Source organism: Panacagrimonas sp., from assembly GCF_965216805.1.
GTDB lineage: Bacteria > Pseudomonadota > Gammaproteobacteria > Nevskiales > Nevskiaceae > Panacagrimonas.
In genome coordinates this window covers 114666-172336 of sequence record NZ_CBDCGN010000003.1, presented here as the reverse complement: position 1 = coordinate 172336, position 57671 = coordinate 114666, and the positions used below count along the sequence as shown (strand labels likewise).

Genomic DNA, 57671 nt, shown 5'->3' with positions numbered 1-57671 from the left:
CACGCCGCGGCCGGCGTCTGAGGACAGGCCGATGTCGCGGTTGTCGAAGCGGATCACCCGAAAGCCGCGCGCTGCCAGATCGGCGCACAGGGCATCCGGCCACTGGATCAGTTGGCAGCCCAGACCCATCACCAGGATCAGCGGCTCGCCATGCGCCGGGCCCATCGCCTCCCAGCGCAGCCTGAGTTCGCCAACCTGGGCGTCGCCGCGCTGCCAGTCTTCCGGTTTGCTTCCGTCCATGTGCGAAAGCGTACACGCACACCCACACCCACGAAAAAGGCCGCCGCGAGACGACTCGCGGCGGCCCGTCGTCGCAGCGATTAACCGCGCAGTGCCTCCTTCAGCCAGCGCGCCGCCTCGTTGTGCATCGCGCGGCCCAGGTCCAGCACGCCGAAGAAATTCCAGGTGCCGTGGATGGCGCCGTCGTAGCGCGAGATCGTGACCGGCACGCCGGCCGCCTGCATCTTCTTGCCGTAGTCCTCGCCCTCGTCGCGCAGCGGATCGAACTCGCAGGTCAGCACCAGCGCCGGCGGCAGGTTCGAGAAATCCTTGGCGAAGATCGGAGAGACGCCTGGCAGCTGCGCGTCCGCGGGCGAGCGCAGGTAGTGCCCGATGAAGTACGACATGCTCGCGGTCTCGAGGAAATAGCCTTCGGCGTTGTCGATCATCGACTGCGTCTTGTGGCCGTCGGCGCGCGCCACCGGATAGATCAGCAGCTGCGCTGCGAGCTTCGGACCCTTCTCGTCGCGCAGGCGCTGCGACACCACCGCCGCGAGGTTGCCGCCGGCGCTGTCGCCGCCAACCGCCAGGCGCGCCGGATCGGCGTCGAGACTGCCCGCGTTCTCGGCGACCCAGCGCGTGACCGCCACGCAGTCGTCGGTGGCGTCTGGGTACTTATGTTCGGGGCTCAGGCGGTAGTCCACCGACACCACCACCATGCCGACCGCGCCGCACAGCTCGCGGCACACACCGTCATGCGTGTCGAGGTTGCCGAACACGAAGCCGCCGCCGTGAAAGTAGGTCATCGCCGGGAACGGGCCCTTGCCCTCCGGCGTGTAGATGCGCGTCTTCACCGCACCGGCCGGCGTCGGCACGCTGCGGTCTTCGGTCTTCGCGATCTTCTGCTGCGACGGCGGCAGCGAGGCGAACACCGGGGTGAACGTGGCGCGCGATTCCTCCGGCGTCATGTCCTGGATCTTCTTGAGGCCGGAGGCGGCCATGTTAGTGAGCAGGCCTTCGACCTGGGGATGCAGGGGCATGAGAGTGTCTCCTCGATTCGACTGATAGGGGCCTAGGAGCTTACTGCGCACGGGAATCAGCTGACACCTGCCCGCGCAGGTGGGTCGCGCCGGTGCGGGTTTGCCCTTGCGCGTTCAGACCGGATCCGCGGTCTTGCGGGTGGCGGGCTGCGCTGCCTTTGTGGCGGCGACGCCGGGCGCGCGACCGACATAACTCGCCCGCGGCCGGATCAGTCCACCTTCCGACTGTTGCTCCAGCGCGTGCGCCAGCCAGCCGGCGACGCGTCCGGCGGCGAACAGAATCAGCCCGCCTTCCGGACCCAGCTCGAACACGTCGGCCAGGGCGGCGAGGGCGAAATCGGTGCTCGGCGCCTGGCCGCTGGCCTCGATGGCGGCTTCGAGGAGCTGGCGCACGCGCTGCAGACGGGCCGGCCGCGGTCGCACCGCCTCGAGCTGATCGAGCAGCAGTCGCGCGCGCGGATCGCCTGCCGGATACAGCGGGTGCCCGAAGGTCGGCAGGCTCTCGCCGCGCTGCAGGCAGGCCAGCACATGACGCTGCGCGGAGTCGGCGCGTCTGGCGTCCTGAATGAATTCGTAAGCGCGCGCAGTGGCGCCGCCATGCGCCGGGCCGGACAGCGCCGCCAGCCCGGCCGCGACCGCGCCGTGCAGGCTGGCGCCGGTGGAGGCGACCACGCGGGCGGCGAACGCCGAGGCATTGAGTTCGTGGTCGGCGCACAACAGCAGCGCGGCGCGGACCAGTTCTGCGAGCTGGCCGTCGCCGGGTCGCCAGGCCTGTGCCAGCACTTCGTGCGCGGGGCGGTGATCCGGCGCCACGCCGGCCAGCAGGGCGGTGGTCTGGCGCAGCAGGCTGGCCGCGCTTTCGCGGCGTCGGCGCGGGTCGGGCGACAGGTCGCGCACCGAGCTCAGGGCCAGCAGCGGCAGCGCGGCGGCGGTGCGCTCCAGAGCCGGCAGGCGGTGGTCGCGCAGCAGCGATCTCACCGGCGGCGGCCAGGCTGCGGGCGGCGGCAAGGCAAAGGGGTCGTCGTCGCCGCAATCCCACAGCAGGCGCGCCACCGCTTCCAGGCTCTGTCCGGAGCGCACCAGCTCCGCGACCGCGTGCCCGCGGTAGTAATGGCCCTCGGGGCGGATCAGGGACACCCGTGTTTCCAGCACCGGCAGGCCCCAGGCCAGACTGTGGGCTGCGCCCTGAGCTGCGCTGCGACCGGCATCGCGACGCTCGATCAGCCGCTCGATGTCCTGCAGGCGATACAGCCGCCGACGCGAATCTTCGCCGGCACGCGAATGCACGTGACCGCGGCTCACATAGGCGTAAAGGGTGGCGAGGCTGACGCCCAGGCGCTGGGCTGCCTCGCGGGCGCCGACGTAGTCGCCGGCTCGGGTCGGGGTTTGCATGCCGATATATTGACTTATTGAATCAAGATTGATCAATCCATGATCTGCTGCCACAGTGCAGGTCCACAATAAAGGGCGCGGCGTTCGCGCCGACCCGTTCCGAAGTCCCCGACATCCAGGAGAGACCCGAGATGAGCAGCCCCGCCTCTGCCGGTGCGCGTTTCCGCGCCGCCCTTGCCGCCGAGAAGCCCCTGCAGGTCATCGGCGCCATCAACGCCAACCATGCCCTGCTGGCCCAACGCGCCGGTTACAAGGCGATCTACCTGTCGGGCGGCGGCGTGGCGGCCGGCTCGCTAGGGCTGCCGGACCTCGGCATCAACACCTTGGACGACGTGCTTGTCGATACCCGGCGCATCACCGACGTCTGCGATCTGCCGCTGCTGGTGGATATCGACACCGGCTTCGGGCCCAGCGCGTTCAATATCGAGCGCACCATCAAGAGTCTGATCAAGGCGGGCGCGGCCGCCTGTCACATCGAGGACCAGGTCGGCGCCAAGCGCTGCGGCCACCGTCCTGGCAAGGAGATCGTCTCTCAGGGCGAGATGGTGGATCGCGTGAAGGCGGCCGCCGACGCCAAGACCGATCCGGACTTCTTCCTGATCGCCCGCACTGACGCCATCCAGGCCGAGGGGGTGGACGCGGCCATCGAACGCTCCATCGCCTGCGCCGAGGCGGGTGCCGATGCGATCTTCGCGGAAGCCGCCTACGACCTGCCCACCTACAAGCGTTTCGTCGATGCGCTGAAGGTGCCGGTGCTGGCCAACATCACCGAGTTCGGGGCCACGCCGCTGTTCACGCGCGAGGAACTGGCCAGCGTCGGCGTCGGCATCCAGCTCTACCCCCTGAGCGCGTTCCGTGCTGCCAACAAGGCCGCCGAGGCGGTCTACACTTCGATCCGCGAAAACGGCCACCAGAAAGACGTGATCGATCAGATGCAGACGCGCGCCGAACTCTACGATCGCATCGGTTATCACGCCTTCGAGAACCGGCTCGACGCGCTGTTTGCTGCAAAGAAGAAGTAGGGCGGTCCGCGGCCGCCGATCATCGACGGCGGGCACGGCCCGCCCTACCCAGGAGAAGACATGAGCGAATCCCCCGCAGCTGCCCCCGGTTTCAAGCCCAAGAAATCCGTCGCCCTGTCCGGCACCGCAGCCGGCAACACCGCGCTGTGCACGGTCGGCCGCACCGGCAATGATCTTCATTACCGCGGCTACGACATCCTCGATGTCGCCACCACCTGCGAGTTCGAGGAGATCGCCTATCTGCTGGTGCACGGCAAGCTGCCGACCGCTGCCGAGCTGACCGCGTACAAGGCCAAGCTCAAGGCATTGCGCGGCCTGCCCGCCGCGGTCAAGACCGCGCTGGAACAGCTGCCGCCGTCGTCGCACCCGATGGATGTGATGCGCACCGGGGTCTCGGTGCTGGGCTGCGTCAAGCCCGAGAAAGACGACCACAACCACCCGGGCGCGCGCGACATCGCCGACAAGCTGATGGCCTGCCTGGGCTCGATGCTGCTGTACTGGTACCACTACGCCTACAACGGCAACATCATCGACGTCGAGACCGACGACGACTCCATCGGCGGCCACTTCCTGCACCTGCTGCACCAGGAAAAGCCGCGAGAATCCTGGGTCAAGGCGATGCACACCTCGCTGATCCTATACGCCGAGCACGAATTCAACGCCTCGACCTTCACCTCGCGCGTGGTCGCCGGCACCGGCTCGGACATGTATTCGGCGATTTGCGGTGGCATCGGCGCGCTGCGTGGCCCCAAGCACGGCGGTGCCAACGAGGTCGCGTTCGAGATCCAGAAGCGCTACGACAATCCCGACGAGGCCGAAGCCGACATCAAGGCGCGCGTCGAGCGCAAGGAAGTCGTGATCGGGTTCGGTCATCCGGTGTACACGGTGTCCGATCCGCGCAACAAGGTGATCAAGCAGGTCGCCAGGGACCTGTCGGCCGAACACCAGAACATGAAGATGTTCGATATCGCCGAACGCCTCGAAACCGTGATGTGGGACATCAAGAAGATGTTCCCCAACCTCGACTGGTTCAGTGCGGTGAGCTATCACATGATGGGAGTGCCCACCGACATGTTCACCCCGCTGTTCGTCATCGCCCGCACCAGCGGCTGGAGCGCGCACATTATCGAGCAGCGCATCGACGGCAAGATCATCCGCCCGAGCGCGAATTACGTCGGGCCCGAGGATCAGAAGTTCGTGCCGATTGGCGAACGCGCGTAGCGCGCTCGCCGGGAATCGGGAATAGAGAATCGGGAATCGTAAAGGCCAAGCCGCTTCTCGCTTCTAACGATTCCCCATTCCCGATTCCCCATTCCCGAGATAGCCATGAACACCGCCCACCGCAAGAACCTCCCAGGCACCCAGCTCGACTACTTCGACGCGCGTGAGGCTGTAGACGCGATCAAGCCGGGTGCCTGGGCAAAGTTACCCTACACCGCACGCGTGCACGCTGAAAATCTGGTGCGCAAGGCCGAACCGGGGAAACTCAAGGCCTATCTCGGCCAGTTGATCGAGCGCAAGCGCGATCTGGACTTTCCCTGGTTTCCGGTGCGGGTGGTCTGCCACGACATTCTCGGCCAGACCGCGCTGGTGGATCTGGCGGGTCTGCGCGATGCCATCGCCGACATGGGCGGCGACCCGGCCAAGGTGAACCCGGTGGTGCCGGTGCAGTTGATCGTGGACCACTCGCTGGCCGTCGAGCACGGCGGTTTCGAGAAGGATGCGTTTGCCAAGAACCGCGCGATCGAGGACCGGCGCAACGACGACCGATTCCACTTCATCGACTGGACCAAGAAGGCCTTCAAGAACATGGAGGTCATCCCGCCGGGCAATGGGATCATGCATCAGATCAACCTGGAGCGAATGAGCCCGGTGGTCTACACGCAGGATGGCGTGGCGTTTCCCGACACCTGCGTCGGCACCGACAGCCACACGCCGCATGTCGATGCGCTCGGCGTCGTCGCCATCGGCGTCGGCGGTCTGGAAGCGGAAAACGTGATGCTCGGCCGCGCGTCCTGGATGCGCCTGCCGGACATCACCGGCGTCGAGCTTTCCGGCAGGCCCGGCCCGGGCATCACCGCGACCGACGTGGTGCTGGCGTTGACCGAGTTTCTGCGCCAGTCGAAGGTCGTCGGTGCCTACCTGGAATTCTACGGCGAGGGCGCCTCGGCACTCACGCTGGGTGACCGCGCCACGATCTCCAATATGGCGCCCGAATACGGTGCCACGGCCGCGATGTTCTTCATCGACCAGAACACCATCGAGTATCTGAAGCTCACCGGCCGCGACGACGAGCAAGTCCAGCTGGTCGAGACTTACGCCAGGCACACCGGGCTGTGGGCGGATGCGCTCAAGACCGCCGAGTACGAGCGCGTGCTCAAGTTCGACCTCGGCACCGTGGTGCGCAACATGGCCGGCCCCAGCAACCCGCACAAGCGTCTACCGACCTCCGACCTGGCCGCCCGCGGCATTGCCGCGCAGTGGGCGCCGCCCGCCGACGGCCAGATGCCGGACGGCGCGGTGATCATCGCCGCCATCACCAGCTGCACCAACACCAGCAACCCGCGCAACGTCATCGCTGCCGGTCTGCTCGCACGGAACGCCAACCGCGCCGGCCTCACGCGCAAGCCCTGGGTGAAGTCCTCGCTCGCGCCGGGTTCCAAGGTGGTCGAGCGCTATCTCGAAGACGCCGAACTGCTGGCGGAGCTCGAAAGCCTGGGCTTCGGCATCGTCGCCTTCGCCTGCACCACGTGCAACGGCATGAGCGGTGCGCTCGATCCGAAGATCCAGAAAGAGATCATCGACCGCGATCTGTACGCGACCGCCGTGCTCAGTGGCAACCGCAACTTCGACGGTCGTATCCATCCTTACGCGAAGCAGGCCTTTCTCGCGAGCCCGCCGCTGGTGGTCGCCTATGCGATTGCCGGCACGGTGCGCTTCGACATCGAGAAGGACGTGCTCGGCACCGACCAGGACGGCAAGCCCGTCACCCTGAAGGACCTCTGGCCAACGGACGAGGAAATCGATGCCGTCGTCGCCAAGAGCGTCAACCCCACGCAGTTCCGCGCCGTTTACGAGCCGATGTTTCGCAAGGAAGCCGACGACGGCGCCAAGATCAGCCCGCTGTACAACTGGCGCGAGATGAGCACCTACATCCGCCGGCCGCCCTACTGGGAAGGCGCGCTGGCCGGCGAGCGCAGCCTGAAGGGTCTGCGTCCGCTCGCGGTACTGCCGGACAACATCACCACCGATCATCTGTCGCCCTCAAACGCGATCATGATGAACAGCGCGGCCGGCGAGTACCTGCACAAGATGGGCGTGCCGGAAGAGGACTTCAATTCCTACGCCACCCACCGCGGCGATCACCTCACCGCGCAGCGCGCGACCTTCGCCAACCCGCAGCTCGTCAACGAGATGGCGGTGGTAGACGGCAAGGTCAAGAAGGGGTCGCTCGCGCGCATCGAGCCGGAGGGCAAGGTCGTGCGCATGTGGGAAGCCATCGAGACCTACATGGCGCGCAAGCAGCCGCTGATCATCATCGCCGGCGCCGACTACGGTCAGGGTTCCTCGCGGGACTGGGCCGCCAAGGGCGTGCGTCTGGCCGGCGTGGAAGTGATCGCGGCCGAAGGCTTCGAGCGCATCCACCGCACCAACTTGATCGGCATGGGCGTGCTGCCGTTGGAGTTCAAGCCCGGCACCACACGCCTGACCTTGGGCATCGACGGCACGGAAACCTTTGACGTCACCGGCAAGCTCGCGCCGCGCACGACGCTGACCCTGGTCATCACGCGCAAGAACGGCGAGAAGCTCGAAGTGCCGATGACTTGCCGCCTCGATTCGGACGAGGAAGTGCTGGTGTATCAGGCGGGCGGCGTGCTGCAGCGGTTTGCGATGGATTTTCTGGCGTCCACCAAGGCGGCGTAATCGAACGGGTGGACCTCCAAATGGCAGCCATCGTCCAGAGGGTATGTTGGAATACGCGCGGCTGGCAGTTGCCTGCCGGGAGCACCGACGAGAAAGGTTTCCCGGGTGAAAAAGGGTTCGGACATGAGGAGTGGAACTTTCAGCTAGACGACGCTGTGCTCGGCTGGGTGTACGGCTACATCTACACATCTCCAGCGCTCCAACATCAGCAGTCGTTTCCGCTCTACTTCTACTCGATTCATCCAACCACTAGAGAGCGCCTACTCGTCGGCTGCTATGAAAACGCAGAGCTAGTTGCCGAGGACGAATACAAGAAGGTTCTAGAGAGCTTTCGAGCCAGAGGAATTCTTGATCGCCGAGCACGCGAACTGCGAAGCGCTGTTTCGAACATGTCGCGGGACGCTGCACGGAAGGAAATTGAGAGCTCGCTCAAAGAGTCATGGCTGAAGGTCAAGTGCCCAGCGGATTCGATTACTATTTTTGATCCGCCCATCAAAATTTCTACTCGTGTCGGCGACAAGACGCTCTCTCACCGATTCAAGATGTTTACTTATGTCGAGCTAGCAGAACTTAAGGCGGCTCTGCCGCGCGCGACGAAAGGCGACAAAAGACCTGTTCGTGTCGATCTGGCAGAGGATGGATATTTCAGGGAGAGCCGCGAAAATCTCAGGGAAATTGTGCCCCGCCACAACGCCCTGTCCAACGCGCTATGCCGTTGGCTCGAAAAGCGGGGGATTGTCCCGAGACAGGAAAACCGAGATGTTGATGTGGAGTTCGAGTATCGCGGTAGTTCGCACCGAGTGGAGATCAAGGTCAGCTACGGCGCCAGCATTCGTCATGCTCTGCGTGAAGCGATCGGCCAGCTAATCGAGTACAACATTTATCCCGGCCGAGAGCGGTCTGATAAATGGATAGTGCTTTTGGACCGCAAGCCGGGCCCAGAGCAAGTTGAATACGTGAATTCGCTGCGGAAGGAGTTCAACCTCCCGCTTCACTTGGCATGGCACAACAAAAAGGAGTTCGAATTTTTCGAGCCGAAGCCATTTGACCTATAGCCAGCGTAACTCGGTTCGCTGCGTTGTTTGGAGCGAGCTTGGGCTTTCCCTGAACGTCGCACCCCGGCTCCGCATTCGCGGAACCGGGCTACTTTCTGAAGGGAGATGTCGATGACCCACGCAGTTTTCTGGCCTCAGAAGACCCGCGAGTTCCAAAACCACCATTTCGATTCCACGATCTGGAACGATCTGAAATTCCGCGACGATGACATCGTCATCGCGACCTGGGCGAAGTCGGGTACGACCTGGACGCAGCAGATCATCGCGCAGCTCCTGTTCGGGCCGGACAAGGATCGTGCGGTGGCGGAGATGTCGCCCTGGCTTGATATCCGCGTGCCGCCGAAAGCCGTGAAGCTGCTGGCGGTGGAGGCGCCGACGCACCGCCGCTTTCTGAAGACACACCTGCCGGTCGATGCGCTGGTGTTCTCGCCCAAGGCGAAATACATCTATATCGGCCGCGACGCGCGCGACGTGGTGTGGAGTCTGTACAACCATCACGTCAACGCGAACCAGACCTGGTACGCGGCGCTCAACGACACACCGGGCAGGATCGGCCCGCCGATCGGGTCGCCGGCCGCCACGGTCCAGCAGTGTTGGCGCGAGTGGCTGGACGGCGACGGCCATCCGTTCTGGCCGTTCTGGGAGAACGTGCGGACGTGGTGGGAAATCCGTCATCTGCCGAACGTGATGTTCATCCACTTCGCGGAGATGAAGCGCGACATGGAAGGGCAGATGCGTCGCATCGCGGCCTTCATCAGTGCGCCCATCGACGAGTCGAAGTGGCCGGAGATGGTCGAGCGGTGCTCGTTCGAATGGATGAAGAAGAACGCGACCAAGAGCACGCCGCTGGGCGGCGCGTTCTGGGACGGCGGCGCGGAGACCTTCGTGCACAAGGGCGTGAACGGGCGCTGGAAGGACACGCTCGGTGCCGAGGAGTGCGCGGAGTACGAGGCGCGCGCGGTGCAGGAACTCGGGCCGGAGTGTGCGCACTGGCTCAAGACCGGCGAGGCGCTGTCCTGAAGCAGTGTGGCCGTACGAAAAGGCTCCGGGAAGTCACGGGCGATGATCGACGTCCGTTACCCCGGCGTCACAAAATCTGACCCCGGGCTCTGGCTGATGAGGGTGCCGGAATCGGAGTACGAGCTCGGGTGCTATCACCGCGGATCGATGCGGCTCACGCCGCCCGCCGCATGAGGAGGAAAACATGGCACTGAAAGTAGGCGTCAAACAACTGGTCGCAGCCGCGAATGCGAAAATCCGGACGTTGTCGGTGGACGAGGCCAAGGCGCTGCTGGGCAAGTCCGAGGTGCAGTTCATCGACATCCGCGATCCGCGCGAGCTGGAGCGCGACGGCGTGATTCCCGGCGCCTTTCATGCGCCGCGCGGCATGCTCGAATTCTGGGTCGATCCCGAATCGCCCTACTACAAGCCGCTGTTTGGCGAGGACCGCAGCTTCGTGCTGTTCTGCGCTGGCGGGCTGCGCTCGGCGCTGTCCACCGCGACCCTGCAGGAGATGGGCTTGCCCAAGGTCTGCCACATCGCCGGCGGCTTCGGCGCGTGGAAGCAGGGCGGCGGCGAGATCGTCCCCTATCAACCCGGGTCCAAGGGTTGATCCACCGGAGCCCGGCGAGCAGGGAGCACGCCGTTGGAGAGCCCGACACCCCGGACGAAGCGGGTCAGCCGTCGGCTGGCCTTCGCCGCCCGGACAGGGCGTGGCGCGAAAGTTCGATCAGCAACAGCAGCGGGAACAACCCGTGAAGCGCGAGATCGAACAGGTCGATCGGCCGGTGCAGGGTGCCGGCGAACAGCATGCCGATCTTTTCGAACAGGTGCGGCATCGGGCTGAAGGGGGCCAGGCCCAGGGTCAGGCTGCCGATGAGACAGATGGCGTATCGGGTCTTGCGGTCCATGGCCGGTATTTTGCACCCGCACGGGTGTCGTCACGTCGGAGAACAGCGCGTTCACCGACGCGGCCGCGGGCTGCAAAAGCGTAAAATTGCTCATCTTCCACGGACGAATTTCATCATGCCGCACGCGCCACAAGTCAGGATTCCCGCCACCTACTTGCGCGGCGGCACCAGCAAAGGTGTGTTCTTCAAGCTCACCGACCTGCCCGAGCGCTGCCAGGCACCGGGCGAGGCGCGCGACCGGCTGCTGCTGCGGGTGATCGGCTCGCCCGATCCCTATGGTGCGCAGATCGACGGCATGGGCGGTGCGACCTCCTCGACGTCCAAGATCGTCATCCTGTCCAGGAGCACCCAGCCGGATCACGATGTGGACTACCGCTTCGGCCAGGTGGCCATCGACAAGGCCTTCGTCGACTGGTCGGGCAATTGCGGCAATCTCACCGCGGCCGTGGGTTCGTTCGCGATCAGCAATGGCCTGGTCGATCCGGCTCGCGTGCCGGACAACGGTGTGTGCGTGGTGCGCATCTGGCAGACCCAGATCAACAAGACCATCATTGCCCATGTCCCCATCACCGACGGCGCGGTGCAGGAAACCGGTGACTTCGAGCTCGACGGCGTGACGTTCCCGGCGGCCGAAGTGGTGATCGAGTTCCTCGATCCGGCGGACGAGGGCGATGGCGACGACGGCGGATCGATGTTTCCCACCGGCAATCTGGTCGACGACCTCGAAGTGCCGGGCATCGGCACGCTCAAGGCGACCCTGATCAATGCCGGCATCCCGACCGTGTTCGTCAACGCTGCGGAGATCGGCTACACCGGCACCGAGCTGCGCGAGGCGATCAACTCCAGGCCCGAAGCGCTGGCGAAGTTCGAGACCATCCGCGCCCACGCGGCACTCAGGATGGGCCTGATCAAGGACCCCGGCGAGGCCGCCGGTCGTCAGCACACGCCGAAGGTCGCGTTCGTCGCGCCGCCGGCCGATTACGTGTCGTCCAGCGGCAAGCAGATCAGGGCCGAAGAGATCGATCTCAACGTGCGCGCGCTGTCCATGGGCAAGCTGCATCACGCGATGATGGGCACGGCGGCGGTGGCCATCGCCACTGCGGCGGCCGTGCCGGGCACGCTGGTGAATCTGGCCGCCGGCGGCGGTGCGCGCGAGGCGGTTCGTTTCGGCCACCCATCCGGCACTCTGCGTGTCGGCGCTGCGGCGGCGCAGGAAGGGGGCCAGTGGGTGGTGAAGAAGGCGGTCATGTCGCGCTCGGCGCGCGTGCTGATGAGCGGCTTCGTGCACGTGCCGGGCGACGCGTTCTGAGTCGATGGCGTGAGCAGTACCGGCGCGGATGTCGATTTCGGGCCGGCTCATTCGACGGACAGACAAGACCCGGCAGTGCGCCGGGGCCATCGTCGAGTCCACCACGGAGTACCGGACCATGCCAGGCACCGTAAAACTTCACCGCGTTTTCAAGGCGCCGGCGGCGCGCGTCTACCGCGCGTTCGTCGAGCCCGCCGCCCTCTGCAAATGGCTGCCCCCGCACGGATTCATCGGCACCATCCACGAGATGGACGCCAGGGTCGGCGGCGGCTATCGCATGTCCTTCACCAACCTGGGCACCGGTGGCAGCCACAGCTTCAGTGTCCGCTTTACCGAACTCGAGCCCGGCGAACTGATCCGCCACACCGACCGCTTCGACGACCCCAACCTGGCCGGCGAGATGCAGGTCAGCGTCCGCTTCAGGACCGTGCTCTGCGGCACCGAACTCGACATCACGCAGGAAGGCATTCCGGACGCGATTCCGGTCGAGTTCTGCCATCTCGGCTGGCAGGAGTCGCTGCTGCTGCTGGGGCAGTTGGTGGAGCCGGAGATTCCGGACGACGTATAGCCAGCATCACGGTGGCCATCGGAAACTCTCTTGGCGACCGGACGTTCCGCCTGTCTCACCTCCCGGTGAGTCGACGTTGTGTTCCGTATCCGGTCGAGCCCGGACGCTGCCGCCTACTGTTGGGTGAGGCCGGTCACGCCTCGCCTGGCAAGGGCTGCGGATCGCGAACGAAGCCAAGCTGGCCGGGTGCATCCTGGGTATCCAGCCGCGCCACCGGTAGCGTGCAGTCCGCGAATGCCAGGCGCAGTGCGCTGGCCGCGCCGGATGACAGCGCCAGCGCGGCCGCAAGATCGTCTTCTTCGATCGGCGCATCGTCGGCGTAAAGGCGTGCCAGCGCCCATTGCAGGTCTTCGCCTTCGAGCACGGCCGGGCCGTGTTCGCTGTCCAGCCACAGCGCGCCGTGCTGGTCGAGGTAGGCCGCGCGCGGGCGCTGGATCACCTGGCCGGTGTGGGTGAGCAGCCGGTCAGCGCCGTCGGTGCGCACGATCAGCGGCGCGGACTCCAGGGTCACGTAGCCGCGCTGTGGGCCGTTCTGGAAAAACCAGCGACCGTGTGCGTCGGCGGCATAGTTGGGGTTGAGGGTGTCGATGATCTGCGGCCGGCTGATGAGTTCGCCGCGGATGCGCCAGCGCCCGCGCCGATCCAGGCCCAGCCAGCCGAACAGGGCCGGCACGTCCGGCCATTTCTCCAGCGCGCGCCGGACCCAGGCCTCCATGCCCGAGTCCGCTCAGGCCGGTTTCCCGGCCTCCAGCTTGTCCCGGGTGCGCAGTTCGAAATCGCTGGCGTCATGACGTTCGTGCAACTGCTCGGACGGCTCGCCCCAGGTGCGGTTGACCATGCGCCCGCGCCGGGCTGCCGGGCGTTGGTTGATCTGGTCGGTCCAGCGCTGCACGTGTCGATAGTCCTGCACTTGCAGGAATTCGCCGGCGTCGTAGATCAGGCCCCGCGCCAGCGCGCCGTACCAGGGCCACACCGCCATGTCGGCAATCGAGTATTCGCTGCCGGCCAGGTAGGCGTTGTCGGCCAGACGCCGGTCGAGCACGTCGAGCTGGCGCTTGGTCTCCATCGCGAAGCGGTTGATCGGGTATTCCATCTTGCTGGGCGCATAGGCGTAGAAGTGGCCGAAGCCGCCGCCCAGGTAGGGCGCGCTGCCCATCTGCCAGAACAGCCAGTTGAGGGCCTCGGTGCGCGGCGCGTGATCGCGCGGCAGAAAGGCTCCGCCGAACTTCTCGGCCAGATAGAGCAGGATGGCACCGGACTCGAACACCCGGGTCGGGGTCGGCGTGCTGTGATCCATCAGCGCCGGGATCTTGGAGTTCGGATTGGCAGAGACGAACCCGCTGGAGAACTGATCGCCCTCGGTGATGTTGATGAGCCATGCGTCGTACTCCGCCCCGGCGTGGCCGGCGGCCAGCAGCTCTTCGAGCATCACGGTGACCTTGACGCCGTTGGGCGTCGCCAGCGAATACAACTGGAAGGGGTGCTTGCCGACCGGCAGCGGCTTGTCGTGGGTGGGCCCGGCGATCGGGCGGTTGATGCTGGCGAATTTGCCGCCGCTGTCCCGGTCCCAGGTCCAGACCTTGGGTGGGGTGTAGCCGTTTGAGTCGGTCATCGTCAGTTTTCCGGGCGAATAGATGGATGGGTGGTTGTAACCCCAATGCGTCGCGCCTGTCAGGCTAGGACTTGCCCCTCAAGGATCAGCACAGCCGCGCTCATACAGGGGTCTGGGCGCCGAGTTTGCAGGCCAGGCCGGCGGCGCCCAGGCAGACGTCGGCCCAGGTGGTATCGAAGCCCGAGGCCTCGCCAAAGTAGGGGTCTGCTACCGAGCTTCCGGCGCGGCCGTCGACGTGATCGAGCAGCAAGCTCAATTCCGCCGTCGCGTGGTCGTCGCGCAGTGTACGCAGCCGGGCGAGGTTGTCGCGATCCATCGCCACGATGTGCGTGTAGCGCGCAAAGTCCGCCGCGGTGACCTGACGTGCGCAGTAGCCGCCGATGTCGATGCCTGCGCGCTTTGCCACGGCCTGCGCCCGAGCATCCGGCGCGGCGCCGATATGCCAGTCGCCGGTGCCGGCAGAGTCGACCTCCACTTCCAGGCCGATGCGTTGAGCTTCGCGTCGGAACGCGGCTTCCGCCAGCGGCGATCGGCAGATGTTGCCCAGGCAGACGAACAGTACGGCGGGTCGTGTTCTCATGAGGTCGGCGGTGGATTCGGCTGTCGTTCCCGAAATGGCGGGCATCGGCAACGGTATGAGGAAAGGAATCGATGCTGCCGGTTCTTCACCTGGCGGCGTAGGCGGCGTCCCGCTGCGGCGCCCGGGTCGGCACACGATCTGCTCCAGGTCGTGCGCGAAAGCAGCCGGACCGACCTGGGCGTCGATCCGGTGCAGCTTGGCATGACGAGGCTAGCCATTCCAAAGCGCCCGTATGTTCTCCGCCAGCTTTGCACCGTCGTGGGCGCTGGCGCGCAATGCGCCCGGGACTTGCCGCACGACCTGCACGATCTGACTCGCGCCGCGGTGGAGGGCGACAATCCGCGAGACGGCGGGCTGGTGGTGCGGGTGATCAACCGGTTCGCCCGGCGCTCCCCGGGCCGCGAATCCGCCAAGGCAGACCGACGACTCGCATCCCGATGATCGGCGGGCGTGTTCGCGCTACCGCCGGTTCGCGTGCGGTTGCGGCGGGGCGATACACTTTGCGGCGCTGACGCCGCGCGATCAGCGCGAATCACAACACAAGGCTGTTTACTCATGAATGGATTGCGCTGGCGGTCGCGCTGGGGTGCGGCCTTGGCCGTGTTGACGGGATTAACCCTGGCGTTGCCGGCCGCCGCACAGAAGCCCGCCGACCTGATCCAGATCTACGCCGATGCCTTGGCCAACAACGCCTCGTTCCGTGCGCGTCTGGCCAAGGTCGAGGCGGTCGACCAGTTGCATTTGCAGGCCGAAGGCCAGTTGCTGCCGCAAGTCGGCGTGCTCGGCAGTTACGACTACGTCGACGAGGAGATCGAAGGGCGCTTCTTCGGTCTGGTCGACGTCGACAACGACGACAGTTTCGACCGCACCCTGTATGGCGTACAGCTCACCCAGGCGCTGTATCGGCCGGAACTGGTCATCACCCGCGACCAGGCCACCCTGAGCAAGGCACAGGCGCGGTTCCAGCTCGAAGCGGACGAAGGCACGCTGATGCTCGAGGTCGCCGAGGCTTATTTCGGCGTGCTGGCCGCGCTGGACCTGGAGTCGTTTTACAAGGCCGAGCAGGAGGCCTTGCAGACCCAGCTGGATCAGGTCGGCACGCGCACCGCAGCGGGCCTGGCCACGCAGGCGGACCTGGCTGCCGCGCGTGCGCAATACGCCGTGGCGGGCGCCAACGTGGTGCAGGCAGCCGCCGCACTGCAAGGCGCCTACGCTGCGCTGGACGCGATTGCCGGCAAGGTCTATCGCAGCTTCAAGGTGCTGCCCGAAGGCATGGTGCTGGCGCGACCGCAACCGGCCACGGTGGCGCCGTGGCTGCAGCGTGCGCGCGAGCAGAATCTGACCGTGCTCGGTGCGCGGCTGTCGCTGCAGATCGCCGAACTGGAACTGGAGAAAGCGCGCAAGACCCGCTGGCCGCGCGTGGACGCCGCTGCCAGTGCCTCGCGCCTGGACAACGGCGGCGGACTGTCGGGCGATCGCGAAGAGACCGAGACCCGGGTCGGCGTCAAGCTGGTATTGCCGCTGTACGCCGGCGGCTCGATCGACGCCAAGATCGCCGAAGCCCTGGCCAATCGCGAGGTGGCGGCCGCCGAGCTGGAAGCCGCCGAGCAAGCCGCCGAGCGCGATGCGCGCCTGGCCTACCTGCAGGCCACCAACGGCATCGCGCTGGTGCCGGCGCGGCGCGCCTCGCTGGACGCCGCACGCGAAGCCGAGGCCGCCACTGTTGGCGGCTTCGATGCCGGGACCCTGACCACCGCGGACGTGCTGCGCGTGATCCGCTCGCGCTACGAGGCGGAGCGCGACTATTCCGCCGCGCGTTACACCTTCATGCTCGATTCGCTGCGCCTCAAACAGGCTGCCGGCGACCTCACCAACGCCGATCTCAACCGCTTCGACCGCCTGCTTCGACCGCCTTCGGCGGTGCAGCGTTGATCGCCGCCCGGCATGTTCGTCTCGCGCTACCGCAAGTTCGATCCCGGCCCGATGCGTCCGCTGCCGAGCCGGGGGGGCGTGGAAGTGGACTCCGCCAGCGGTGGCGAAGGCGCGCGGTTGAGTGAGCGGGACTACGCGCTGGCGCAGCTGTTCGACGGCGAGCGCGATCTGGACGGCGTGCGCCAGGCCGCGGCTGCGCAGCTGGGGATGAGCCTTACGCCGGCGTCGCTGGAGGGTTTTGCCCACGATCTGGCGCTGGCCGGGCTGCTGCGTGCCGGCAGCCGCGAGCCGCTGCCGGTGCCGGTGCAGAGCGACGACGAATCGCGCTGGCTGGGCTGGGAGACCGGGCAGCCCGGACGGCCGGCCTATGCCGGCATGGCGCATCCGCCATCGATGCTGCCGGCTTCGCGGCACGGCCCCGGCTTGACCGGCGGACTGACCGGCCTGGTCACCGGCCGCCGCGGGCAGGCCAATCAGGTGATGCACGAGCTGTCGCCAGCGCCGTACGTGGCGCTTGGGCAGTGGCTGCTGTGGCCGCTGATGCATCGCGTGCTGCTGTGGCTGTTTCTGGCGCTGGTGGCGGGCACGGTGTTCGTGGCCGTCGAACATCATCTGGACTGGCGCGAGCACCTGCGCCAGGGCTACGGCGGCTTTCGCATCCTGATCGGCACGGTGCTGGGGGCGTATCTGATCAACCTGTTTTCCACGGTTGCACGCGCCGCGGCCATCGCCCGATACACGCCGGAGCACCCGCGAGTGGGTCTGGTGTTCGGCTTCGGCGCCTTGAGGATCCCGCGCCTGTTCGTGGACACCGCCGGCGCCGCCGAGCGCGGCGACCGTGCCACCCGTCTGCGCGTGGTCGGCGCCGGGCTGGTGGGGATCGGCGCATTGTTCTGCCTGGCGGTGCTGGTGTGGTTCGTCAGCGATCAGACCCAGCACATCGTGGCGCGCTACGCGGTGGTGGTGGCGCTGATGTCGCTGGCGATCGGATTGTTCCGGCTCAACCCGCTGGCTCAGTACGACGGTTACTTTCTGTTGTGCAACGCGCTGCGCAATCTGGACCTGCGCAACCAGGCGATCACCACCTTGTTCGGCGTGACGCGGCCGTGGCTGTCGCAGGCACGGCCGCTGTCGCGACCTGTGCTGATCGCCTACGCGCTGGCGGTGCTGGCGTTCGTGGTGGTGCTGGCGATCCTGCTGGTGGTGTTCGTTGGCGACTGGGTGGTGGAGCGTTTCAACGGTACCGGCTTTCTTTTTGCGTTGGCAGTTTCGGGGGCATACATGCAGAAGCAGTACATCCGTTCGAGCACGGCGCGCAGCAGCCTGGGTTGGCCATCGAAGCGATGGCGGCCGTCGCGGCCCCTGCTCATCGGCGTGGGCATCGTCGCGCTGCTGTGCCTGATTCCATATCCGTACGCGCCCAGTGGCGACTTCCAGGTGCTGCCGCGCGATCGCGCCGACGTCGCCGCGCTGACCGCCGGTGACGTGCGCGAGGTGCTGGCGCAGGAAGGCGATGTGGTGCAGGCCGGCCAGGCCATCGTCAAGCTCGACGATGCCGCGCAGCGCGCCAAGGTGGCGGCTTCGGAAGCCGAACTGGCACGCATGCAGTCCGAGCTGTCGCTGCTCAAGAAAGGCGCGCGCAACGAGGAGATCGAGGTTGCACGCCAGCGGGTGGCCACGGCGCGCGCGGCATCGGCCATCGCCGACTCGCAAGCGCGGCGCATCGCGCAGGCCTACAAGGGCAAGTCGGTGACGCCGCAGGAATACGACCGCGCCCAGGGTGCTGCCGAGGTCGCGCGCCAGCAGTTGCTGGAGGCCGAGCGCGGACTGGAACTGGTGAGCAGCCCGGCGCCGGACGAGCGCATCGTGTCGCTGCAGTCGGAAGTGCAGCGGGTGGAGGCGGATCTCGCGTATCAGCGGCAGGAGCTGGAGTACACCACCATCGAGGCGCCCATCTCCGGGCGCATCGTGTCGGCGCGACTGCAGTTCGCGCGCGGCGTGTTTCTGAATCGCGGCGAGCTGCTGGCCACCATCGAGGACACCGGCGAAGTGCTGGCGGAAATCCGCATGCCGGAGTCGTCGATCGGCGAGATCGAGGTCGACGCGCCGGCCACCGCCAAGCCCTGGGCTTATCCGGGCACCAGCTTCGAGGGCCGGGTGACGCGTATCGCGCCGGCCGCCGAGGAAGACCGCTACGGCAAGATCGTGCGCGTACAGGTGAGCCTGGCGGACCCCGAAGGGCGTCTGAAGTCCGGCATGACCGGCAATGCCAAGGTCGATGCCGGCTGGCAGCTTGCCGGCATCGTGTTCACCAAGGCCATCGCGCGCTTCCTGCTGGTGGAGGTCTGGTCCTGGATCCCGTAAGCAGCTCGCGGCCCTTGCAGGAGGCGGACTTTCGCCTGACCTGCCTGTCGGGGTTCGGCGACGGCTGGAACCACTATGCCCACAGCATGGCCTGGTTCGGCGGACGCATCTACGTCGGGACCTCGCGCGCCAGCATGGCGGCGATGCGCATGGCGGTGCCCGCGCCCAACCTCAAGCCCTGGCCGATCGACGCGCCCGACGATCTCTACGCCATCGACCGCTGTGCCGAGGTGTGGGAGTACACGCCGGAAACCGAAAGCTGGCTGCGCGTGTACAAGTCGCCCACGGTCAAGGGCAAGGTGCAGGGCCGTGCGACCGACGTGCCCAGCTACATCGGCCTGCGCGGCATGGCGGTGGTGCAGGCCGCCGGCGACGCCGCGCCCTGTCTGTATATCTCGTCGTGGTCGCCGCATACCGCCCACACGCCCGACATCATCCGCAGCCAGGACGGCCGCCATTTCGCCCCGGTCAAGCGACCGCCGTGGGGTCCGGCGGTACGCGCCTGTCGAACCTTGCAGCCGTTCGACGGGCGCGTGCACACCACGCCGACCGCGTCGGGCACGGCCAAGGGCTACGAGCAGGACATCGGGTCCGAGGCGGTGATCTACGCGGTGGCCGACTTCGAGCACGGCCAATGGCAGGCGACGAACCCGGAAGGCTTCGGCAACAAGCGCAACGTCACCGTGTTCGAAATGGAAACCTACGACGGTCACCTGTATGCCGGCACGGTCAATCCCTTCCAGGGCGGCGAACTGTGGAAGACCCGCGGCGGCACGCCGCCCTACACCTGGACCCGCGTGCTGCACCAGGGCGCGTTCCGCGGCGTCGAGAACGAGGTCGCCGGCACCTTGTGCGAATTCAAGGGCGCGCTCTACGTCGGCTACGGCGTGCTCAACGGCGGCTTTCACCGCGCCTTCAACATCGGCCCGGCGGCAGCGGAGATTCTGCGCGTATGGCCCGACGACTCCTGGGACCTGATCGTGGGCGATTCGCGGCTGACGCCGGACGGACTCAAGTACCCGCTGTCGGGCCTGTCGGCGGGCTTCGACAGCCTGTTCAACGGTTACGTCTGGCGCATGTGCGTGCACCAGGGGCACCTCTATGCCGGCACCCTCAACTGGGCCAATCTGCTGCCCTATCTGCCGATGCACGTGTGGCCGGAAGACGTGCTGGCCATGGTGCGGCGCTGGGGCGAGGACCGCATGGTCAGCGAGCTGGGCGGCTGCGAGCTGTGGCGCACCGAGGACGGCGTGCACTGGGAACCGGTGACGCGCTCCGGTTTCGGCAACAAGTTCAACTGGGGCCTGCGCAATTTCGCCTCCACCCCGCACGGTTTGTTCGTGGGCACCGCCAACCCGTTTGGTCCGCGCGTCGCCACGCGTCGCGGCGGCGACTGGCATTACGTGCCCAATCCGCGCGGCGGCTGCGAGGTGTGGCTGGGACAGAGCGGGTCGGGCCGGTGACATGAGCGCTGCGCCCCTGTTCGTCCTGGCCGCACCCTACAGCGGCACCACCTGGCTGGTGGCAAGACTGGGCATGCATCCCGAGTTGTGCGCGCTGCCCGAGCTGAACCTGTTCATGGCCGACCGCGTGGGCGAACTGCTGGAGATCGCGGCGCTGGATCGCGGCCCGCAGCTCGACGGCCTGCTGCGCGCCGTCGCCGAACTGGAATTCCGCGAGCAGAGCGACCGCAGCATCGAGGCCGCCCGGATCTGGCTGCAGGACCGTGCCGACCAGACCACCGCCGAGTTGTTCGATGCGCTGGTTGCGCTGGCCACACCTCGGCGGCTGGTCATTCCGGACGCCGGCTCGCCGATGCGGCCGATGGACCTGCGGCGTCTGATCCGCGCCTGCCCGCAGGCCGCGCTACTGCACCTGGTGCGCCATCCCTGGACGCAAGGCTGTCTGCTGGCCGCCGCTTGTGAAGAAAGACTGTTTGTGCCACCTGATTACAAGGATTACGCACAGCGACCGCCGCAGCTCGATCCGCAGATTCCCTGGCTGCGCGCCAACCGCAACATCGATGCGTTGCTCCGGGCTCCCGCAACGCATTGGCGCCGCCTGCGCTTCGAGGACTTCGATGCCGATGCCAACGCGCATCTGCTCGACCTGTGCACCTGGCTGGAACTGGATGCCGGCGGTGAGTCGATGGCAGCGATGGCCCAGCCGCAGTGCTGGTGCTTTGCCGGCTTCGGGCCGCGCAGCGCCCCTTACGGTCTGGAAACCGAGGCCCTGGAGCCGCCGCCGGATGCGGTCCGGGCGCTGGCTGACGCACCGCGCCTGGACCAGCCCTTGCCCTGGCGCGGTGACGGGCTCGGCTTTGCAGACGAGACCCGCCGGCTCGCCGCTGAACTGGGCTATCCGACCTGAGCGGGCGGGCCTGACCCGCCGCACGCACCAGGAAAGCGCCATCCCCGTCCTTTTTGAGACTGCCGTCACGGTTGCGGCGACCTGTGGAGCAAAAGTGAGAAGTTCGTGAGGACTTCGCGTCGCGCCGGGGACTAGCCTGCAGTTCGGGTCCGCTGTTCGCAGAGCGGCCGGTGAATCCTGGTCGGCGCCGTCACCGCCACGGCGTTCGCAGGCGCGCGGCCCCGGCGGGGCTCACTACAACCGACATCGGGGAGGACAAGTGGACCAGGCGCCAGGGCACCTCCGGCAACCGCAATGGACCCTCGCGGTTCTGGCGCTGCTGATCGTGGTGCTCGCCGCCGGGGTGTGGCGCCTGCACAGCGATGCTGGGGTCGACGCGCTGGCGCCGTCGGACCCGGCGGCGACTGCACTGGCCGACCGGGTGCAGGCCCGGTTCGGCGTGGCTGAATCCATTGCCATCATCTACGACGGCCTGCTGCCGGGCGACGCCCTGCGCGCGGAGGTGCTGGCCGAGATCCAGGCGGTGTCGGCGCTGCTGCAGACGCTGCCGGGGCTGGCTCCCGAACAGGTCATGAGCCTGTCCACCCGCACCTGGACCTCGTTCCAGGACGGTACCCCGCGCTTCCATCCGCTGCTGCCGGCGGCCATCGATGCCGACCGCGCCGCCGCCGTGCAGCGCGGTCTGGCGGCCGCACCGTCCTATCGCGGGCTGCTGCTGTCGGCCGACGCCCGTAGCGCGACAATCTTCGTGGAGGTGGCGGCCGCGGCCGATGCCGGGCGCCTGTTGCGGCAGATCGAGCGGGTTCTGCGGGATCGGCCGCCGCCGACCGGCGTCACCGTGCGTATCGGGGGGCAAGGGGCGCTCAGCGGCGAACTGAGCCGGCGGATCGATCACGACATCCGCATCCTGCTGCCGGCTGCAATGCTGCTCAGCCTGGCGTTCGTCGCGGTGTTGCTGCGCAACTGGACCGTGGCGGTGCTGGGCGCCGCGACCCTGGGCGCCGCTGTTCTGGGGACGCTGGGCCTGATGGGTTGGAGCGGTCAGCCCGCCACCGTGGTCACGCCGGCGCTGCTGGTGGTGATTGCCTGCGCCGCCATTGCCGGCACCCTTCACCTGCTGGTGCGCGCCGGGCGCTTGCAGGCGGAGGGGCTGCCGCCCCCTGCGGCGATCGACACCGCGTTGAGCGAGTCGATTCGCCCGCTGAGCCTGACCAGCCTGGCCACGGCCGGTGGTTTCCTGGCGCTGGCCAGCATCAGCACGACGCCGGCCGTGCGGGTGTTGAGCGGGTTTGCCGCCGCCGGTATCGGGTGGGTCTGGTTGCTGACGGTGCTGGGACTGCCCTGGGCTTATGCGGCGCTGGCCCGCGCCTGGCCTGCGGCCACCGCCGCACGCGAACCCGGCTCGGAAGAGCTGATGCGCGAGTTCGGTCAAGCTGCAGGTCGGCTGCCGCGCAGCCTGCTGCTGCTGGCGGCAACCGGCCTCGTGCTGGGGCTGTGGGGCAGCAGCCAGCTGTTCGAAGCCCGGGTCGGCGATATCGCCCCCGCGCCCTTGCTGCACGCCGCGGCAACCGACGAGCGCTTGTCCCGGGCGCCCCACTGCATCGATATCTATCTGCAGACTTCAACCGGAAACCTGCTCGAGCCGCAGCGTCTGGCGGCGGTGACGGAGGTGCAGGCCTGGATGAGCGGTGCTGGCGGGTTCGTCGGCAGCCGGTCATATGCCGATCCGCTGCGCGAAGCCCGTCTGGCCAGGGACCCGCATGCCGCGCCGCTGCCGGCCACGGCGGACGAGGCGGAGCGCTGGCAGAGCCTGTTGGAGGCGTCGAATCCGATGGGCACGCAGGCGGCGCTGTTGAGCCGCGATCGCAGAGTCGCCGTGATTCGCGGCGTCCTGCGCACCGACGATCCGATGCAGGTGCCGGCCCAGGTCGCATTTCTGCAGCAGGCCCTGCAGCGGCGACTGCCCGGTAGCGGCGTGCTTGCCGAAGTGGCGGGCCAGCCGCGCGCGGCCACCCCGACCACCGGGTTGGCGCCGGACTCCGCCTATCTGGATGCGGCCTTCGCAGCCGCCGCGGTGCTGGTGTTGGCCGCGTCGAGCGCGGCGCTGAGTCTGCGTTCGATCCGCCTGGGACTGCTGCTGCTGGTGCCGATGATCGGTGTGCTGCTGTGCGCCGGCGGCATCGTCGGTGCCGCGCACCTGCGGCTGGACCCGCTGATCCCGGTGGTCGCCGTGCTCGCCGCCGGCCTGGCGGCGGACAGTGCCTCGCACCTTCTGCACGCCATCGACGCGGCGCGACGGCAGGGTCGCGCCGGGGTGGCGCTGGCAGAGGCGGCGTTCGATCGCGTGGGGGTGCCGCTGACCTTCAACGCTCTGGTTCTGACCGGCGGCCTGCAAGTGGTGGCGTTCAGCAGCAATGCCGCGGTGGTTCATTTCGCGCTGCTCGCCGCTGCTGCGGTGCTGTGCGCGTATCTGGCGGCCTGCCTGATCCTGATGCCGTGGATGGTCCTGCTACGCCCGGCCGACCTGGCGTCCGGCCGGGGGGTGCCGATCAACCGGCCCCAGGAGCCTGGGCGGTAGAAACGCGCGTGGCTGCGGTCGCGCCCCTTCGGCCAGATTTCCCGCTGCGCCTCGTCAAATAGGCTCCTCGCCCGCACGGTTCCTACCGCCCAGGCTCCTAGTGCGCCTGGAAGAATTTCACCACTTCGGCCGAGGTGTCGAACTCGTCGGTGCTCTTGCCGAGCAGGCGCGGCAGCACGGTCTTGCCGCCGGCCCACTGGTGGCCGACGCCCTCCAGGCCACACCACACCACGTCGCGTCCGCCACCGCAGCTTTTGAGCTTGCGGCAATCCACCACGCCGCGGCGCTGCACCACTTCCTCGCTGCTGCTGCACTGGTTGCGCTTGGCCAGCGAGGCGACGATCTCCTTCATCGACGGACGGTAGGTTTCGTCGAACACGCCGCCATCCCACAGGATGCGGTTGTCGGCCTTGCCTTGCACCATCATCACCGGCAGGCCGCTCCTCGCCGGGCAGTCCTTGACCATGATGCCGCCGGACACCGGCGCAATGGCGTTGAAGATGTCCGGTGCCTCGCAGGCCACCCGATGCAGCAGCATGGCGCCGTTGGAAAAGCCGGTGCCGTAGACCTTGCCTGCCTGCACGGCGTACTTGGCCTTCACATCGGCGATCAGGTTGCGCATGAACTCGACATCGTTGACGTTCTTTTCCATCGGCCCGCCGCAGCAGGTGCCGGCGTTCCAGCCGCGGCCGATACCGTCGGGATAGGCCACCAGCATGCCGGCGCGCTCGGCATCGTCGTCCAGCTTCGAGGCTTCCTGCATGGATTTGCCGGTGCCCAGGCCGCCGTGCAGCGCCACCATCAGCGGTGCCGGCCGGTTGGCGTTGTAGCTGCTGGGAATGTAGAGCCGGTAACTGCGCTTGAGCAGTCCGGAGCGCAACTCGAACTCCTCGGTCTTGCCGCCTGCCGCCTGCGCCTGACCGGCGGGAGACAGGCAGGCCGACACCATGGCCAGCACGGCGAGCGCCGGAATCATCAGGGACCAACAGGAGCGGAAGGTGGGGGCGTTCATGGCGTCGGACGGGAGTGGGTTCAAAGTCGGAAGGTAAGCCGTGCGCAGGGTGATGGCGAGCGGATGGCGATTGTCGCGGCGCTGTTCGAACCTGCGGTGAATGAGATGGGAAAGCGGTCGGCGTACGGAGTTCCGCGCTAGTTCAACAGGCCAGGCAGCGATAGCGGCAGGCCGGGCAGCGACAACAGCGAGCCACCACCCGCCGCCTGACAGCGGTCGAACGTGGCGGCGGCGTCCAGGCCGGATTCGATGGCCCCGCGCAGCACCGCGCGCGGGCAGTAGGTCACCGCCGGCGTGAGATCGCCGCGGTCGATGTCGCTGCTGCCTCCGGATTTCTGGATGGACTTGGCATAGGTCGGATGGTCCAGCAGCTCGCGGATCATGGCCGCGCCGATCTTCTCCGGGCCCCAGGGCAGCCAGCCGTATTGCGCCGGATCCAGGAACGCCGGTCGGGCCGCGTCGGTACCAATGGCGACGGTGTACTGCTGGCGATCGTCCAGCACCAGTTGGCGGTCGGCCAGGCAGTCGTAGACCTTGCCGCTGGCCGCGCCGTACTGGCACACCGAGTAGTAGCGCACCTCGGGCACGGTGACGTCCTGGCTCTGCGTGGTGTAGCTGGGCAGGCGCCCGCGGATCAGCAGGTAGTCGCCATAGCTGCGATCGGTCTTCACGTACATGAAGGCGTTATGCGGGTTGTAGCCGACGCCCAGGCGCAGTGCGTTGAGCGCAGTGCCCTGGAAACGCACGAAGGCCGGCGCGTTGCGCGACGGGATCAGCGGCTGGATCAGCGAGATCGGCAAGGGCGAGCCGTCGCGGTACACGCTCTGTTCGATCGCAGCGCAGGCGGCGGTATCGGGCGTGTCGGCCAGCGCGATGTCCGGTTTGCCCGGGCGTTCCAGCACCAGATGTGGCAGCTCGAAGCCACCCTCGTTGCCGCCCACCGGCAGGTAGGTGCGATAGACCAGCGCGGTGCGTTTGCGTGCCGGCGGGTCGAACAGCGGCGAGCGCGGCCGGTACAGGGTGTTGTCCTCGCGCTGCGCCGGTATCGGCGTGTTGATGCGAACCGTGGCGGTGTAGCGGCCGCCCGGCTCCACGCCCATGTCCTGCACCGTGCGGTCCAGAAACAGATTGGCGCTGCCGGCGTCGGGAACCAGTTCGTTGTCGCTGAGCGCGTCGAGCAGAAACAGATTGCCGTCGTGCACATGCAGCGCCGAGTAGCGGGCTTGCGGAAATCGGCCCTGCACCCGCAGCCGCGTGCCGGCGGGCACACGGTCGCTGACCGCGGCGATCCAGTAGCGCGCATTGAGCTCGGGGAAGGCGGTGTTGCCCAGGCCCGGCGTGGCGGGATCGAACGCCAGGATCCAGTCGCAGCCCACCGTGAGTGGATTGCCGGTCGGCAACTGCGCCTGCGCGATCGCCGTCGTACTCGCCCAGATCAGCACTGCGCCGAGCACAGCGGATGCGATGCCAAATCGGATTTTCATCATGTGCCTCGCCCGAAGGTCTGCTGTCGCGCCTGTGCGGGCAAGAGCTTACCAGCCGGGTGTGACGCGTCGATGCGCAGGGGTCCGCGGCTCAGGTCTTGGCCGGCTCCAGCTCGATCAGCAGCTCGCGCGCATCCACCGGCGTGCCGGACTTGAGGTGCACGCGAGCAATGCGGGCGTCGCGTGGTGCCGCGATCACGGTTTCCATCTTCATCGCTTCGAGCACCACCAGCGGCTCGCCTTTTTCCACCGTGGCGCCCTCGGCGACGGCGACGCGAACCACCATGCCCGGCATCGGCGCGCCGATGTGATCGGGATTGCCCTCGTCGGCCTTGGGGCGGGCGACCAGTGCCGCGTTGCTGCCGGCCATGGGCACGCGAATCTGGCGCGACTGGCCATTGAGTTCGAAGAACAGCTTGGCCACCCCTTCTTCTTCGATATCGGTTCGACCTTGCAGGCGGATCACCAGGGTCTTGCCCTGGTCGATGTCGACGCTGATTTCTTCCTGTTCGCGCAGGCCGTAAAAGAAAGTCGGTGTCGGCAACTCGGAGACATCGCCGTAGAGCTTGCGGCCCTCGGCAAAATCCTTGAACACCTTGGGATACATCAGGTATGAGGCCAGATCGCGATCGTCGAGCTTGTAGCCCACCGCCTTCTCGCCCTCGGTGCGTGCCGCCTCCAGGTCCACCGCGGGCAGGTGATCGCCGATGCGGCCGACCACCGGCGTCTTGCCCTTGAGCACCTTGGCCTGCAGTGCCGACGGCCAGCCATCGGCCGGATAGCCGAGCTCGCCGCGGAACAGCTGCACCACCGATTCGGGAAAGTCGATGGCCTTGTCGGGGTCTGCCACTTCCGCGGGGGTGAGGCCCTGGCTGACCATGAACAGGGCCATGTCGCCGACCACCTTGGACGAGGGCGTGACCTTGACGATGTCGCCAAACAGCCGGTTCACATCCGCATAGGCTTTCGATACCTCCGCCCAGCGCGACTCCAGGCCCAGCGAGCGCGCCTGTTCGCGCAGGTTGGTGTATTGCCCGCCGGGCATCTCGTGGTTGTAGACGTCGCCGGTACCGGAGCGGATGTCGGCTTCGAACGGTGCGTAGTACCGGCGCACGCCCTCCCAGTAATCCGATAGCTGCCTGAGTGCAGAGAGGTCCACGAGCGGATCGCGTTCGCTGCCGGCGAGGGCCGCGGCGATGGAGCCGAGGTTGGGCTGACTGGTCAGGCCCGACATCGCATCGAGCGCACCGTCCACCGCATCGCAGCCGGCCTCGACCGCGGCAAGCACGCTCGCCGCGGCGATGCCGCTGGTGTCGTGGGTGTGGAAGTGCAGCGGAATGCCGATCTCGTTCTTCAGCGCCTTCACCAGTTCACGCGCCGCGCGCGGTTTGCACACGCCGGCCATGTCCTTGATGCCGAGGATGTGGGCGCCGGCCTTCTCAAGCTGTTTCGCCATGTCGACGTAATACTTGAGGTTGTACTTGGGTCGGCTCGCATCGAACAGGTCGCCGGTGTAGCAGATGGTGCCCTCGCAGACGCCGCCGGCCTCGATCACCGCGTCCATCGCCACCCGCATGTTCTCCACCCAGTTCAGCGAGTCGAACACGCGGAAGATGTCGACGCCGGCCTGTGCCGCCTGCTTCACGAAGAACTTCACCACGTTGTCGGCGTAGTTGGTGTAACCCACCGCGTTGGCCGAGCGCAGCAGCATCTGGAACGGGATGTTGGGAATCTTTTCGCGCAGGGCCACCAGGCGCTCGAAGGAGTCTTCCTTGAGAAAGCGCAGCGCCACGTCGAAGGTGGCGCCGCCCCAGCATTCCAGCGAAAACAGGTTCGGCGCCATGCGCGCGTAGTACGGCGCGATCGCCAGCATGTCGGTGCTGCGCATGCGGGTGGCAAACAGCGACTGATGAGCATCGCGCATGGTGGTATCGGTGATGTGCACCGATTTTTCCCGCAGCAGCCAGTCGGCAAAGCCCTTGGGTCCGAGCTTCTGCAGCACGTCGCGCGTACCGGCAGGAACCGGCGTGCTGATCTTGACCGGCGGCAGCACGGGCGCCGCGAACGGCCCCTCCGGCATCTTGCGGCCTTTCATTTCCGGGTTGCCGTTGACGATGACCTCGCCGATGAACTTGAGCAGCTTGGTCGCCCGGTCCTTGCGCGGCACGAACTCGAACAGCTCCGGCGTGGTGTCGATGAAACGGGTGGTGCATTCGCCACTGCGGAACAGCGGGTGGCGCACCACGTTGTCCACGAACATCAGGTTGGTGGCCAGGCCGCGGATGCGGAACTCGGTGAGTGCGCGGTGCATACGCGCGATGGCCTCGTCCGAGGTCTGCGCCCAGGCGGTGACCTTGACCAGCAGGGAATCGTAGTAGGGCGTGATCACCGCACCGGAATACGAGGTGCCGCCGTCGAGGCGGATGCCGGGTCCGGCCGGGCTGCGATAGGCGATCAGGCGGCCGTAGTCCGGCGTAAAGCCGTTCTCCGGGTCCTCGGTGGTGACGCGGCATTGCAGCGCGTGGCCGTCCAGGCGCACCGCGTCCTGCGTCGGCAGCTTGGAGGCAGGGTCGCCGATGCGCGCGCCCTCGGTGACGCGGATCTGACATTTGACGATGTCCACGCCGGTGACTTCTTCGGTCACCGTGTGTTCCACCTGGATGCGCGGATTGACCTCGATGAAATAGAACTTGCCGCTGTCCGCATCCATCAGGAATTCGACGGTACCGGCGTGGCTGTAATTGACGCTCTTGCACAGCCTCACCGCCGCTTCGCACAGCTCGGTGCGCTGCGCATCGGTGAGATAGGGTGCCGGCGCGCGCTCCACCACTTTCTGGTTGCGCCGCTGCACCGAGCAGTCGCGCTCGAACAGATGAATGATGTTGCCGTGGGTGTCGCCCAGAATCTGCACTTCGACGTGGCGCGCGCGCTTGACCAGCTTTTCCAGATAGCCCTCGTCATTGCCGAAAGCCGCCTTGGCTTCGCGTCGCGCCGACTCCAGCGCCATCGGCAGGTCGGCTTCGGATTCGATGGCGCGCATGCCGCGACCACCGCCACCCCAACTCGCCTTGAGCATCACCGGGTAGCCGATCTGCTCGGCAATCTTCGATACCTCCTCGACGCTCTGCGGCAGCGCCGCCGAAGCCGGCAGTGTCGGTACCTGCGCGGCGTCGGCTGCTGCGCGCGCCGCCACCTTGTCGCCCAGGGTGCGCAGCACGGTCGGCGACGGCCCGACGAAGCGGATGCCCGCAGCGGCGCAGGCATCGGCAAAGTCGGGGTTCTCGGACAGGAAGCCGTAACCGGGATGGATGGCGTCGACACCGGATTCCACCGCGATGCGGATGATGTCGGCGATGTCCAGATACGCTGCGATCGGTTTCTGTCCCTTGCCGACCAGATAGCTTTCGTCGGCCTTGAAGCGGTGCAGGGCGAATCGATCCTCGTGCGCGTAGATCGCCACCGTGCGAATGCCCATCTCGGCGGCGGCGCGCATGACGCGGATGGAGATTTCGCCGCGGTTGGCGACCAGTAATTTCTTGATCTGCATGCCTGGGTGTTCCTGGAAGCGTTCTCGAAAAGGGTGGACCGACGACAGCGCTGCCTCGCCCTGCCAGACCGTCGGCGCAAATGCTATGCCATGCACGCCGATCGATGGCCAGTCCGGGCAGGACGATTTGCGGTGCGCTATATGCCCGCGTAGTGCATCAAACCCTGCAGGACCAGATGCGGCTGATACGACCAGCGGGCATCCAGGTGCGGCAGCAACAACTCTGCGTCACCGCCGGTGAGGTAGAAGGCTGCGTCCGGATCCGCGCCGGCGGCAATGTGCTCGATGGCTCCGAGGCAGGACAGCAGCACGCCCTGATCGACGCAGGCCTCGGTATCGCGTCCGAGTCCGGCATGTGCGGGCACGCCCGCTTCAAGCGCGCGGAAACGGGTGGCGCCGAGCACTGCCCGGCGCGAGGTCTGCATGCCGGCGGCGATGATGCCGCCCTGGTGCAGGCCGGCGGCGTCGACCACATCCACCGTCAGCGCGGTGCCGGCGTCGGCGATCACGCAGGCTCCCGGTGACGCGGCCCAGGCGCCCAGCATCGCGATCCAGCGATCGGCGCCGAGCCGCTTCGGTTCGGCATAGCCGTTGCGCAGGCCCTGCCACCGTGCCTGCGAGCGCATCACCTGCACCGGACACGGCCAGCGCACACCGCAGGCGCGCAGCAATTCGGCCTCCGCGGCAGGGTCCAGGACGCTGCAGATCCACACCGCGTCGGGGTCCATGATCGGACAGTCGTCCAGCGCCCGAGCGGGCTCGCCCTGATGTGCCACCGCACCCAGGTCCTGCAGCACGCCGGTGTCGGCGCGCGCCCACTTGATCCGCGTGTTGCCGACATCGAGCAGCAAGCTCACCGCCGCGCCCCTGGGGTCGACGGCGGCTGCAATGTCGGCGTCGCGCTGGCGGCTGGCGCGCTCATGCCGGCCTCAGCGAGACATCGCCGGAGAGCACGCTGCGCAGGCCGGCGTCGGTCTCGATCAGAAAGGCGCCGTCGTCGTCGATGCCGCGCCCGATTCCGCGCAGGCGATCCTGGCCCGGCACGTAGACCTGGCGGCCGCGCAGTGCATCGAGCGCACACCATTCGGCGCGATAGGGCTCGAATCCTTTCACCACGTAGCGCGCCAGGCACTCGTGCAGACCGTGCAGCACGTCCACCGCGAGCCGGTTGCGTGACGCCGGCTTGCGGCCGCAGGACGCAAGGACCTCGTCGACCGTGGTCCACGGCTGGTCGATGGCGCTGCCCTGGCGCGCGTGCATGGCGACGTTGATCCCCACGCCGACCACCACCCGGCACAGGTCGCCCGACTCGCCGCGCTGCTCGATCAGAATTCCACCGAGCTTGCGGTTGCCCACCCAAAGGTCGTTCGGCCACTTGAGCTGCACGCCATCGACGCCGGCCGCGTCCAGCGCGCGCGCACACACCACGCCGACCGACAGCGATAAGGCCGGCAGATGCGGTGGCCACATCGCGTAGGTCCACGCGATCGACAGATACAGATTGGCCCCGAAGGGCGAATGCCAGTCGCGGCCGCGACGTCCGCGTCCGGCGGTCTGGTGCTCGGCCAGCAGCGCCTGCGGATCGGACTCGGGATCGGCCTCCATCAACACCCGGTTGGTGGAGTCCACCAGCGGCGCCACCGTCACGCGCAGGTCCTGCGGCACGCTGGTCTGCAGCAACGCGCCGTCCAGACGTTCCAGCGGCCGCGCCAGCCGGTAACCCTGCCCGAACTTGGATTCCACGTTCAGGCCCCAGTCGCGCAAGTGCCCGACGCGCTTGGCCAGACCGGCGCGGGTGAGGCCCGCGGCGGCCGCCAGGGTCTCCCCGGATTGCCACTCGCCGGTGGCCAGTGCGTCCACCAGCAGCAGCAGGTCCTGTTCGGCTAGCGGTCGAGCCATCGTCCCAGCACCCTCAGTTTTTCGAAGCGGCTTTCGGTGCCGGCGCGCAGACGGCGGATGTTGTCGCGATGCTTGAAGACCACCAGTGTGCCCATGAACGCGGTGAACGCACCGGCGGCGGAGAGTGCGCCACGTGCATCCACGCAGGCCACGTACAGGCCCGCCAGCGCGGTGGCGCCAAGTGTGGCCAGGCTCACATAGCCGCTGAGCAGCACCACCAGCACAAATCCCCCCAGCACCCAGGGCAGGCTCCAGGGAAGTACCGCGCCGAACACGCCGGCCAAGGTCGCCACGCCCTTGCCGCCCTGAAACCTCCAGGCCGCCGGATAGCAGTGACCGACGGTGACCGCAGCCCCGCAGACGAACGCCTGCACGCTGCGATCCACGGTTTCGAGGCCGCTGCCCAGAACCTCGCCCAGCGGCAGCAACGGTACCGCCAGCGCGCCGACCACGCCCTTGCAGACGTCGATGGCCAGCACCAGCAGCGCAAAGCCGCTGCCCTGGGTTCGAAGCGCGTTGGTGGCGCCGATGTTGCCGCTGCCGACCCGCGCCAGATCCACACCGCGCAGCCGTCCCACCAGATGGCCACCCATGACGTTGCCCAGGGCGTAGGCGAGCAGGGCTTTGAGCGTCAGTTCGATCATGGACACCCCGCGAGACGGGCGGCGATCGCGGGGATGGCTTCGACGGGAGGAGTCACACGCTGTAACGGATCGACGAGTCGGATGACTCGCCGCGAATCATACGGTGCAGCGGGGCGGGCCCGCATTTTTCACGGCGGATCGAGCGATGGCCGTATGTCGAGGACGGCGTTCGGCTTGCGTCAGGCCGGCACGTGGCTGGTGGTGACCTCGGCGATCAGCCGGCCGTTGTCGCCGGTCACGGTGGTGCGCACCACGCTCAGACGCTTGCCTTTCTTCACGAACACCGAAGTGGCGCGGAACAGGCCGTCCTTCTGGTTGCCCAGCAGGCTGGCATTGAGATTGATCGCCAACGGAAAGCCTGCAGCGCCTGGGGTCATCTGCGCGCCGCCAAACGCGAGCACCGTGGCGCAGACATCCGCGAACCACAGGGTAGCGCCTGCGTGCACGGTGCCGAAGGGATTGAGGATGCCGGCCTGCACCGGCATCTCGCCGGTGACCTGTTCGGCGGACTGCTCGGTAATGGAAAACTGGATGCTGCCGTTAACGTGCATGAGCGTGTTTTCCGAGAGCGAGGCTGCAGCGGATCAAGCAATGGAGCAGCGATTAAAGCTGCGACGGCCAAAGAATCACGCAAAGGCGCGAAGGAAAACACAAAGGCGCAGAGACAATCTTTTCAAACGGCTTCTCCATTTTTCCGAGCCCTTCCCTGCCTTCACTGCTTCTTGGTCTCTGCGCTTTTCTTCGCGCCTTTGCGTGATTCTCGAAATGCCCGGCCACAGGCGGCCCTGCTCTAATAGTTTTCCTTGTACGGCCGCAGATCGAGCTCCTGCGTCCACGCCGAGCGCGGCTGCCGGTGCAGATGCCAGTAGTTGTCCGCGATGGCGTCCACGCCCAGCATGCCGTCCGGCCCCAAGCGCTCCACCATGGCGGGGATCGCGCTGCGCAGGCGATCGCCGTCGATGCCGCCGTCGATCAGCACGTGCGCCACGTGGATGCCCTGCGGCCCGAACTCGCGCGCCATCGATTGCGAGATCATGCGCAGACCGGCCTTGGCGGCGGCGAAGTGGGCGAAGTTGGCCTTGCCGCGCAGGCTGCCCGACGCGCCGGTGAAGATCACCGTGCCACGCCCCAGCGGCACCAGCCGGCGCGCCGCCTCGCGACCCACCAGAAAGCCTGCGAAGCAGCCGACGCGCCAGAAGTCTTCGAACTGCGCGGCGCTGAGCTTGCGGAAATCCAGAACGGCGTTGTTTCCCGCATTGAACACCACCAGGTCCGCGGGATCGTTTCCGCCACCGGGTTTCATGGCCCGATCAAACAGCGCGATAACGTCGGCCTCGTTGGTGGCGTCGGTCAGCGCGGCTTCCGCACTGCCGCCGCTGGCGACAATCGCGGCCACCAGTGCCTCGACCTTTTCCGCGGTGCGGCCCGCCACCAGCACGTGATAACCCTCGCGAGCGAAACGGCGACACAGCGCGCCGCCCACACCGTTGCTGGAACCGACGCCGACGACGACTGCTGTGGGCATGCTCATGATCCGATCTCCAAACTAATTGCGCGCAACGCGTGCGCTGGGGCGGTCTGTTGAGTTAAGTTACTTCAAAATCTGAACGGACACCAGCATGCCTATTCATGAGATCGGCGATCAGTCCTGTGCCGTGGCTCGCAGCATCGCCGTGGTCGGTGATCCGTGGACGCTGATGGTGTTGCGCGAACTGTTTCTGGGCACGCGCCGCTTCGACGATCTGCGCGTGCAGACCGGCGTGTCGCCGCACCTGCTCAGCGTGCGCATGCGCGCGCTCACCGAGTCCGGCGTCGTCGAGCGGCTGCCCTACCAGCAGAAGCCGTTGCGTCACGAATATCGGCTGACTCGCAAGGGTCTGGACCTGTGGCCGGTGGTGATGGCGCTCAAGGCCTGGAGTGATCGCTGGGCGGATTGGCCTGAAGGGCGGCCGGTGAGGCTGCGTCATCAGGGCTGCGGAAAGGTCACCCAACCGCAGTTGACCTGCCATGTCTGCGGCGAGGCGATGGGCCCCCAGGATGTGGATCTGGAAATGTCGGAGGCGGCGGTGGCCGAGCGTGTGCGGCGTTCGCAGGGGCGTGCGGCTTAGCCGGCTTTTTCGGGCCGGGTAGCGGGCGAAAGCGATCTGGCGCTGATCGCAGGTGAACGGCCTGGCGATTCCCCGGCGCTCTGCGGGCAAGGTGAACAGACCCTGGGGTTTGCGCGTAAGCATCCGCCCTCAGCAGTGCGCCGGGGCCTGATCGCTGCGTGCTGTCGGTCGCTGTGCAAATGGAACTTGCGCGTCACATCGTCAAACCGCGGTTTGATTTTGTGACCCGCGATGCGGAGAATCGGCCCGGTTCCCGCGCAAGCTCCGCCGACCCGATCCGATATGCCCGATCTCGCCGCGCTCACCGAAGGCCTGACGCGACTGCTGCAGGACGCCGAACGCGCGAACCTGCAGGTGGCCGGTTTGGAGGTGATGGCCGACGGTCACGCAGGCCTGACGTTCGGGCTCCGGATCGTCCGCGATGGGCAGCCCGACCGCGACTGCGTGCTCAAGATCGCGCCGCAGGGCGTGCCGCGCCGCGGCAGCACCGACATCTATCGTCAGGCGCCGCTGTTGCGCGCGCTCAAGCCGCAAGGACTGCCCGTTCCTCAGGTGCTGTGGGCGGCGGCTGACGAAGAAACTCTGGGTGCGCCCTTCATCGTCATGGAGCGGCTGCCCGGTCGCAGTTTCGTGATCTGGGAGCCGCACGCGTCGTTCCCCACCGAACCGGCCGCGGTTGCCGAGTTGTGGCGGCAGGCGGTGCGCGCGCTGGCGCAGATTCATCGCGTCAACTGGCGGACCCATCTGCCGGACTGGGAGTCGCCGGTGTCCTTGCGCGATGAACTACAGCGCTGGACCGGCATCCTGCGCCACGCGCAGGAACCGGCGTGGTTGCAGGCCGGCACGCAGCTGCTCGAACGGCTCGGCGCCCAATTGCCGTTGGAGGGTCCAGTGGGACTCGTCCACGGCGATTTCCAGCCCGGCAACGTGCTCTACCACCACGGCCGCCTGAGCGGGGTCATCGACTGGGACCTGGCCGCCATCGGCGCGCAGGGCATCGATGTGGGCTGGCTGATGATGATGTGCGATCTCAACGCCTGGGCCGAGCACTGGAAGCCGCATGCGCCGCTGTCGCGCGAACAGGTGCAGGCGCTGTACGCCGAAGCCGGCGGCACCGCGCTGGAAGGCCTGGACTGGTTCCAGGCCTTCGCGCACTACCGCATGGGCGCCATTGCCTGTCTCAACGTCAAGCTGCATCGCAACGGCCGGCGCCCCGACTTGCTGTGGGAGCGTTTCGCGCCGTCCATTTCCACTCTGTTTGCGCGCGGCCTCGAACTGTTGCGCGCCGGGAGCCCCGCATGATCGATTTCGAACTTCCCGCCGAACTGGCCGAACTGCGCACTCGCGTGCGCAGCTTCGTGCGCGACAGGATCGTGCCCTTCGAGAACGATCCGCGGCAGACGCCGCACGGACCCACCGACGAGCTGCGTCTGGAAATGGTCGCGCTGTCCAGGGCCGAGGGGCTGCTGTCGCCGCACGCGCCGCTGGCCTACGGCGGCATGGGCCTGGATCATCGCGGCATCGCGGTGGTGTTCGAAGCGGCCGGCTGGTCCACCCTGGGAGCGCTGGCGCTCAACATCCAGGCGCCGGACGAGGGCAACTGCCACATGCTCGACGTCTGCGCCACCGAGGCGCAAAAGCAGCGCTATCTGGCGCCTATCGCCACCGGCGAAGGCCGCTCGGTGTTTTCGATGACCGAGACCACCGAGGACGGCGCCGGCGCCGATCCGTCGCTGCTGCGCGCCACCGCGCAGGAGACCGCCGACGGCTACGTCATCAATGGCCGCAAGTACATGATCAGCGGCGTGCCCGGCGCGACCTACAACATCGTCATGGCGCGCACCATCGACCGCACCGGCAAGGATCTGGGCGCGTCGATGTTCTTCGTCGAGATGGACAACCCGGGTTTCAGGCTCGAGCGCATGCTCGACACCATCGACACCAACTCGCCCGGCGGTCATGCCGAGGTGAACTACGTCGACTGCAAGGTCGCCCACGACGCGGTGCTCGGCCAGGTCGGCGCCGGCTTCCGCCAGGCGCAGATCCGGCTCGGCCCGGCGCGCCTGACCCACTGTGCGCGCTGGCTGGGTCACGCCGCGCGCTGCCACGCCATTGCGGTGGAGCACGCCGGCAAGCGCCACTCGTTCGGCAAGACGCTGGGCGAGCACCAGGGCGTCGGTTTCATGCTGGCCGACAGCGAGATGGACCTGCACCTGTCGCGCCTGACCTTGTGGCACGCCGCCTGGAAGCTCGACCAGGGCGACCATGCGCGCAACGAGACCAGCATGAGCAAGGTGTTCTGCTCCGAGGCCTTGGGCCGCGTGGTGGATCGCTCGCTGCAGATTCTGGGTTCGATCGGCATTACCCGCGACACCGTGATCGAACGCATCTATCGCGATATCCGGCCGTTCCGCATCTACGACGGCCCCTCCGAGGTGCACCGCCACGCGCTGGCGCGTCGCATCGTCGCGCGCGGCCCCATCGCAGACTGAAGGGAGTTCCGATCCAGCGGCGCGCAGACGCCGTCATCAGCAACTGAGGAGAACGCGACATGGCAATGCAGAAGGTTCTGATCGCCGGTGCGCTGGGCCTGACCGGCAGGGCGGCGGTGCGGCACTTCGAATCGAAAGGTTGGGAAGTGGTGGGCCTGTCGAGGCGTACGCCCGACCAGGCCTATCGCGACCTCGACGGTAAAGCGACTTACATCGCCGTCGACCTGCGTGATCCGAAGGATTGCGAGGCCAAGCTCTCGGGCCTCGGCGATGTCACCCACATCGTCTACGCCGCAGTCTATGAGACCAGCGACCTCAAGGCCGGCTGGGTCGGCGGCGCCGAGGACTTCGTCGGTATCAACGTGCAGATGCTGAAGAACTTCCTCGACGTGATGCTGAAGACGGCGAAGAACCTCGAACACATGACCGTGTTCCAGGGCGCCAAGGCCTACGGGGCGCACACCGGCGCGATGAAGCTGCCGGCCAAGGAGCGCGACCCGCGCCTGATTTCGGTGGGCTTCTACACGCCGCAGGAAGAACTGGTGAAGGCGCGCCAGAAAGGTAAATCCTGGAGCTGGACCATCGTGCGTCCGCAAATGATCTCGGGCTTCGCCACCGGCGCGCCGATCTCCTGCCTGCCCGGCGTCGGCGTGTACGCCGCCGTGTGCCGCGAACTCGGTCTGCCGCTGCGTTTCACCGGTCGTTCCGACGGGCCGCTCGAGGCGGTCGACGTGGATCTGCTGGCCAGAGTGCTCGAATGGGCCGCGACCAGCCCGCGCGCGGCCAACGAGATCTACAACGTCGGCAATGGCGACTGCTTCTGCTGGGTCCATGTTTTCCCGCGCATCGCGCGCGAGGTGTTCGACATGGACCATGCACCTCCGCATACCGATTACCTGTCGGTGGTGATGGCCGACAAGGCCGGGCTGTGGGACGACATCGTGCAGCGCTACGGTCTCAAGCGATACGCGATGCGCGAACTGGTGGCGTCGTGGCAGGTCGTCGACTTCTTCCTCGACTACGGCGATCGCAACCGCCTGTCGCTGCTCAGCACCATCAAGCTGCGCCAACACGGCTTCCACGACTGCGAGGACAGCGAAGACATGATCGTGCGCCAGCTCAAGGACATGCAGGCGGCCCAGGTGCTGCCGCCGCGCGCACGCTGAGGACACCGCCATGACCCACATCGAGCGGCTGTCGAGCTACGAGGAGATCTACGGCGCGTTTCGCTGGAACATCCCGGCGCGCTACAACATCGCCACCGATGTTTGCGACCGTCATGCCACGGATGCATCGAAGGTTGCGCTGATCGGCGAGGACAGTGCCGGCAAGACCTGGACGATGAGCTTCCGCCACGTGCAGCGCCAGGCCAATCGTCTCGCGAATCTGCTCGTGTCGCTCGGGCTGCAGCGCGGCGACCGGGTGATGCTGCTGATGGTGCAGGACCCCTGGGTCGCCATCGGCCACATCGCCTGCTGGAAGGCCGGGCTGGTGTCGCTGCCCTGCTCGGTGCTGTTCGGCCCCGATGCGGTGGCCTACCGGCTCGATCACGCCGGCGTGCGCGTGGTGATCACCGACAGCGCCAACCTGCCCAAGGTGATCGAGGCCAGGGACAAGGCGCCAAGTGTCGAGAAGGTGTTCCTGGTCGACGGCGCGGACGCGCAGGCCGAGCATCTGGATACGGCGCTGGAGCCGGCGCGCGATGCCTTCACCACCGTCGATACCGGTGCCGACGATCCGGCCTTCTTCAACTTCACCTCGGGGACCACCGGCAACCCCAAGGGCGCGCTGCAGCCGCATCGCTCGATGCTCGGCCATCTGCCGGGCCTGGAATTCATGTTCGAGTTCTTCCCGCAGCCGCGCGACGTGATGTGGTCGCCGGCGGACTGGGCCTGGCTGGCCGGATTGATGGACGTGCTGATGCCGGCCTGGTACCACGGCGTGCCGGTGGTGACCTCGCGCGCGATGCGTTTCGACCCCGAAGCCGCCTGTGCGCTGATGGCGCGGCACCAGGTGCGCACCGCGCTGCTGACGCCGACGGCGCTGCGCATGATGCGTCAGGTCAAGGATCCGCTGGCCATGGGCGTGGATCTGCGCGTGGTGCTGTCGGGCGGCGAGGCGGTGGGCAAGGAGTTGCACGAGTGGGCCGGCGCCACCCTCAAGACCACCATCAACGAGGGCTTTGGCCAGACCGAGTGCAACCTGGTGCTCGGCAACTGCGCCAGCGTGATGCCGGTCAGGCCGGGTTCGCTGGGACGCCCTGCGCCGGGCCATGTCTGCGCCATCGTCGACGACCAGGGCCGCGAGCTGAAAGCCGGCGAGATCGGCCACATCGCCGTCCGGCGTCCCGACCCGGTGATGATGCTGGAGTACTGGAACAACCCGAAGGCCACCGCAGAAAAGTACATCGGTGACTGGCTGATCACCGGCGATCTGGGCATGGCCGACGACGACGGTTATTTCTGGTTCCACGGTCGCGCCGACGACATCATCAGCAGCAGCGGCTACCGCATCGGACCGACCGAGATCGAAGACGCGTTGACGCGCCATCCGGCGGTGATGCTGGCGGCGGTCGTGGGCGTGCCGGATCCGGTGCGCACCGAGTCGATCAAGGCCTTCGTGGTGCTGCGCAAGGATTTCGAAGGCGGCGATGCGCTGGCCGAGGAGATCCGCAGCTTCGTGCGCGAGCGCCTGGCCAAGCACGAGGTGCCGCGCGAGATCGCGTTCATGGACGCACTGCCGATGACCACCACCGGCAAGGTGCTGCGGCGCGAGCTGCGCGACGCGGAGAAGAAGAAAGCCGCCGACCGGGGCGGGGCATGAGGACGCACACCTTTCTCCGTCGTAGCCCGGGTGCAACCCGGGGTGCACGCGGGTCACGGCGCTTGCCCCGGCTAGCAACCCGGGTTGCACCCGGGCTACGGCACTGAGCCATGACACCAGCCACACTTTCCGCTCCCACTTCCGGCGCCGCGCGCTGGAAGCCGACACAGGAGCAGATCGTCCTGATCGTGACGGCGCTGCTCGCCGTCGGCTTCGCCTTCACGCTGGATGGCTTCGCCACGCTCGGCAACCTGCTGACCCTGACCCGCGGGGTGGCGATCCTGGGCATCCTCGGCATTGCCATGAGCGTGGTGGTGATCGGCCGCGGTCTGGACCTGTCGCTGGTGGCGACCATGGCGGTGAGTTCGGCGTTCGCCTTGCAGTTGATGCAGCACGGTTGGGCCTGGCCGGCGGCGGTGGCCGCCGCGCTGGCGGTGGCGATCCTGATCGGGTTGATCAACGGCTGGATCATCGCCTTCGTCGAAGTACCTGCACTGTTCACCACGCTCGCCACCGGCTTTCTGGTGTTCGGCCTGGGCCGCACATTCCTGCTCGACGGCATGATCCTGTACCTGCCGGCGAATCAGCCGGCGATCGAATGGATCGGCCAGGGGCGGCTGTTCGGCGTGCCGGCACCGGTGCTGGTGCTCGCGCTGGTGGCGCTGCTGGTGCAGGTGTTCCTGTCGCGCATGACCCTGGGCCGCTTCGTCTACGCGCACGGCGACAACCTCGAAGCCGCGCGCCTGACCGGCATCGCGGTGCGCCCGCTGACGATGCTCGAGTACGCGATCTGCGCCGCCATCGGCTGCATCGCCGGCCTGGTCATGGCCTCGTCGACGGCGAGCATGAACACGCAGATCGTCAACTCCACGCTGATCTTCGATGTGATCCTGGTGGTCGTGCTCGGCGGCGTGAGCCTCGTCGGCGGACGCGGCGGCGTGCTCAGCGTGCTAGCCGGCACCGCGCTGATCGGCACCCTGCTCAACGGCATGACGATCATGGACCTGAACAACAACGTGCAGAACATCGTCAAGGGCGGTGTGCTGCTGGCCGCCATCATCCTCGACAACCGCCTGCATCCTCGCGACGAGGAAACGGCACGGCAGGGAGATTAGGAATGAGCCACCCCCAACATCGTCATGGCGCGCGCGGCGCCGTAGCCCGGTTTGCCACAGGCAAGCCGGGACGCAACGGCTTGCGCTCCCGGCTCCGCTGCGCGGAACCGGGCTACGGGTTATCGCTCGTCGCGCTGTTCCTGGCCACGGTGGGCCTGACCGCCTGCGACCCCGGCACGCGCAACGCGCCGGACCCGCAGGTGTCGGAGGCCGCTGCGCTCGTCAAGGTGCCGGATCTCTCCGGCGGCGACAGCTCGGCGATGCTGCGCTCGCGCGTCGACAGCGCGCTCGACGGCAAGGTCATCGCCTGGGTGCCGGTGGCGCTGGGCATGCCGTTGACCGAGATCTGGACGCAGGTGATCCGCGCCGAGGCCGAGGCGCGCGGCATGCGCGTCGAGGTCCGCGATCCGAACTGGAACACCACCGCGGCGCTGCAGGCGGTGTCTTCGCTGATCGCGGAGCAGCCCGATGTGCTGGTGGTGCACAACCCCAACGTGCAGCTCTACGCGCGTGAACTGGCGCGCGCGGAGGCGGCCGGCATCATCGTGATCCAGGTCAACATGGTGTCCAACCAGAAGACCAGCGCCTATGTGGGTGCCGACTGGAAAACCGTCGGACGGCTGCTGGGCGAGGAGATGCTGCGCGCCTGCGGCAGTGGCAGCGGCACCTCGGGCAAGATCGCGATCGTGCAGGGCGAGGCGACCTCGGCGGTGTCGATCGAGCAGGCGCAGGCCGCCGCCGAAGTGCTGGCGAAGGATCCGTCGATCCGCATCGTCTCCAACCAGGCCGCCAACTGGGATGCCAGCAAGGCACACGACATCACCGCCACCGTGCTGCAGCAGCACCCGGACCTGTGCGCCACCGTGGGCTTCTGGGGCGTGATGCAGGCTGGCGCCGCGCAGGCGGTGAAGTCGGCCGGCTTACAGGGCAAGGTCAAGGTCTATGCCTCGGGCGGCGACGGCAAGCTCGACTGCGATAACGTCGATAGCGGCCTCTTCACCAGGTTCCTCAGCTACGACTCACCGTCGCAGGCCAAGGTCATCGTCCAGTTCGCCAGCTTCATGCTGCAGACCGGCCTGCCGCCGTCGTCGGTGCGCGCGGCCGACTATTCGCGTCTGCGCTGGATGGAGAAGGGCCGCTACGACCCGGGGCTGTGCTACGACCCGGCACGAAAGGAAGCGGAGCAGTCATGAATCGCCTGCAAAAAACGTTTACCGCAAAGGCGCAAGGGCAACGGAAAGGACGCAGAGATTCTGCTGTGTTTCTCTCTTCGCGTTCTCTCTTTTTCCTTTGCGCCTTTGCGTTGAATGCTGTTGACGTTCGCAGGCAAGCCACCCGATGAGTGTCGCCAGCATGCGGGTCGAAGGCGGCTGGTTGCGGCGGCTGCGCTGGCGTTGGTCTGCGCGGCTGTTCCTGTCGGAGCTATTGACCAAGCGCTGGATGGAGCCCGCGATTCCGTTTGCGCTGATGGTGGGCCTGGTCGTGCTGTTTGCGATGGTGACGCCCAACTACGCGACCGTGGGTAACGCCCAACAGCTCGGCCGCGAATTCGCCGAGGCCGGCTTCGTCGCCATCGCAATGGCGCTGTCGGTGATCTCGGGCGGCATCGACCTGTCGGTCGGCGCGGTGTTCGCGCTGGCCAATCTCGTGGCACTGGTGCTGTTCAACTTGTGGAACTGGCCGGTGGGGTGGGTCATCGCGGCGACCCTGGGCATCGGCGCGGCGGTGGGGGCGGTCAACGGCTATCTGATCGGGTATCTGCGCACGCGGCCGTTCCTGACCACGCTGGTGACCTTGATCGTGCTGCGCGCCACCGTGGATCTGCTCGGCCAGCAGGTTTCGGTGCCGCTGGCGATGTCTTCGCGGGTGTCGTGGACCTGGGATGTGATCGGCGTCGGCTGGATCGCCGGACTGCCGTCGAATCTGGCGATCCTGGGCATCGTCGCCGTGATCGGTCATTTCCTGCTGAGCCGCTCGCGTCCCGGCTGGCACCTGACCGCGATCGGCTCCAGTCGCAAGGCGGCGCGCCACGCCGGCATCCGTGTCGAGCGCGTGCTGTTCCTCACCTATCTGCTGTCCGGCACCCTGGCCGCGGCGGGCGGCCTGTTCTACGCCGCGCGGCTCAATAGCGCAGGCTCCGACACCGGTATCGGCTGGGAGATCAGCGCGCTGACCGCGGTGGTGCTCGGCGGCGTCAGCCTGGCCGGCGGCCGCGGCACGGTGGCGCGTGCGTTGATCGGCGCGGTGATCGTGTTCGTGCTGGTCAACGGCCTGGTGCGCATGGGCTTCCCCGGGGCGCTGTCGTCGACGGCACTGGGCGCGGTACTGCTGATCGCGGTGGGCATCGACGTGAAGTGGGCCAAGAACCGCGGCAAGGCGATCCAGAAGATCTACGTGAACCCGACGATGGTGGAATTGCCGGTCGCGCCATCGATCACCGCCGACAGCGGCACCGCCTACGCCGAGAACACCCGCTTGCAGGCTTCCGAAGAGATCGGGCTGAACCAGGTGCAGGGGCCGGAAGACATCATCCTGGATCGCCAGGACCGGCTGTATTGCGGCGTGCGCGAAGGCTGGATCCTGCGCTTCTCGGGGCCCAACTTCGAACAGCGCGAAGTGTTCGCACGCATCGGCGGCCGGCCGCTGGGCATGGCCTTCGACCGCGACGAGAACCTGATCGTCTGCGTCGGCGGCATGGGCCTGTACGGGGTGACGCCGGCCGGCAAGATTTACAAGTGCACCGACCAGACCCAGCGCACCCTGCTCAAGCTCAACGACGATTCGCGCCTGCGCCTGGCCGACGACTGCGATATCGCGCCGGACGGCACGGTGTGGTTCAGCGAGGCCACGATCCGCTACGAGATGCACTCCTGGTTCCTCGACGGCATCGAGGGCCGCGCCAACGGCCGCCTGATCGCGTGGGACCCGAAGACCGACAAGACGCGCACCGCGATCAAGAACGCGGTGTTCCCGAACGGCGTCTGCGTGGCACACGACGGCCGCTCGGTGCTGTTCTGCTCCAGCTGGCTGTGCACGATCTACCGCCATTGGATCGAAGGGCCCAAAGCCGGCCAGACCGAGGTGTTCGCCGAGAACCTGCCGGGCTACCCCGACAACCTCAACCGCGCATCGGACGGCGGTTACTGGCTGGCGATGGTCGGCATCCGTTCGCCGACCTTCGACCTGATGATGCGTCATCCGCAGGTGCGCCGGCGCATGATCAAGCAGATTGCGCCGGACGAGTGGATCTATCCGGGCATCAACAACGGCTGCATCGTGAAGTTCGATGAAAGCGGTCGGGCGCTCGACTCGATGTGGGATCCGGGCGGCACTAGGCACGCCACCGTCACCTCCATGCGCGAGCACAAGGGCTGGCTCTACATCGGCGGGCTGGAGAACAACCGCATCGGTCGCGTACGCCTGCCCGACGCAGACCCGAACTGGAACGGCTACGACGCCTACTGGGGAGGACGGCACTGATGCTCGACCGCCTGTTCTCGCAGGTCAAGGAGACGCTGTGGCCCGGCAGCGAGGCGGTGGCGCTGCCGATGATGGACGGCGCGCTCAGGCCCAACCGCAGACTCGATGAGGCGGCGCTGATCGGTGAGGCGCTGCCGGGCTGCGACGACCTCGTCGCACTCGGCAACGGCAGCCTGCTGGTCGGTGCCGGCAACCGGATTCTTCGGCTCTCGGGTCCCGGCCTGACCGCACGCGCAACGTGGTGCGACTGCGCGGGCACCGTCAGCGCACTCGCGGCGACGGGCGACGACACGGTCTACGCCGCCGTCTCCGGAGTGGGCGTCGTGCGCATCGAGCAGGGCCGTCCCGGTGCGTGCCTGCAGCAGGCCGATGGCCAGCCGCTGCGCTGTGTGACCGCGCTCGCGGCACTGCCGGACGGCCGCCTCGCCATCGCCGAGGGCAGCTCCGTCAACGCCGCAGAGGACTGGGCGCGCGATCTGCTCGAATGCCGTGCGCACGGCCGCGTGGTGATCGCAGCGGCCGACCTGTCCTCGGCTTCCACGCTTGCCTCCGGCCTGGCGTGGCCGAACGGCCTGCTCGCGCGCGGCGCGTCGCTGTGGGTCAGCGAGGCCTGGCGCCACCGCGTGCAGTCCTGGCCGCTCGCCGGCGGTGCCGCCACCGAGGTGCTGCACAAATTGCCGGGCTATCCGGCGCGGCTGTCGCCCGACCCGGATGGCGGTGCCTGGCTGAGCCTGCTCGCGGTGCGCACGCAGCTGCTGGAGTTCGTGCTGCGCGAACCGGTGTACCGCCAGGAGATGCTCGCGACGGTCGACCCGCGCTACTGGATTGCGCCCAGCCTGCAGGCCAGCGGGCATTACCTGGAACCGCTGCAGGGCGGGGCCATCAAGAAGCTCGGTATCGTCAAGCCCTGGGCGCCGCCGCGCTCCTACGGTCTGGTGCTGCGGCTGTCGGACCGCGGCGAGATCGTCGACAGCCTGCACAGCCGCGTCGACGGCCGGTATCACGGCACCACCGCGAGCCTGCGCCTCGGCGGTCGCTTGATTGTGGTGTCCAAGGGTAGCGGCCGGCTGCTCGACTGCGCGGTGGAGGAACCGGGATGAGTGCGCCAACCGCCGCCGCGGGTGCGGTGATCCTGAGTGTCGATCACGGCAGCAAGGTCTACGCCGGCGTACACGCGCTGCAAGACGTCAGTTTCGAGGTGCGTGCCGGCGAGATCCACGCCCTGGTCGGCGAAAACGGCGCTGGCAAGTCAACGCTGTGCAAGGCGATTGCCGGTGCCATCCGCCTCAGCGGCGGGCGCATGCAGGTGGACCAGAAGCCGGTCAATTTCCAGCGTCCCGGCGATGCGCTCAAGGCCGGCATCTGCATGGTCTATCAGGAGACCAGCCTGGTCCCCGAGATGACGGTGGCGCAGAACCTGGAACTGGGCCGCGAAAAATGGCTGACGCGCCTGCGTCCGCTCAACATCAAGGCGCAGCAGCAGTTGCAGTCGCTGAATTTTCACGTCGATCCGACCGCGCTGGTGGCCACGCTCGGCACCGCGCAGCGGCAGATGGTGGAGATTGCACGCGCGGCTTACCACGACGCGCGCATCATCATTTTCGACGAGCCCACCGCGAGCCTGACGCCGGAGGAGAAACTGCACTTCGTGCACCTGCTGCACGATCTGCGCGCCAGGGGCCTGGGCATCGTCTTCATCAGCCACGCGCTGGAGGAGGCGCTGGAACTGGCCGACCGCATCACGGTGCTGCGCGACGGCCGCCATGTGATCACGCAGGCCGCCGCCACGCTGACGCGCGAGGCGCTGGTGCGGCACATGGTCGGGCGCGACGTGCAGGCCACGCACTACGGACGCCGCGAAGGCGCCGATGCCAGGCCCCGTCGCGACAAGGTGCTGGAGGTGGAAAACCTGACGATGGGCAACATCGTCAAGAACATGTCGTTCACGCTGTATGCGGGCGAGGTGGTCGGCATCGCCGGTCTGATCGGCTCCGGCCGCACCGAGACCGCGAAGATCGTCGCCGGCGCGCTCAAGCGCAATCTCATCGGCGGCGGCAACGTGCTGCTGCGCGGCCGGCCGGTGCGCTACGACGTGCCCAAGCAGGCGATCGACGACGGCATCGTCTACATCACCGAAGACCGCAAGCTCAACGGCTTCTTCGAGACCATGACGGTGGACGAGAACCTCTATCTGGGCCATCTGGCGACCCGACGCGGCTTCCGCGCATTTCTGTCGCAGCGGCGTCGCCGCGAACTCGCCGGTACGCTGGCCGAACGGCTCAAGGTGCGCAGCGTGTCGCCCAACGCGAAGATCATCGAGCTGTCCGGCGGCAACCAGCAGAAGGTGGTGGTCGGAAAGTCGCTGATCCAGGAGCCCGCGGTGGTGTTCTTCGATGAACCCACGCGCGGCGTTGATGTGGGTGCCATTCCGGAGATCCACCAGGCGATCCGGCGGCTGGCCGACGAGGGCTGCGCGGTGGTGGTGATCAGCTCCTATCTGCCGGAGGTGTTGGCGGTGTCCGACCGCATTCTGGTGGCGCGCCTGGGTCGCATCGTCGAGGAGTTCGCCGCCGCCGATGCCAGCGAGGACCGCATCCTGTTCGCGGCCATCCACTGAGCCCATCCATGCCGCCCGCACCGAAGAAAAAATCCAGCAAGGGTTCGCCGCCAGCTCCGGTGCCCAAGGCGGCGCCACGCCGTGCCAAGGCGACGATGGCGGCGGCGAGCCCGCGGCCGCCGCGCCATCCCGCGTTCGACCGCGACGACCAATTCCAGCGCCGCCGGCACGCGATGCTGCGCACTGCCATTCACTGCTTCAACCGGCATGGCTTTCATGCCACCTCAATGGAAATCATCGCCACCGAACTGGGCCTGACCAAGGGCACGCTCTACCACTACTACGACAGCAAGATCGATCTGGCCTACGAGTGCATCCTCGAATCGGTCGACGACGGTCTGCTGCTGGCCCAACGCGCGCAGGAAGGCGGCGGCAGCGGTCTGCAGCGGCTGGAGCGCTACTTGCACTTGCAGTTCGAAACCCTGGCCGGGCAGGGCGGATCGTCCTGGCTGCTGGCGGACATCTCGGTGCTGCGTCCCGAGCAGCGCGCCGAGGCGCGCAAGCGCTCGCGCGAAGTCGACGCGCTGGTGCAGACCTTCATCGCCGACGGCATCAGGGACGGCAGCATCGTCAACGTGGACCCCAAGGTCGCGGAGTTCTTTCTGATGGGCGCGCTCAACTGGATGCCGCGCTGGTACCAGCCCGAAGGTGCATTGAGCAGCGCCGATCTGGCCAGCCTGTTCATCCGCATGATGTTCGATGGACTGCGCAGGGTGAAAACGACATGAATCCCGACCCCAACTCCAACTCCCGTTCCGTGGCCGGGATGGCTGTGCTGATCACCGGTGCCGGCAGCGGCATGGGTCGCGCTACGGCCGAGCTGTTCGCCGCCGAAGGCGCGATGGTGGCGGTAACCGACCGCACCTTCGATGTGGCGCAGGCAGTGGCGCAGGGCATTGGCGGGACCGCGCGCGCCTGGCAACTGGACGTGTCCGACGCCGTGCAGATCGCGGCGGTGACCCCCGAGGTCGCGACGCATTTTGGTGGCCTCGATGTGCTGGTCAACAACGCCGGCATCGCCGATTTCCGCAAGCTGGACGATCCCGACTACGACGAAGTCTGGCAGCGGATTCTGGCGGTCAATCTCACCGCGCATCAGCGTCTGGTGCGCGCGGCGCTGCCCTGGCTGCGGCGTTCGCCGTCCCCGCGCATCGTCAACATCGCCTCCACCGAGGCGCTCGGCGCCACCCCCGGCAACAGCGCCTATGCCGCCGCCAAGGCCGGTGTCACCGGGCTGACCCGCGCGCTGGCGGTCGATCTTGGGCGCGAAGGCATCACCGTCAACTGCATCTGTCCCGGCCCCATCGAAACCGGGATGACCGACGCCATCGCCGCCGCCGACAAGCAGGTTTTCGCGCGGCGCCGTACCGCGCTGCGCCGTTACGGACAACCGCAGGAGGTCGCGCAAATGACCTTGAGCCTGTGCCTGCCGGCAAGCGCCTACGTCACCGGCGCGGTGATTCCGGTCGACGGCGGCTTGATGGCGCGTAACGCGTAGATTGCGGAGTCCAGGCGCCACGGCCTGCAATGCAGGCCGGGCGAGTCCTGCGACGTCGTATTCATGGCAGGTGTCGGGGCAGATCCATCGCGTCATGCAGGATGCGCACGACCTCGATAACGCGAGCCGGGTCGCGTGGCGTGCGGAGCTTCAGGAAGTGCCGACCCTTGCGGCCGGACCGTGAGGCGTGCAGGGTCAGCAGGCCCATCCGGATGTCCGTTCGGGCCCTGATGCCAGGCGTATCCGGGCCCGTGACATGAAGCTCCTGGATTGCCGCCGTCAGCGTGGCGGCATACGCGATGGCCTGCTGCTCCCCGAACTGTTCGAACGTCCAGTCGATGATGGCCGCGAAGTCGTCCTGCGCCGCCTGCGAGAGTCGAACGGTCCAGTTCACCGGGATTAACTTACCGACGAACCTACCGGGCCCGCGACGCTTTGGTTCTTGCTTTGGCAATGTCGGCCAGATGCTGGCCCAGGCTGCCGGCGTCGGAAAAACTCCGGAACCGTCCGGCTTCAAGATCCGCGATACCGGTACGCGCGGCATCGCGGAGGGCTTGGACGCGTGCACGATCCTCGGCCTGCTGGACCTCGACCATGCGCAAGCCGTCGCGCAGGACCTCGCTGGCATTCTGATAGCGGCCGGATTTCACCAGTCGGTCCACGAGGTCCGCCTGACGATCAGTGAGCACGACGTTTCGAGTGGGCATGGCGAGGGTCATTGCCGAGAACGTTGGCAGATGATGCCAATCCGCGTCTCCTTCGTCACTCGCCGCAGTGCGTGCGCGGCATCTGTCCACCGCGCAGTCCGCGGGGCGCGATGCCATAGGCGGGCCGCGCCCGTGTAGGCTTCGCGACGATATGTCCATCCGTCGTCCACCGTCGAAACCGGATCTCGCGCAGCGCCTGCTGACCGAGCTGGTCTGCCGTCGCGAAGAAACCCGCGGGCACCCGCAGGACGATCCGCAAGCCGAGGCCGCCGCGCGCAAGGCAGGCGGCAGTCTTCTTGAACGCGCGCATGTTCGGGCGGGCGCGCTGGCGGATTCCCCGGCCCTGCTGGGTCGGCTGCGGCGCTTGCTGGGGTGGCAGCGCAGAGCACTGATCGCCTGGTGCCTGATCACGCTGCTGGCCGGCGTGATGGCCGCGCAACTGCTGCTGGGCGAAGGCACAGTGCTCAACCTGCCGTTGGCACTGCTGGTGCTGGTGGGTACCAATCTGCTGTTGCTGGCGCTGTGGCTGCTGCTGGCCGCGGTCGGCAGCAGCGCCAATCCGCTCGCCGCATTGCCGTGGACGGCGCTGGCGGCGCGCCTGCGGCTGGTGGATCGGAGCGACGCTGACGATCCGGTGCGCGCGGCGCTGACGCTGCTGGGCAGCGCTGGCCGCGGTCGCGCGCTGGCCGGCCTGGCCAGTCATCTGGGCTGGCTGGCCTACAGCGTCGGCGCGCTGCTCACCCTGGCGCTGCTGATGACGCTGCGCGAGTTCCAGTTCACCTGGCAGACCACCCTGCTGGCCGCGGACAGCCTGCGCGGACTGGCGAGCGCGCTGTCCTGGCTGCCCGGACTGTTTGGCGCCCAGGGTCCAGACCTGCTGCCGCTGCAGCCGCCGATGAGCGATGTGGAGCGCCAGGCCTGGGCGCGCTGGCTGCTGCTGGCGGTGGCGGTCTATGGCGTCGCGCCGCGGTTGGTTGCGGCGCTGGCTTGCGCCGCGTGGGCGACGAGTCGCCTGAACGCCCTCGGCGCCGATGCGCATCGCCCGGGCATCGCACGCCTGCGGGCGCGATTGCTGCCCGATCATCGCGCGCAGGCGGTGATCGATCCTGCGCCACCCGCGCGGCCGACTTTGCCGCCACCACCGCGCGCCGCCGTCGCCACGCTGCCGACCGGTGGCGTGGTCGCGGTGAGCCTGGAGTGGCCGCGCGGCACCGGCGCCGTAGGTAGCGACGACTGGCAGTGGCTTGAGGGTGTCGACGATCCGGCGCAGCTTTCCGAGCTGGCGGGTCGGCTGCCGCAGCCGTCGCCGCGCGCGCTGGTGCTGGCCGTGCGCGCCAGCGCCACGCCGGACCGCGGGCTGCAACGTGCGATTCACGCGCTGGTGGCGGCCACGCCGGTGCCGCTATGGCTGGCGCTGGGTGAGCGCGATCGCTTGCAGGCGCGCGGCGCTGCCGCTGCCGCACAACGCCTGGCCGACTGGCAAGCGCTGGCGAGCGACGCCGGCGCCCAGGGCGTGCTGGGACTGAATGCGTCGCCGCCGGAGTTGGCCGCATGAACGCCGCGAGCCCGCAGCCGCCCGTTCGCCTGGCGGTGGTGGGTCACACCAACACCGGCAAGACCTCGCTGATGCGCACGCTCACGCGCGACGCCGCGTTCGGCGAGGTCAGCGACCGGCCGGCCACCACCCGTGACGTGCGCGGTGTGGACTTGCTGGTCAACGATGAACCCCTGATGTCGCTGTTCGATACGCCGGGGCTGGAAGATCCGCTCGGCGTCATCGACGCCATGGCGGCGCTTGAAGAGGCGCCCGATCCGGTTGCGCGCATCGACGCCTTCATTGCCGGCGATCACGGCCACGGCCGCTACGAACAAGAGGCCAAAGTGCTGCGCCAGCTTCGTGCCAGCGACGCCGCGCTATACGTGGTGGACGTGCGCGAGCCCATGCTGGCGCGACATCACCGCGAGCTGCGCCTGCTGGCCGACTGTGGCCGGCCGTTGCTGCCGGTGCTGAACTTCGTCGCGCATGAACAGGCCGATGCGCAGGCCTGGCGCGAGGGACTGGCCCGTTCCGGTCTGCACGTGCTGGCCGACTACGACACCGTGATCTACGACCACGCCGCCGAGCAGGATCTGTTCGACAAGCTGCAGCTGCTGCTGGCCTCACGACGCGATCAGATCACCCGCCTCACCCGCCATCGTGCCGAGCAGCGCGCCATGCTGATCGAGGATGCCTGCCGCTGCGTGGGCGGCCTGCTGATCGATGTCGCTGGCCTGCAGATGCGCGGCACGCTGCAGGACGACCTGCAACAGCAGACACAGACGCTGCAGGCGCGCGTGCGCCACGCCGAGCAAGCCTGCGTGGACGCGCTGCTGGCCCAGTTCCGCTTCGACCTGCAGGCCTACGCGCCGCCGCAGTTGCCGCTGCAGCAGGGACGCTGGGTGCTTGATCCTTTCGACCCCGAAGCGCTGCGCGTGCTCGGCGTGCGCACCAGCTCGGCGATCGCGGCCGGCGCCGTCGGTGGCTTGTCGGTCGACGCCATGCTCGGCGGCGCCAGCCTGGGCACCGGCGCGGCACTCGGCGCCGGTGCCGGCGCGCTGGTCAGCGGTTACCGACACTTCGGCCGGCACTGGGTGGACCGGCTGCGTGGCTATCGAACGCTGGTGGTGGAAGAACAGACGCTGGCGGTGCTGGCCGCGCGCCAGCTGGAGTTGCTGCGCGCGCTGCTGCGCCGCGGCCATGCCGCCACCGCTGCGGTGACCACGGGTACGGTGAGCGGCTGGCCTTCCGCGGCGCTGCGCGAAGCGGTCATGCGCGCCCGTGCCTACCCACAATGGTCGGAACTCAACAGTTCCTTGCCGGCCGACGCGGCAGGCGTGCAGCCGGTGGCCGAAGCGCTCAAGGAATTACTGATACCCGTTTCGCCTTAATCCGCATTTCTCACGGGGCGCCAACACATCCACTTGCGGTGCGCCGCCAGGATGCGGATGGCAAAGTCAGGCGAAGATCAAGATCGCGTTGCCGCGCGAGGCCGTGCGCGGGGCAGGGCGAGTGGACCATCGCCAGATTGGCGCCTACCTCCAGAACGAGATGGTCCGTGTCCCAATTCCGATACGGACCGTGTAGTTCCTGACCCTGGTAAATGTTCTGGTGGTCAATCCGGTCTTTGCGGAACCGGGAAAAAATCCCGTGTTGTACTTGGGGGCTTGCCAAGCTGCCGTCGCGCGCGCGAAGTGCAGTTGCGGCTCTGCAGGCCAAGTCAGGGAGGGGCCTCCTGCGTCGCACCGCTGCATTCCAAATTCACAGGTGCAAGCCGGAAAACTTCCGGACTGGCCGTACTGGGAGGACGTATGAACAAGACCTGGGTAAAGGGCATGGCCCTGCTGCTATGCGCGGGCGTCGCCATGGCAGCGGAAGAAGTACCGACGGTGCCCACCATCGAGGTGTACGCCAGCTCGCCGCTGGGCCCGCCGGGGGGCGACGCGCAACGCGCCATCGCCAACACCCAATCGCTGGATGGCGACGCACTGGCAGCGCCCGGCCAGCGTGCGGTCGGCGATGCGCTGCAGGACCTGGGCAGCGTGTTCCGCACCGATGCCACCGGCAGTCCGTTCCAGCCCGACCTGTTCTACCGCGGCTATTCGATCTCGCCGTTGCTGGGCCTGCCGCAGGGCCTGGCGGTGTACCTGGACGGCGTGCGCGTCAATGAGCCGTTTGGCGACACGGTTAACTTTGATTTGATTCCGCTGATTGCGCTGCAACGCGCGGACCTGATTCCCGGTTCCAACCCGGTGTTCGGCCGCAACACCCTGGCCGGCGCGCTGGCGCTGAGCACCAAGACCGGTTTCGACGCGCCGGGCGTGGGCCTGCACCTGAGCGCCGGTGAATTCGGCCGCCGCGGCGCCAGTGCCGAGTACGGCGTGGCCGCGGAATCCGCTGCGCTGTACCTCGCCGCCGAGCATTTCGAGGAGGACGGCTGGCGCGACTTTTCCGACAGCCGTGCCTCGCGCCTGTTCATGCGCGGCACCTGGCTGGCGGACGATCACACCCAGCTTGATGCCAGCCTGCAGGCTGCCGACAATCGCGTGCGCGGCAACGGCGCAACCCCGCTGGCCCTGCTGGAGGCCGAGGGCCGCGAGGCGGTGTTCACCCATCCCGACCAGACCCGTCCCGAGCTGATGTTCCTGACGCTGGCGGCCAATCGCCAGCTCGACGGCAATGCGCGTTTGTCCGCTACCGGCTATGTGCGGAGCAACCGCATCGACACCTTCAACGGCGACGGCACCGAATTCGAGGCCTGCGAAAGGCCCGCCAACGTCGACGGCGCCGGCAATCCCTTCCTCTGCGAAGAGGAGAGCGACGAAGAAGAAGTGGTGGAAGACCTGAACGGCGAACCGGTCCTGGCCAGCGACGACAACACTTCCGCCACGCAGAACCGCAGCCGCACCGACCAGACCGCATACGGCCTGGCCCTGCAGTTCGAAAAGCCGCTCGGCAACCACCGCGTGGTGACCGGCGCCAGCGCCGACTTCGGCGACATCGAGTTCGACTCCGGTACCGAGCTGGCGCGCCTGACCGACGTGCGCGGCACCGTCGGCAGCGGCATATTCGTCGGCGAAGCGGTGGTGGACGTGGACGCCAGCAACGACAGCGTCGGTGTGTATCTGATGGACACCTGGAGGGTCAGCGAGCAACTGGAACTGACTGCCGCCGGCCGCTGGAACCGCACCGAGATCGAACTGCGCGATCAGATCCCCGATGGCGATCTTTCCGGCCAGCACGACTTCAGCCGCTTCAATCCCATGGTCGGCGCCAGCTACGCGCTGACCCCGCAGTGGACCGCATTCGGCTCGTGGTCGCAGTCCACTCGCGCGCCGACGCCGGTGGAACTCACCTGCGCCAACCCCGAAGACCCCTGCCGCTTGCCCAACGGCTTCGTCGACGATCCGCCGCTGGACGAAGTGGTCACGCGCACCGCCGAGCTCGGCCTGCGTCATCGCAGTCAACGCTGGTCGGGTTCGGTGGCGCTGTTCCACGCCGTCAGTCGCGACGACATCCTGTTCATCACCGACGGCAACCTCACCAATACCGGCTACTTCGACAACGTCGGCGAAACCCTGCGCGAGGGCGTGGAACTGCTGGTGGATGTGGACCTGGGCCACGGCTGGCACGTCGAGGCTGCTTACACCGCGCTGGTCGCCGAGTTCAGCGAAGACTTCCTGGTCAACTCGCCCAATCACCCCGTGCGCGATCCGCTGGACGAAGACCAACCCGCAGACTTCACCCGCCAGGTCGAAAAGGGCGACGCCATCCCGCTGATCCCGCGCCAGCAGGGTCGCCTGGCGCTGGACTGGCACGACAACCGCTGGCACTTCGACCTCGAAGCCGTCGGCCGCGGCCACAGCCGCTACCGCGGCGACGAAGCCAACGTCGATCCCGAAAAAATCCCCGGCTTCGTCGTGCTCGGCGCCCATGCCGACTGGAAGGTCACGAAGAACCTGGAACTCCACGCCGGCGTCGAGAACCTGCTGGACCGCGACTTCGAGACCTTCGGCGTCTACGGCGAAGGCGACGAGGTGCTGGGTGATGAGTTCGAGGAAGCCCGGCGGTTTGTGGGTGCCGGGGCACCGACGACGTTCGAGGCGGGGGTGAGTCTGGTGTTTTGATGGTGGGTAGCGAGCGGGGCCCTGATTCCCAGTGCATCACTTCTCCCGCCATCGGGAAATCGAGGCCCCAAAGGAGCCCCGACCGCCGAGGGGGCGGATGAAGAAGGCCTTCGGAGGTTCAACAATGATCTTGATCGGCGCAAAGAAAGCGCTGCCGCATGTAACTCGCGGACGATGGAGCGCCGGAGCATGCGTGTCGGCGACTTAGCTGCGCGCGGACACGAGCAAGATTGACGTACTCGACATCGACTGCCACATTCGTGGCTGGGTCGTCTGGCGGAGCAACGCGACGGAATTTCGCGAAAAATCGGCGCGGGCCAACTGCGAAATATTCGAGCCGGGCCCCTTTAACCGCGGAGGTCAGCGCCTCCGGCGCAGGCGGAAGTCATACTGTCTAGGTGGCATGAATAGCTCTCAGCGACGACCGCATCTTCCTCGCCCTCGCGGTCGTAATTGGTGATCTCCCCCGAGGGAAGAAACTTCATGTCCCTGTTGACGGGCACGGTCCGCTCCCCATCCAGAATCATGTGCGTGAATTTCCATGTGCCCGAAAGGGTCTTGTTTGAGAGGTCTGCCGCATGGGCCGTGATCGACAGCGGCGTCAACAGCAGGAAGGAAAGCATGACTTTCATTGCGTAGGGTCCTTGTCAGTGGGTTTGATTCTGCCCCTGTTTCTCGGACACCCGGATAAGCGATTCAATATCGCAATCCGAGGTGAGAGAGATGACGAAGAAGAAAGTGGAAGGCAAGGCTCAGCGTATACGGTTCAGCCCCGAAAGCTAAAGGGGCCAGGCTCGAATTTCCCGTGATATCGTCTCCTTATGCCCCGCCGCACCCGCCTTGATCTGGATGGCGTTCCCCTGCACATCGTGCGGCGCGGTCACAACCGCTAGCCCTGCTTCTTCTGCGAGGACGATTACGCCAGCTACCTGTACTGGCTGGAGAAGGCACTACGGGAAACCGGCTGTGCGCTGCACGCCTACGTGCTGATGACCAACAACGTTCATCTGCTGCTGACACCGCGCAAGGCGGCGGCGATTCCCACGCTGCTGATGTCGCTGGGTCGTCGCTACGTGCAGTACATCAACCGGACTTACAAGCGCACCGGCACGCTGTGGGACAGCCGCTACAAATCGTCAAGCGTGCAGAGTTACGGTGACAGCTTACCGTGTACCGCTTTTTATCGAGTTCAAGGACCTGGAGATAAAGCAGTCTGGAAGGAACTAAAGGGGACAGGCTCGAATTTCCTGTGATGCCGTCCACGCATGCCTCGCCGCTCCCGCGTTCATCTGGAAAGCGTTCCCCTGCACATCGTGCAGCGCGGCCATAACCGCGAGCCCTGTTTCTTCCGCTTCTGCGAGGGTGATTACGCCCTCGACCACGAGACGGTTTAGGCTGTCGTTGCCAACACTCGAGTCGCTTATTGTTCTCTGGGTATCCGGCAGGGTCATCGAGGCGTTCTTGGCCACCGCCTACATCAGGCCCCGCTGCGAGACACATTCCCGAGCATTCCGAGCATCGTTTCGAGCGGACGAGAAGACTTCAGCGTCGGAATCCGGTCGTGTTTGATCGCGCCGGATGCGTGATGTCGTCAGGCCGCCGTTGCGGACCCGACATTGCCGTCAACGACTCGACGTTTGCGCGACCACCGTCGACGAGGCATCCGAACCGGAGCGCTGAACCCGTCGGCGACGGTCGGTCCGCATGGTCCGGCTTCAGTTTTTCCCGTGGGGCCATCATGATCGGGGCCGCGCTCGAATCCCTGTGCCGGCCGCGGCCGCCGCACGCATGGAGGTGACAGGCATGACCCGCAAGGCTCCACCCGGCGCGCCCTTCGGCTTGAGGCGCTGGGCCAGTGACCCGGCCAAACTGGCGGGCATGGTCTTCAAGTCGGTCGGCGTGTTGGCCATCGTCGGCGGCGTGCTGATGGCGTTTTCCGAACCTGGCGCCCTGTTCCTGTGCCTGTTCGGCGCGGTGTTCTACGGCGTCGGGCATGTGGCCCCGCACCTGTTCTCGGCGCCGGCCGGGATGAAGGCGGTGGTGATGGAGTGCTTCAGCGTGCCGATGGTGACCGATACCGGCGTATCCGGCACGCGTGACGGAGCGACCATCGAGTACATCCGCGAGTCCGCGAGCGAGGAGGAGGTCCAAGCCCTGCGCCACCAGTGGCGCCGGGCACGCTGGCAGGAGCACCCGGACTGGAACGCGGGAAAGATCGTCGACGAGCAGAGCAGCAAGGCGCATTACCCTGTCTGGGCGGCGGCGGCAGGCCTGTCATTTGCCGCAGTCGGGGCGGTGCTGCAATTCGTCTGGGATCCGATGCTGTGGCTGGTGACCGCCGTCGGCCTCGCCCATGCCGGCTGGTACGGCGCGGTGTGGCTGCGCCAGCGGCTGGTGTTGCGTCGTTTCGGTGCCAGCCTGCTGGAGCTGCAGACCTGCCCGGCTTTCGTCGGCGAGTCGCTGCGCGGCCGGGTCCGCACCGGCGTGGATGCCGCCACGCCGCCCGAAGAGGGTTTCGACGTCGAGCTGTGCTGCGTACACCGCTTCGAGCACAAGACGCCGATGGGGGCGGGCGACACCCGCACCCGCTCTCGCCACGACGTGCTGTGGCGGCGCAGCACCCGGGTGCATGGGCAGCGCGATGCAAAGGCGGTGATGAAGCTGACGGTGCCGGTCGCATTCGATCTCGACGCCGATCTGCTGCCG

Annotated in this window: 49 protein-coding genes (2 of these 49 cut by a window edge); 31 read left to right on the top strand and 18 right to left on the bottom strand. The window is 67.2% G+C overall.

Annotation, left to right across the window (positions count from 1 at the left end; translation table 11 throughout):
* The 3 genes from ACOOHP_RS14080 to ACOOHP_RS14070 form a co-directional block, all read right to left on the bottom strand.
* A protein-coding gene (locus tag ACOOHP_RS14080; protein ID WP_420467118.1) for an alpha/beta fold hydrolase crosses the window boundary here: on the bottom strand, positions 1-240 show its start. The gene continues 678 nt to the left of window position 1, outside the view; 240 of the gene's 918 nt are visible here — the first part of the coding sequence; its start codon is at positions 238-240; its stop codon lies beyond the left edge, outside the window.
* A gap of 80 nt (positions 241-320) precedes the next feature.
* Positions 321-1259 carry an alpha/beta hydrolase gene (locus tag ACOOHP_RS14075; RefSeq protein WP_420467117.1) on the bottom strand — a complete coding sequence of 313 codons (939 nt, stop codon included), beginning with the start codon at positions 1257-1259 and terminating at the stop codon, positions 321-323.
* A gap of 114 nt (positions 1260-1373) precedes the next feature.
* Positions 1374-2651 (bottom strand): citrate/2-methylcitrate synthase, encoded by a 1278-nt coding sequence (locus tag ACOOHP_RS14070; protein ID WP_420467116.1) that lies wholly within the window; start codon positions 2649-2651, stop codon positions 1374-1376.
* Between the two features lie 131 nt (positions 2652-2782).
* Here ACOOHP_RS14070 and prpB point away from each other — a divergent pair, with 131 nt between their 5' ends.
* From prpB to ACOOHP_RS14040, 6 genes are all read left to right on the top strand, one after another.
* Entirely contained in the window at positions 2783-3673 is an 891-nt protein-coding gene (prpB, locus tag ACOOHP_RS14065; protein WP_420467115.1) for a methylisocitrate lyase, read from the top strand.
* Between the two features lie 60 nt (positions 3674-3733).
* A complete protein-coding gene (prpC, locus tag ACOOHP_RS14060; RefSeq protein WP_420467114.1) occupies positions 3734-4894 on the top strand; it encodes a bifunctional 2-methylcitrate synthase/citrate synthase in 1161 nt (386 codons plus the stop codon).
* A 105-nt stretch (positions 4895-4999) separates the two neighbouring features.
* On the top strand, positions 5000-7597 hold the full coding sequence (acnD, locus tag ACOOHP_RS14055; protein ID WP_420467113.1) for a Fe/S-dependent 2-methylisocitrate dehydratase AcnD: 2598 nt from the start codon (positions 5000-5002) through the stop codon (positions 7595-7597).
* 20 nt (positions 7598-7617) lie between these two features.
* On the top strand, positions 7618-8652 hold the full coding sequence (locus ACOOHP_RS14050) for a hypothetical protein (protein ID WP_420467112.1): 1035 nt from the start codon (positions 7618-7620) through the stop codon (positions 8650-8652).
* Positions 8653-8763: 111 nt separating this feature from the next.
* Complete coding sequence (locus ACOOHP_RS14045; protein WP_420467111.1) at positions 8764-9672, top strand: sulfotransferase domain-containing protein; 909 nt, start codon at positions 8764-8766, stop codon at positions 9670-9672.
* Positions 9673-9856: 184 nt separating this feature from the next.
* Positions 9857-10264, top strand: a complete 408-nt coding sequence (locus tag ACOOHP_RS14040; RefSeq protein ID WP_420467110.1) for a rhodanese-like domain-containing protein — start codon at positions 9857-9859, stop codon at positions 10262-10264.
* Positions 10265-10328: 64 nt separating this feature from the next.
* On the opposite strand, the gene ACOOHP_RS14035 is transcribed toward ACOOHP_RS14040, so the two are convergent.
* Positions 10329-10562, bottom strand: coding sequence for an RND transporter (locus tag ACOOHP_RS14035; protein WP_420467109.1), 234 nt, complete (start codon positions 10560-10562; stop codon positions 10329-10331).
* Positions 10563-10677: 115 nt separating this feature from the next.
* Between ACOOHP_RS14035 and prpF the strand changes: the two genes are divergently transcribed.
* Together prpF and ACOOHP_RS14025 are read left to right on the top strand one after the other, a co-directional pair.
* Positions 10678-11871 (top strand): 2-methylaconitate cis-trans isomerase PrpF, encoded by a 1194-nt coding sequence (gene prpF / locus ACOOHP_RS14030; RefSeq protein WP_420467108.1) that lies wholly within the window; start codon positions 10678-10680, stop codon positions 11869-11871.
* Positions 11872-11989: 118 nt separating this feature from the next.
* Positions 11990-12439: an SRPBCC family protein gene (locus tag ACOOHP_RS14025; protein WP_420467107.1), complete on the top strand. Its 450-nt coding sequence runs from the start codon at positions 11990-11992 to the stop codon at positions 12437-12439.
* Positions 12440-12572: 133 nt separating this feature from the next.
* Here the strand turns inward: ACOOHP_RS14025 and ACOOHP_RS14020 are convergent, their stop codons facing one another.
* The 3 genes from ACOOHP_RS14020 to ACOOHP_RS14010 form a co-directional block, all read right to left on the bottom strand.
* Positions 12573-13154: a DUF2946 family protein gene (locus ACOOHP_RS14020; RefSeq protein ID WP_420467106.1), complete on the bottom strand. Its 582-nt coding sequence runs from the start codon at positions 13152-13154 to the stop codon at positions 12573-12575.
* A 12-nt stretch (positions 13155-13166) separates the two neighbouring features.
* A complete protein-coding gene (gene yghU / locus ACOOHP_RS14015; RefSeq protein WP_420467105.1) occupies positions 13167-14051 on the bottom strand; it encodes a glutathione-dependent disulfide-bond oxidoreductase in 885 nt (294 codons plus the stop codon).
* Between the two features lie 100 nt (positions 14052-14151).
* Positions 14152-14631, bottom strand: a complete 480-nt coding sequence (locus ACOOHP_RS14010) for a low molecular weight protein-tyrosine-phosphatase (RefSeq protein ID WP_420467104.1) — start codon at positions 14629-14631, stop codon at positions 14152-14154.
* Positions 14632-14781: 150 nt separating this feature from the next.
* On the opposite strand from ACOOHP_RS14010, the gene ACOOHP_RS14005 reads away from it, so the two are divergent.
* From ACOOHP_RS14005 to ACOOHP_RS13980, 6 genes are all read left to right on the top strand, one after another.
* Positions 14782-15072 (top strand): hypothetical protein, encoded by a 291-nt coding sequence (locus tag ACOOHP_RS14005; RefSeq protein WP_420467103.1) that lies wholly within the window; start codon positions 14782-14784, stop codon positions 15070-15072.
* A gap of 114 nt (positions 15073-15186) precedes the next feature.
* On the top strand, positions 15187-16563 hold the full coding sequence (locus ACOOHP_RS14000) for a TolC family outer membrane protein (RefSeq protein ID WP_420467102.1): 1377 nt from the start codon (positions 15187-15189) through the stop codon (positions 16561-16563).
* A gap of 12 nt (positions 16564-16575) precedes the next feature.
* The gene (locus tag ACOOHP_RS13995) at positions 16576-18927 is read left to right on the top strand and encodes an HlyD family secretion protein (protein WP_420467101.1); all 2352 of its coding nucleotides are present in this window, start codon (positions 16576-16578) and stop codon (positions 18925-18927) included.
* Between the two features lie 14 nt (positions 18928-18941).
* Positions 18942-20390, top strand: a complete 1449-nt coding sequence (locus ACOOHP_RS13990; protein WP_420467100.1) for a hypothetical protein — start codon at positions 18942-18944, stop codon at positions 20388-20390.
* 1 nt (position 20391) lies between these two features.
* Positions 20392-21297, top strand: a complete 906-nt coding sequence (locus ACOOHP_RS13985; protein WP_420467099.1) for a sulfotransferase — start codon at positions 20392-20394, stop codon at positions 21295-21297.
* 259 nt (positions 21298-21556) lie between these two features.
* Positions 21557-23875 carry an efflux RND transporter permease subunit gene (locus tag ACOOHP_RS13980; RefSeq protein ID WP_420467098.1) on the top strand — a complete coding sequence of 773 codons (2319 nt, stop codon included), beginning with the start codon at positions 21557-21559 and terminating at the stop codon, positions 23873-23875.
* A 97-nt stretch (positions 23876-23972) separates the two neighbouring features.
* Here the strand turns inward: ACOOHP_RS13980 and ACOOHP_RS13975 are convergent, their stop codons facing one another.
* From ACOOHP_RS13975 to ACOOHP_RS13940, 8 genes are all read right to left on the bottom strand, one after another.
* The gene (locus ACOOHP_RS13975) at positions 23973-24887 is read right to left on the bottom strand and encodes an alpha/beta hydrolase family esterase (protein WP_420467097.1); all 915 of its coding nucleotides are present in this window, start codon (positions 24885-24887) and stop codon (positions 23973-23975) included.
* Between the two features lie 137 nt (positions 24888-25024).
* Positions 25025-26371 carry a hypothetical protein gene (locus ACOOHP_RS13970; protein ID WP_420467096.1) on the bottom strand — a complete coding sequence of 449 codons (1347 nt, stop codon included), beginning with the start codon at positions 26369-26371 and terminating at the stop codon, positions 25025-25027.
* Between the two features lie 91 nt (positions 26372-26462).
* Entirely contained in the window at positions 26463-29918 is a 3456-nt protein-coding gene (locus ACOOHP_RS13965) for a pyruvate carboxylase (RefSeq protein WP_420467095.1), read from the bottom strand.
* A gap of 137 nt (positions 29919-30055) precedes the next feature.
* Positions 30056-30775: a type III pantothenate kinase gene (locus tag ACOOHP_RS13960; protein WP_420467094.1), complete on the bottom strand. Its 720-nt coding sequence runs from the start codon at positions 30773-30775 to the stop codon at positions 30056-30058.
* Between the two features lie 61 nt (positions 30776-30836).
* Positions 30837-31817, bottom strand: coding sequence for a biotin--[acetyl-CoA-carboxylase] ligase (locus ACOOHP_RS13955; RefSeq protein WP_420467093.1), 981 nt, complete (start codon positions 31815-31817; stop codon positions 30837-30839).
* A complete protein-coding gene (locus ACOOHP_RS13950; RefSeq protein ID WP_420467092.1) occupies positions 31802-32461 on the bottom strand; it encodes a glycerol-3-phosphate acyltransferase in 660 nt (219 codons plus the stop codon). Before ACOOHP_RS13950 ends, ACOOHP_RS13955 begins: the two co-directional genes overlap by 16 nt.
* A gap of 179 nt (positions 32462-32640) precedes the next feature.
* Entirely contained in the window at positions 32641-33012 is a 372-nt protein-coding gene (locus tag ACOOHP_RS13945; RefSeq protein WP_420467091.1) for a PaaI family thioesterase, read from the bottom strand.
* Positions 33013-33251: 239 nt separating this feature from the next.
* Positions 33252-33992 carry an SDR family NAD(P)-dependent oxidoreductase gene (locus tag ACOOHP_RS13940; protein WP_420467090.1) on the bottom strand — a complete coding sequence of 247 codons (741 nt, stop codon included), beginning with the start codon at positions 33990-33992 and terminating at the stop codon, positions 33252-33254.
* 88 nt (positions 33993-34080) lie between these two features.
* Between ACOOHP_RS13940 and ACOOHP_RS13935 the strand changes: the two genes are divergently transcribed.
* The 12 genes from ACOOHP_RS13935 to ACOOHP_RS13880 all read left to right on the top strand — a co-directional run bounded on the left by ACOOHP_RS13935 (position 34081) and on the right by ACOOHP_RS13880 (position 48594).
* Positions 34081-34569, top strand: coding sequence for a winged helix-turn-helix transcriptional regulator (locus ACOOHP_RS13935; protein ID WP_420467089.1), 489 nt, complete (start codon positions 34081-34083; stop codon positions 34567-34569).
* 282 nt (positions 34570-34851) lie between these two features.
* Positions 34852-35871 (top strand): phosphotransferase family protein, encoded by a 1020-nt coding sequence (locus ACOOHP_RS13930; protein ID WP_420467088.1) that lies wholly within the window; start codon positions 34852-34854, stop codon positions 35869-35871.
* Positions 35871-37061: an acyl-CoA dehydrogenase family protein gene (locus tag ACOOHP_RS13925; protein ID WP_420468717.1), complete on the top strand. Its 1191-nt coding sequence runs from the start codon at positions 35871-35873 to the stop codon at positions 37059-37061. The genes ACOOHP_RS13930 and ACOOHP_RS13925 overlap by 1 nt, the downstream gene beginning before the upstream one ends.
* A 59-nt stretch (positions 37062-37120) precedes the next feature.
* A complete protein-coding gene (locus tag ACOOHP_RS13920) occupies positions 37121-38227 on the top strand; it encodes an SDR family oxidoreductase (RefSeq protein ID WP_420467087.1) in 1107 nt (368 codons plus the stop codon).
* A 10-nt stretch (positions 38228-38237) separates the two neighbouring features.
* Positions 38238-39884, top strand: a complete 1647-nt coding sequence (locus ACOOHP_RS13915; RefSeq protein ID WP_420467086.1) for an AMP-binding protein — start codon at positions 38238-38240, stop codon at positions 39882-39884.
* A 110-nt stretch (positions 39885-39994) separates the two neighbouring features.
* On the top strand, positions 39995-40999 hold the full coding sequence (locus tag ACOOHP_RS13910; protein WP_420467085.1) for an ABC transporter permease: 1005 nt from the start codon (positions 39995-39997) through the stop codon (positions 40997-40999).
* 2 nt (positions 41000-41001) lie between these two features.
* The gene (locus tag ACOOHP_RS13905) at positions 41002-42192 is read left to right on the top strand and encodes a sugar ABC transporter substrate-binding protein (protein WP_420467084.1); all 1191 of its coding nucleotides are present in this window, start codon (positions 41002-41004) and stop codon (positions 42190-42192) included.
* A 145-nt stretch (positions 42193-42337) separates the two neighbouring features.
* Positions 42338-44479, top strand: coding sequence for an ABC transporter permease (locus ACOOHP_RS13900; RefSeq protein WP_420467083.1), 2142 nt, complete (start codon positions 42338-42340; stop codon positions 44477-44479).
* Positions 44479-45579 (top strand): hypothetical protein, encoded by a 1101-nt coding sequence (locus ACOOHP_RS13895; protein ID WP_420467082.1) that lies wholly within the window; start codon positions 44479-44481, stop codon positions 45577-45579. The genes ACOOHP_RS13900 and ACOOHP_RS13895 overlap by 1 nt, the downstream gene beginning before the upstream one ends.
* Positions 45576-47096, top strand: a complete 1521-nt coding sequence (locus tag ACOOHP_RS13890; protein ID WP_420467081.1) for a sugar ABC transporter ATP-binding protein — start codon at positions 45576-45578, stop codon at positions 47094-47096. The genes ACOOHP_RS13895 and ACOOHP_RS13890 overlap by 4 nt, the downstream gene beginning before the upstream one ends.
* A gap of 8 nt (positions 47097-47104) precedes the next feature.
* Entirely contained in the window at positions 47105-47824 is a 720-nt protein-coding gene (locus tag ACOOHP_RS13885; protein ID WP_420467080.1) for a TetR/AcrR family transcriptional regulator, read from the top strand.
* Positions 47821-48594, top strand: coding sequence for an SDR family NAD(P)-dependent oxidoreductase (locus ACOOHP_RS13880; RefSeq protein WP_420467079.1), 774 nt, complete (start codon positions 47821-47823; stop codon positions 48592-48594). Before ACOOHP_RS13885 ends, ACOOHP_RS13880 begins: the two co-directional genes overlap by 4 nt.
* A gap of 61 nt (positions 48595-48655) precedes the next feature.
* On the opposite strand, the gene ACOOHP_RS13875 is transcribed toward ACOOHP_RS13880, so the two are convergent.
* Both ACOOHP_RS13875 and ACOOHP_RS13870 read right to left on the bottom strand, forming a co-directional pair.
* Positions 48656-48988, bottom strand: a complete 333-nt coding sequence (locus tag ACOOHP_RS13875) for a type II toxin-antitoxin system RelE/ParE family toxin (protein WP_420467078.1) — start codon at positions 48986-48988, stop codon at positions 48656-48658.
* Positions 48989-49010: 22 nt separating this feature from the next.
* Positions 49011-49301, bottom strand: a complete 291-nt coding sequence (locus ACOOHP_RS13870; protein WP_420468716.1) for a type II toxin-antitoxin system ParD family antitoxin — start codon at positions 49299-49301, stop codon at positions 49011-49013.
* A 151-nt stretch (positions 49302-49452) separates the two neighbouring features.
* On the opposite strand from ACOOHP_RS13870, the gene ACOOHP_RS13865 reads away from it, so the two are divergent.
* The 3 genes from ACOOHP_RS13865 to ACOOHP_RS13855 all read left to right on the top strand — a co-directional run bounded on the left by ACOOHP_RS13865 (position 49453) and on the right by ACOOHP_RS13855 (position 54965).
* Positions 49453-50856, top strand: coding sequence for a DUF2868 domain-containing protein (locus ACOOHP_RS13865; RefSeq protein ID WP_420467077.1), 1404 nt, complete (start codon positions 49453-49455; stop codon positions 50854-50856).
* Positions 50853-52229 (top strand): GTPase/DUF3482 domain-containing protein, encoded by a 1377-nt coding sequence (locus ACOOHP_RS13860; RefSeq protein ID WP_420467076.1) that lies wholly within the window; start codon positions 50853-50855, stop codon positions 52227-52229. The genes ACOOHP_RS13865 and ACOOHP_RS13860 overlap by 4 nt, the downstream gene beginning before the upstream one ends.
* Before the next feature lie 420 nt (positions 52230-52649).
* The gene (locus ACOOHP_RS13855) at positions 52650-54965 is read left to right on the top strand and encodes a TonB-dependent receptor (protein ID WP_420467075.1); all 2316 of its coding nucleotides are present in this window, start codon (positions 52650-52652) and stop codon (positions 54963-54965) included.
* A 347-nt stretch (positions 54966-55312) separates the two neighbouring features.
* Here ACOOHP_RS13855 and ACOOHP_RS13850 read toward each other — a convergent pair whose 3' ends face one another.
* Entirely contained in the window at positions 55313-55597 is a 285-nt protein-coding gene (locus tag ACOOHP_RS13850) for a hypothetical protein (RefSeq protein ID WP_420467074.1), read from the bottom strand.
* A 297-nt stretch (positions 55598-55894) separates the two neighbouring features.
* Between ACOOHP_RS13850 and ACOOHP_RS13845 the strand changes: the two genes are divergently transcribed.
* Positions 55895-56218 carry a transposase gene (locus ACOOHP_RS13845; RefSeq protein ID WP_420468715.1) on the top strand — a complete coding sequence of 108 codons (324 nt, stop codon included), beginning with the start codon at positions 55895-55897 and terminating at the stop codon, positions 56216-56218.
* Between the two features lie 550 nt (positions 56219-56768).
* Positions 56769-57671, top strand: partial view of a hypothetical protein gene (locus tag ACOOHP_RS13840; protein ID WP_420467073.1) — the 5' portion only. The gene runs 129 nt beyond the window's last position; the window shows 903 of its 1032 coding nt (coding positions 1-903); it begins with the start codon at positions 56769-56771; its stop codon lies off the right edge, out of view.

Excerpts from the sequence above, each read along its gene's own strand:
- ACOOHP_RS14075 (WP_420467117.1), bottom strand. The coding sequence starts at position 1,259 with ATGCCCCTGCATCCCCAGGTCGAAGGCCTGCTCACTAACATGGCCGCC.
- ACOOHP_RS14070 (WP_420467116.1), bottom strand. The coding sequence starts at position 2,651 with ATGCAAACCCCGACCCGAGCCGGCGACTACGTCGGCGCCCGCGAGGCA.
- prpB (WP_420467115.1), top strand. The coding sequence starts at position 2,783 with ATGAGCAGCCCCGCCTCTGCCGGTGCGCGTTTCCGCGCCGCCCTTGCC.
- prpC (WP_420467114.1), top strand. The coding sequence starts at position 3,734 with ATGAGCGAATCCCCCGCAGCTGCCCCCGGTTTCAAGCCCAAGAAATCC.
- acnD (WP_420467113.1), top strand. The coding sequence starts at position 5,000 with ATGAACACCGCCCACCGCAAGAACCTCCCAGGCACCCAGCTCGACTAC.
- ACOOHP_RS14050 (WP_420467112.1), top strand. The coding sequence starts at position 7,618 with ATGGCAGCCATCGTCCAGAGGGTATGTTGGAATACGCGCGGCTGGCAG.
- ACOOHP_RS14045 (WP_420467111.1), top strand. The coding sequence starts at position 8,764 with ATGACCCACGCAGTTTTCTGGCCTCAGAAGACCCGCGAGTTCCAAAAC.
- ACOOHP_RS14040 (WP_420467110.1), top strand. The coding sequence starts at position 9,857 with ATGGCACTGAAAGTAGGCGTCAAACAACTGGTCGCAGCCGCGAATGCG.
- ACOOHP_RS14035 (WP_420467109.1), bottom strand. The coding sequence starts at position 10,562 with ATGGACCGCAAGACCCGATACGCCATCTGTCTCATCGGCAGCCTGACC.
- prpF (WP_420467108.1), top strand. The coding sequence starts at position 10,678 with ATGCCGCACGCGCCACAAGTCAGGATTCCCGCCACCTACTTGCGCGGC.
- ACOOHP_RS14025 (WP_420467107.1), top strand. The coding sequence starts at position 11,990 with ATGCCAGGCACCGTAAAACTTCACCGCGTTTTCAAGGCGCCGGCGGCG.
- ACOOHP_RS14020 (WP_420467106.1), bottom strand. The coding sequence starts at position 13,154 with ATGGAGGCCTGGGTCCGGCGCGCGCTGGAGAAATGGCCGGACGTGCCG.
- yghU (WP_420467105.1), bottom strand. The coding sequence starts at position 14,051 with ATGACCGACTCAAACGGCTACACCCCACCCAAGGTCTGGACCTGGGAC.
- ACOOHP_RS14010 (WP_420467104.1), bottom strand. The coding sequence starts at position 14,631 with ATGAGAACACGACCCGCCGTACTGTTCGTCTGCCTGGGCAACATCTGC.
- ACOOHP_RS14000 (WP_420467102.1), top strand. The coding sequence starts at position 15,187 with ATGAATGGATTGCGCTGGCGGTCGCGCTGGGGTGCGGCCTTGGCCGTG.
- ACOOHP_RS13995 (WP_420467101.1), top strand. The coding sequence starts at position 16,576 with ATGTTCGTCTCGCGCTACCGCAAGTTCGATCCCGGCCCGATGCGTCCG.
- ACOOHP_RS13985 (WP_420467099.1), top strand. The coding sequence starts at position 20,392 with ATGAGCGCTGCGCCCCTGTTCGTCCTGGCCGCACCCTACAGCGGCACC.
- ACOOHP_RS13975 (WP_420467097.1), bottom strand. The coding sequence starts at position 24,887 with ATGAACGCCCCCACCTTCCGCTCCTGTTGGTCCCTGATGATTCCGGCG.
- ACOOHP_RS13970 (WP_420467096.1), bottom strand. The coding sequence starts at position 26,371 with ATGAAAATCCGATTTGGCATCGCATCCGCTGTGCTCGGCGCAGTGCTG.
- ACOOHP_RS13965 (WP_420467095.1), bottom strand. The coding sequence starts at position 29,918 with ATGCAGATCAAGAAATTACTGGTCGCCAACCGCGGCGAAATCTCCATC.
- ACOOHP_RS13955 (WP_420467093.1), bottom strand. The coding sequence starts at position 31,817 with ATGGCTCGACCGCTAGCCGAACAGGACCTGCTGCTGCTGGTGGACGCA.
- ACOOHP_RS13950 (WP_420467092.1), bottom strand. The coding sequence starts at position 32,461 with ATGATCGAACTGACGCTCAAAGCCCTGCTCGCCTACGCCCTGGGCAAC.
- ACOOHP_RS13945 (WP_420467091.1), bottom strand. The coding sequence starts at position 33,012 with ATGCACGTTAACGGCAGCATCCAGTTTTCCATTACCGAGCAGTCCGCC.
- ACOOHP_RS13940 (WP_420467090.1), bottom strand. The coding sequence starts at position 33,992 with ATGAGCATGCCCACAGCAGTCGTCGTCGGCGTCGGTTCCAGCAACGGT.
- ACOOHP_RS13935 (WP_420467089.1), top strand. The coding sequence starts at position 34,081 with ATGCCTATTCATGAGATCGGCGATCAGTCCTGTGCCGTGGCTCGCAGC.
- ACOOHP_RS13930 (WP_420467088.1), top strand. The coding sequence starts at position 34,852 with ATGCCCGATCTCGCCGCGCTCACCGAAGGCCTGACGCGACTGCTGCAG.
- ACOOHP_RS13920 (WP_420467087.1), top strand. The coding sequence starts at position 37,121 with ATGGCAATGCAGAAGGTTCTGATCGCCGGTGCGCTGGGCCTGACCGGC.
- ACOOHP_RS13915 (WP_420467086.1), top strand. The coding sequence starts at position 38,238 with ATGACCCACATCGAGCGGCTGTCGAGCTACGAGGAGATCTACGGCGCG.
- ACOOHP_RS13910 (WP_420467085.1), top strand. The coding sequence starts at position 39,995 with ATGACACCAGCCACACTTTCCGCTCCCACTTCCGGCGCCGCGCGCTGG.
- ACOOHP_RS13905 (WP_420467084.1), top strand. The coding sequence starts at position 41,002 with ATGAGCCACCCCCAACATCGTCATGGCGCGCGCGGCGCCGTAGCCCGG.
- ACOOHP_RS13900 (WP_420467083.1), top strand. The coding sequence starts at position 42,338 with ATGAGTGTCGCCAGCATGCGGGTCGAAGGCGGCTGGTTGCGGCGGCTG.
- ACOOHP_RS13895 (WP_420467082.1), top strand. The coding sequence starts at position 44,479 with ATGCTCGACCGCCTGTTCTCGCAGGTCAAGGAGACGCTGTGGCCCGGC.
- ACOOHP_RS13890 (WP_420467081.1), top strand. The coding sequence starts at position 45,576 with ATGAGTGCGCCAACCGCCGCCGCGGGTGCGGTGATCCTGAGTGTCGAT.
- ACOOHP_RS13885 (WP_420467080.1), top strand. The coding sequence starts at position 47,105 with ATGCCGCCCGCACCGAAGAAAAAATCCAGCAAGGGTTCGCCGCCAGCT.
- ACOOHP_RS13880 (WP_420467079.1), top strand. The coding sequence starts at position 47,821 with ATGAATCCCGACCCCAACTCCAACTCCCGTTCCGTGGCCGGGATGGCT.
- ACOOHP_RS13870 (WP_420468716.1), bottom strand. The coding sequence starts at position 49,301 with ATGCCCACTCGAAACGTCGTGCTCACTGATCGTCAGGCGGACCTCGTG.
- ACOOHP_RS13865 (WP_420467077.1), top strand. The coding sequence starts at position 49,453 with ATGTCCATCCGTCGTCCACCGTCGAAACCGGATCTCGCGCAGCGCCTG.
- ACOOHP_RS13860 (WP_420467076.1), top strand. The coding sequence starts at position 50,853 with ATGAACGCCGCGAGCCCGCAGCCGCCCGTTCGCCTGGCGGTGGTGGGT.
- ACOOHP_RS13855 (WP_420467075.1), top strand. The coding sequence starts at position 52,650 with ATGAACAAGACCTGGGTAAAGGGCATGGCCCTGCTGCTATGCGCGGGC.
- ACOOHP_RS13850 (WP_420467074.1), bottom strand. The coding sequence starts at position 55,597 with ATGAAAGTCATGCTTTCCTTCCTGCTGTTGACGCCGCTGTCGATCACG.